General features: G+C 65.2%; 50 protein-coding genes, 6 tRNA genes and 1 other RNA gene (2 of these 57 running past the window's edge). 35 read left to right on the forward strand and 22 right to left on the reverse strand.

Features of this window, described 5'->3' with window-relative positions; translation table 11 throughout:
- Positions 1–1,018, forward strand: the 3' portion of a protein-coding gene (locus tag Q4G50_RS00265; RefSeq protein ID WP_303375636.1) for an aminotransferase class V-fold PLP-dependent enzyme. 185 nt of this gene lie to the left of the window's left edge; 1,018 of the gene's 1,203 nt are visible here — the last part of the coding sequence; the start codon falls outside the window, past its left edge; its stop codon occupies positions 1,016–1,018.
- Here Q4G50_RS00265 and Q4G50_RS00270 read toward each other — a convergent pair.
- On the reverse strand, positions 1,015–1,971 hold the full coding sequence (locus Q4G50_RS00270; protein ID WP_303375637.1) for an NAD(P)H-quinone oxidoreductase: 957 nt from the start codon (positions 1,969–1,971) through the stop codon (positions 1,015–1,017). The genes Q4G50_RS00265 and Q4G50_RS00270 overlap by 4 nt on opposite strands.
- Positions 1,972–2,032: 61 nt before the next feature.
- Between Q4G50_RS00270 and Q4G50_RS00275 the strand changes: the two genes are divergently transcribed.
- Positions 2,033–2,117: transfer RNA gene (locus Q4G50_RS00275), tRNA-Ser, on the forward strand.
- A gap of 131 nt (positions 2,118–2,248) precedes the next feature.
- Here the strand turns inward: Q4G50_RS00275 and Q4G50_RS00280 are convergent.
- The 4 genes from Q4G50_RS00280 to Q4G50_RS00295 are packed head-to-tail and all read right to left on the reverse strand — an operon-like array spanning position 2,249 to position 5,329.
- Positions 2,249–3,262: a ThiF family adenylyltransferase gene (locus tag Q4G50_RS00280; protein ID WP_303375638.1), complete on the reverse strand. Its 1,014-nt coding sequence runs from the start codon at positions 3,260–3,262 to the stop codon at positions 2,249–2,251.
- A complete protein-coding gene (locus Q4G50_RS00285; RefSeq protein WP_303375639.1) occupies positions 3,259–3,720 on the reverse strand; it encodes a molybdenum cofactor biosynthesis protein MoaE in 462 nt (153 codons plus the stop codon). The genes Q4G50_RS00280 and Q4G50_RS00285 overlap by 4 nt, the downstream gene beginning before the upstream one ends.
- The gene (locus tag Q4G50_RS00290) at positions 3,710–4,180 is read right to left on the reverse strand and encodes a MogA/MoaB family molybdenum cofactor biosynthesis protein (protein ID WP_303375640.1); all 471 of its coding nucleotides are present in this window, start codon (positions 4,178–4,180) and stop codon (positions 3,710–3,712) included. Before Q4G50_RS00290 ends, Q4G50_RS00285 begins: the two co-directional genes overlap by 11 nt.
- Positions 4,181–4,189: 9 nt before the next feature.
- Entirely contained in the window at positions 4,190–5,329 is a 1,140-nt protein-coding gene (locus Q4G50_RS00295) for a molybdopterin molybdotransferase MoeA (RefSeq protein WP_303375641.1), read from the reverse strand.
- 13 nt (positions 5,330–5,342) lie between these two features.
- Between Q4G50_RS00295 and Q4G50_RS00300 the strand changes: the two genes are divergently transcribed.
- Positions 5,343–5,615, forward strand: a complete 273-nt coding sequence (locus Q4G50_RS00300) for a MoaD/ThiS family protein (RefSeq protein WP_303375642.1) — start codon at positions 5,343–5,345, stop codon at positions 5,613–5,615.
- On the opposite strand, the gene Q4G50_RS00305 is transcribed toward Q4G50_RS00300, so the two are convergent.
- On the reverse strand, positions 5,612–5,977 hold the full coding sequence (locus tag Q4G50_RS00305; RefSeq protein ID WP_303375643.1) for a phage holin family protein: 366 nt from the start codon (positions 5,975–5,977) through the stop codon (positions 5,612–5,614). The two genes, Q4G50_RS00300 and Q4G50_RS00305, sit on opposite strands and share 4 nt — an antisense overlap.
- On the reverse strand, positions 5,977–6,999 hold the full coding sequence (locus Q4G50_RS00310; RefSeq protein ID WP_303375644.1) for a pyridoxal phosphate-dependent aminotransferase: 1,023 nt from the start codon (positions 6,997–6,999) through the stop codon (positions 5,977–5,979). The genes Q4G50_RS00305 and Q4G50_RS00310 overlap by 1 nt, the downstream gene beginning before the upstream one ends.
- An 80-nt stretch (positions 7,000–7,079) precedes the next feature.
- On the opposite strand from Q4G50_RS00310, the gene Q4G50_RS00315 reads away from it, so the two are divergent.
- The 6 genes from Q4G50_RS00315 (at position 7,080) to Q4G50_RS00340 (ending at position 11,522) form a co-directional block, all read left to right on the forward strand.
- Positions 7,080–7,168 (forward strand) — tRNA-Ser (locus Q4G50_RS00315).
- 1 nt (position 7,169) lies between these two features.
- Positions 7,170–7,245, forward strand: a tRNA-Arg gene (locus Q4G50_RS00320).
- A gap of 101 nt (positions 7,246–7,346) precedes the next feature.
- A complete protein-coding gene (locus tag Q4G50_RS00325) occupies positions 7,347–8,129 on the forward strand; it encodes a VOC family protein (RefSeq protein WP_303375645.1) in 783 nt (260 codons plus the stop codon).
- 44 nt (positions 8,130–8,173) lie between these two features.
- Positions 8,174–9,532: a magnesium transporter gene (mgtE, locus tag Q4G50_RS00330; protein ID WP_303375646.1), complete on the forward strand. Its 1,359-nt coding sequence runs from the start codon at positions 8,174–8,176 to the stop codon at positions 9,530–9,532.
- A gap of 228 nt (positions 9,533–9,760) precedes the next feature.
- Positions 9,761–11,365, forward strand: coding sequence for a DASS family sodium-coupled anion symporter (locus Q4G50_RS00335; protein WP_303375647.1), 1,605 nt, complete (start codon positions 9,761–9,763; stop codon positions 11,363–11,365).
- Positions 11,366–11,449: 84 nt separating this feature from the next.
- Positions 11,450–11,522, forward strand: a tRNA-Arg gene (locus Q4G50_RS00340).
- 112 nt (positions 11,523–11,634) lie between these two features.
- On the opposite strand, the gene Q4G50_RS00345 is transcribed toward Q4G50_RS00340, so the two are convergent.
- Positions 11,635–12,642, reverse strand: a complete 1,008-nt coding sequence (locus Q4G50_RS00345) for a prephenate dehydrogenase (RefSeq protein ID WP_303375648.1) — start codon at positions 12,640–12,642, stop codon at positions 11,635–11,637.
- A gap of 37 nt (positions 12,643–12,679) precedes the next feature.
- Here Q4G50_RS00345 and Q4G50_RS00350 point away from each other — a divergent pair, with 37 nt between their 5' ends.
- The 10 genes from Q4G50_RS00350 to Q4G50_RS00395 all read left to right on the forward strand — a co-directional run bounded on the left by Q4G50_RS00350 (position 12,680) and on the right by Q4G50_RS00395 (position 22,783).
- Positions 12,680–13,177, forward strand: coding sequence for a tRNA adenosine deaminase-associated protein (locus Q4G50_RS00350; RefSeq protein ID WP_303375649.1), 498 nt, complete (start codon positions 12,680–12,682; stop codon positions 13,175–13,177).
- A 41-nt stretch (positions 13,178–13,218) separates the two neighbouring features.
- Positions 13,219–13,650 (forward strand): nucleoside deaminase, encoded by a 432-nt coding sequence (locus Q4G50_RS00355; RefSeq protein WP_303375739.1) that lies wholly within the window; start codon positions 13,219–13,221, stop codon positions 13,648–13,650.
- 74 nt (positions 13,651–13,724) lie between these two features.
- Positions 13,725–13,928, forward strand: coding sequence for a CsbD family protein (locus Q4G50_RS00360; RefSeq protein WP_303375740.1), 204 nt, complete (start codon positions 13,725–13,727; stop codon positions 13,926–13,928).
- Between the two features lie 60 nt (positions 13,929–13,988).
- Positions 13,989–14,079 (forward strand) — tRNA-Ser (locus Q4G50_RS00365).
- Between the two features lie 105 nt (positions 14,080–14,184).
- Positions 14,185–16,674, forward strand: a complete 2,490-nt coding sequence (locus Q4G50_RS00370) for an MMPL family transporter (RefSeq protein WP_303375650.1) — start codon at positions 14,185–14,187, stop codon at positions 16,672–16,674.
- Positions 16,671–17,912, forward strand: a complete 1,242-nt coding sequence (gene tgt, locus Q4G50_RS00375; RefSeq protein WP_303375651.1) for a tRNA guanosine(34) transglycosylase Tgt — start codon at positions 16,671–16,673, stop codon at positions 17,910–17,912. The genes Q4G50_RS00370 and tgt overlap by 4 nt, the downstream gene beginning before the upstream one ends.
- Before the next feature lie 296 nt (positions 17,913–18,208).
- Positions 18,209–19,507 (forward strand): hypothetical protein, encoded by a 1,299-nt coding sequence (locus Q4G50_RS00380; RefSeq protein ID WP_303375652.1) that lies wholly within the window; start codon positions 18,209–18,211, stop codon positions 19,505–19,507.
- A gap of 2 nt (positions 19,508–19,509) precedes the next feature.
- Entirely contained in the window at positions 19,510–21,171 is a 1,662-nt protein-coding gene (pelF, locus tag Q4G50_RS00385; protein ID WP_303375653.1) for a GT4 family glycosyltransferase PelF, read from the forward strand.
- Positions 21,168–22,142: a putative glycoside hydrolase gene (locus Q4G50_RS00390; RefSeq protein ID WP_303375654.1), complete on the forward strand. Its 975-nt coding sequence runs from the start codon at positions 21,168–21,170 to the stop codon at positions 22,140–22,142. Before pelF ends, Q4G50_RS00390 begins: the two co-directional genes overlap by 4 nt.
- The gene (locus Q4G50_RS00395; RefSeq protein WP_303375655.1) at positions 22,130–22,783 is read left to right on the forward strand and encodes a hypothetical protein; all 654 of its coding nucleotides are present in this window, start codon (positions 22,130–22,132) and stop codon (positions 22,781–22,783) included. Before Q4G50_RS00390 ends, Q4G50_RS00395 begins: the two co-directional genes overlap by 13 nt.
- Here the strand turns inward: Q4G50_RS00395 and Q4G50_RS00400 are convergent.
- The 4 genes from Q4G50_RS00400 to Q4G50_RS00415 all read right to left on the reverse strand — a co-directional run bounded on the left by Q4G50_RS00400 (position 22,666) and on the right by Q4G50_RS00415 (position 27,334).
- The gene (locus Q4G50_RS00400; protein WP_303375656.1) at positions 22,666–23,754 is read right to left on the reverse strand and encodes an ABC transporter ATP-binding protein; all 1,089 of its coding nucleotides are present in this window, start codon (positions 23,752–23,754) and stop codon (positions 22,666–22,668) included. The two genes, Q4G50_RS00395 and Q4G50_RS00400, sit on opposite strands and share 118 nt — an antisense overlap.
- A complete protein-coding gene (locus Q4G50_RS00405) occupies positions 23,739–25,460 on the reverse strand; it encodes an iron ABC transporter permease (protein ID WP_303375657.1) in 1,722 nt (573 codons plus the stop codon). Before Q4G50_RS00405 ends, Q4G50_RS00400 begins: the two co-directional genes overlap by 16 nt.
- A gap of 3 nt (positions 25,461–25,463) precedes the next feature.
- A complete protein-coding gene (locus Q4G50_RS00410; RefSeq protein ID WP_303375658.1) occupies positions 25,464–26,579 on the reverse strand; it encodes an ABC transporter substrate-binding protein in 1,116 nt (371 codons plus the stop codon).
- Between the two features lie 92 nt (positions 26,580–26,671).
- Entirely contained in the window at positions 26,672–27,334 is a 663-nt protein-coding gene (locus Q4G50_RS00415; protein WP_368660617.1) for a queuosine precursor transporter, read from the reverse strand.
- A 92-nt stretch (positions 27,335–27,426) separates the two neighbouring features.
- Here Q4G50_RS00415 and Q4G50_RS00420 point away from each other — a divergent pair, with 92 nt between their 5' ends.
- The 4 genes from Q4G50_RS00420 to aqpZ all read left to right on the forward strand — a co-directional run bounded on the left by Q4G50_RS00420 (position 27,427) and on the right by aqpZ (position 31,241).
- On the forward strand, positions 27,427–29,043 hold the full coding sequence (locus tag Q4G50_RS00420; RefSeq protein ID WP_303375660.1) for a YPDG domain-containing protein: 1,617 nt from the start codon (positions 27,427–27,429) through the stop codon (positions 29,041–29,043).
- Positions 29,044–29,111: 68 nt separating this feature from the next.
- Positions 29,112–30,014, forward strand: a complete 903-nt coding sequence (gluQRS, locus tag Q4G50_RS00425) for a tRNA glutamyl-Q(34) synthetase GluQRS (RefSeq protein WP_303375661.1) — start codon at positions 29,112–29,114, stop codon at positions 30,012–30,014.
- A gap of 22 nt (positions 30,015–30,036) precedes the next feature.
- Complete coding sequence (locus tag Q4G50_RS00430; RefSeq protein ID WP_303375662.1) at positions 30,037–30,465, forward strand: PAS domain S-box protein; 429 nt, start codon at positions 30,037–30,039, stop codon at positions 30,463–30,465.
- A gap of 20 nt (positions 30,466–30,485) precedes the next feature.
- Positions 30,486–31,241 (forward strand): aquaporin Z, encoded by a 756-nt coding sequence (aqpZ, locus tag Q4G50_RS00435; RefSeq protein WP_303375663.1) that lies wholly within the window; start codon positions 30,486–30,488, stop codon positions 31,239–31,241.
- Positions 31,242–31,347: 106 nt separating this feature from the next.
- Here aqpZ and Q4G50_RS00440 read toward each other — a convergent pair.
- A tRNA-Ser gene (locus tag Q4G50_RS00440) sits at positions 31,348–31,433 on the reverse strand.
- Between the two features lie 142 nt (positions 31,434–31,575).
- Here Q4G50_RS00440 and ffs point away from each other — a divergent pair.
- From ffs to recR, 6 genes are all read left to right on the forward strand, one after another.
- Positions 31,576–31,672: signal recognition particle sRNA small type (ffs, locus tag Q4G50_RS00445), an RNA gene on the forward strand.
- A gap of 81 nt (positions 31,673–31,753) precedes the next feature.
- Positions 31,754–33,025 (forward strand): aminotransferase class I/II-fold pyridoxal phosphate-dependent enzyme, encoded by a 1,272-nt coding sequence (locus Q4G50_RS00450; protein WP_303375664.1) that lies wholly within the window; start codon positions 31,754–31,756, stop codon positions 33,023–33,025.
- Entirely contained in the window at positions 33,026–33,535 is a 510-nt protein-coding gene (locus Q4G50_RS00455; protein WP_303375665.1) for a suppressor of fused domain protein, read from the forward strand.
- A gap of 18 nt (positions 33,536–33,553) precedes the next feature.
- On the forward strand, positions 33,554–35,620 hold the full coding sequence (locus Q4G50_RS00460) for a DNA polymerase III subunit gamma and tau (protein WP_303375666.1): 2,067 nt from the start codon (positions 33,554–33,556) through the stop codon (positions 35,618–35,620).
- Between the two features lie 39 nt (positions 35,621–35,659).
- Positions 35,660–35,983: a YbaB/EbfC family nucleoid-associated protein gene (locus tag Q4G50_RS00465; RefSeq protein WP_303375667.1), complete on the forward strand. Its 324-nt coding sequence runs from the start codon at positions 35,660–35,662 to the stop codon at positions 35,981–35,983.
- An 83-nt stretch (positions 35,984–36,066) separates the two neighbouring features.
- Positions 36,067–36,708 (forward strand): recombination mediator RecR, encoded by a 642-nt coding sequence (gene recR / locus Q4G50_RS00470; RefSeq protein WP_303375668.1) that lies wholly within the window; start codon positions 36,067–36,069, stop codon positions 36,706–36,708.
- A 308-nt stretch (positions 36,709–37,016) separates the two neighbouring features.
- Here the strand turns inward: recR and Q4G50_RS00475 are convergent, their stop codons facing one another.
- The 6 genes from Q4G50_RS00475 to Q4G50_RS00500 all read right to left on the reverse strand — a co-directional run bounded on the left by Q4G50_RS00475 (position 37,017) and on the right by Q4G50_RS00500 (position 42,534).
- Positions 37,017–37,982 (reverse strand): cation diffusion facilitator family transporter, encoded by a 966-nt coding sequence (locus Q4G50_RS00475; RefSeq protein WP_303375669.1) that lies wholly within the window; start codon positions 37,980–37,982, stop codon positions 37,017–37,019.
- Positions 37,979–38,980: a cation diffusion facilitator family transporter gene (locus tag Q4G50_RS00480; protein ID WP_303375670.1), complete on the reverse strand. Its 1,002-nt coding sequence runs from the start codon at positions 38,978–38,980 to the stop codon at positions 37,979–37,981. The genes Q4G50_RS00475 and Q4G50_RS00480 overlap by 4 nt, the downstream gene beginning before the upstream one ends.
- The gene (locus Q4G50_RS00485; protein ID WP_303375741.1) at positions 38,980–39,384 is read right to left on the reverse strand and encodes a transporter substrate-binding domain-containing protein; all 405 of its coding nucleotides are present in this window, start codon (positions 39,382–39,384) and stop codon (positions 38,980–38,982) included. Before Q4G50_RS00485 ends, Q4G50_RS00480 begins: the two co-directional genes overlap by 1 nt.
- Before the next feature lie 92 nt (positions 39,385–39,476).
- Positions 39,477–40,229: a type 1 glutamine amidotransferase gene (locus Q4G50_RS00490; protein ID WP_303375671.1), complete on the reverse strand. Its 753-nt coding sequence runs from the start codon at positions 40,227–40,229 to the stop codon at positions 39,477–39,479.
- On the reverse strand, positions 40,222–41,499 hold the full coding sequence (locus Q4G50_RS00495) for a Mur ligase family protein (RefSeq protein ID WP_303375672.1): 1,278 nt from the start codon (positions 41,497–41,499) through the stop codon (positions 40,222–40,224). Before Q4G50_RS00495 ends, Q4G50_RS00490 begins: the two co-directional genes overlap by 8 nt.
- Before the next feature lie 15 nt (positions 41,500–41,514).
- Positions 41,515–42,534, reverse strand: a complete 1,020-nt coding sequence (locus Q4G50_RS00500) for an exonuclease domain-containing protein (RefSeq protein ID WP_303375673.1) — start codon at positions 42,532–42,534, stop codon at positions 41,515–41,517.
- Positions 42,535–42,748: 214 nt separating this feature from the next.
- Here Q4G50_RS00500 and Q4G50_RS00505 point away from each other — a divergent pair, with 214 nt between their 5' ends.
- Positions 42,749–43,378, forward strand: coding sequence for a MerR family transcriptional regulator (locus Q4G50_RS00505; RefSeq protein WP_303375674.1), 630 nt, complete (start codon positions 42,749–42,751; stop codon positions 43,376–43,378).
- A 69-nt stretch (positions 43,379–43,447) separates the two neighbouring features.
- Here Q4G50_RS00505 and leuA read toward each other — a convergent pair whose 3' ends face one another.
- Together leuA and Q4G50_RS00515 are read right to left on the reverse strand one after the other, a co-directional pair.
- Entirely contained in the window at positions 43,448–45,295 is a 1,848-nt protein-coding gene (gene leuA / locus Q4G50_RS00510; RefSeq protein ID WP_303375675.1) for a 2-isopropylmalate synthase, read from the reverse strand.
- A 558-nt stretch (positions 45,296–45,853) separates the two neighbouring features.
- The gene (locus Q4G50_RS00515; protein ID WP_303375676.1) at positions 45,854–46,015 is read right to left on the reverse strand and encodes a hypothetical protein; all 162 of its coding nucleotides are present in this window, start codon (positions 46,013–46,015) and stop codon (positions 45,854–45,856) included.
- Between the two features lie 107 nt (positions 46,016–46,122).
- Between Q4G50_RS00515 and Q4G50_RS00520 the strand changes: the two genes are divergently transcribed.
- Positions 46,123–47,235, forward strand: coding sequence for a hypothetical protein (locus Q4G50_RS00520; RefSeq protein ID WP_303375677.1), 1,113 nt, complete (start codon positions 46,123–46,125; stop codon positions 47,233–47,235).
- A gap of 102 nt (positions 47,236–47,337) precedes the next feature.
- On the opposite strand, the gene Q4G50_RS00525 is transcribed toward Q4G50_RS00520, so the two are convergent.
- Positions 47,338–48,192 carry a DMT family transporter gene (locus Q4G50_RS00525; protein WP_303375678.1) on the reverse strand — a complete coding sequence of 285 codons (855 nt, stop codon included), beginning with the start codon at positions 48,190–48,192 and terminating at the stop codon, positions 47,338–47,340.
- Positions 48,193–48,321: 129 nt separating this feature from the next.
- Between Q4G50_RS00525 and Q4G50_RS00530 the strand changes: the two genes are divergently transcribed.
- From Q4G50_RS00530 to Q4G50_RS00545, 4 genes are all read left to right on the forward strand, one after another.
- A complete protein-coding gene (locus Q4G50_RS00530; RefSeq protein WP_303375679.1) occupies positions 48,322–49,587 on the forward strand; it encodes an aspartate kinase in 1,266 nt (421 codons plus the stop codon).
- Between the two features lie 23 nt (positions 49,588–49,610).
- A complete protein-coding gene (locus tag Q4G50_RS00535) occupies positions 49,611–50,642 on the forward strand; it encodes an aspartate-semialdehyde dehydrogenase (protein WP_303375680.1) in 1,032 nt (343 codons plus the stop codon).
- 315 nt (positions 50,643–50,957) lie between these two features.
- Positions 50,958–53,042, forward strand: a complete 2,085-nt coding sequence (locus Q4G50_RS00540) for an SdrD B-like domain-containing protein (RefSeq protein ID WP_303375681.1) — start codon at positions 50,958–50,960, stop codon at positions 53,040–53,042.
- A gap of 601 nt (positions 53,043–53,643) precedes the next feature.
- Positions 53,644–57,671, forward strand: partial view of a Rib/alpha-like domain-containing protein gene (locus Q4G50_RS00545; RefSeq protein ID WP_303375682.1) — the 5' portion only. It continues 202 nt past the right edge of the window; only the first 4,028 of its 4,230 coding nucleotides appear in the window; its start codon is at positions 53,644–53,646; its stop codon lies off the right edge, out of view.

Below are 57,671 nucleotides of genomic sequence, written 5' to 3' on the forward strand. Positions count from 1 at the left end.
GGCGCCGGGTTCCTTGCAGGGCGCCTCGCTTATCGACGATGCCCGTCGCGCCGTCGCCGACCTGTGCGCTGTTACCCCAGATCGTGTCATCCTCGGCCCCGACCTCTCCGTGCTGTACCTGCGGTTGGCCCAGGCGATGCGGCCATTGCTGCGCCGGACCTCTTCGCTGGTGCTCTCTGGCCTTGATGATCCGGCGTTGACCGGGCCTTTCGCCGAACTCGGTGGCGCGGTCCGATACGCCCAGCCGGATCTGGGCACCGGGGCGCTCCCGGCGTCGCAGTACCGCGAGTTGGTGGATGGCTCGACTCGCCTCGTGGCGTTGTCGGCGGCGCACCCGCACCTGGGTACCGTGGCGCCGGTCGCGGATATCGTAGAGCTCACCCGCTCCCGCTCCCGGGCGTGGGTGCTTATCGACGCCACCGCCTACCTGCCCTATCGCCCCCTCAGCGTGGCTGACTGGGATGCGGACATCGTGGCCCTCGACATTGCAGCACTCGGTGGGCCACCCATCGCGGCACTGGTGTTCCGTGACCCGGCCATGTTCCGGCGCATTGATCCCCTGCCGCCCATGCCGATTGTGGCTGGCCTGGCGGGGGGTGTGCCCGCGCTGGTGGATCACCTCGCCGAGCTAGCCGAAGGCGGTGGCACCCGACGCACCCGCCTGCAGCGTTCCATGACGCAGCTGGGTGAGTACCTCGCAGACTTGGCGGCCGACCTGCACATGCTGTTGGGAACCCTGCCTGCCGTACACATCCTCGGCGCGTCCGGAGAAGCCGGCGACGGCGGACGTGGGGACCGGATCCCGCGCCTGTCCTTCGCCGTACGCGGCGTGCCCGCGTCGACCGTGCACCAGCGGCTGCTGGACAACAGCCTGGTCACCACGATCCTGCCCGAATCCCAGCTGGCCACGGACATGGGTGTCGACGAGGTCGGCGGGGCTGTGACAGTCTCACTGAGCCCGTTCACCATCCGCCACGACCTCGAACACCTCACCCGCGTGGTGGCCTCCCTGGCCTAAACCTCAAGCACGACCTTGCCGGTGACCTCACCGGAATCGAGCAGCTCATGTGCCGCCGCGGCCTCCGCGAGCGGCAAAGTAGCGTGGATGTGGTGGGTGATGCGGCCGTCGGCAAGCAGGGGCCAGACGTTTTCCAACGTGGAACGCACAACCTCCGCCTTGCCCTCCGTGGAGCGGGCGCGCAGGGTCGTGCCGCGGATCGACAGGCGCCGCGGCAGCAGCGCACCGAGGTTGATCTCCGTCTTCACGCCACCCTGCATGCCGATGATGACCAATTGGCCATCCTCCGCCAGGGCGCGGAGATTCTGCTTGAGGTACTTCGCGCCGATGATGTCGAGGATGACATCGCACCGACCCTTGAGCTCCTCGGAAAAATCCTGCTCCTTGTAGTTGATGAGGATGTCCGCGCCCAGCTCACGGCACGTTTCCAGCTTCTCGGCGCTGCCCGCGGTCACCGCGACGGTGGCGCCGAGCTGCTTGCACAGCTGGATGGCAAAAGTGCCCACGCCACCTGCCCCACCATGGATGAGTACCGTCTGGCCCTCGCGCAACCCGGCGAGCATGCCCAGATTCGACCACGCGGTGCACGCAACCTCCACTACCGCGGCCGCCTCCGTCAGGGAATAACCCTCCGGAACCGGCATGAGCTGCCCCTCCGGCACCTCCACATACTCGGCGTAGGCACCGCCGGACAGCAGACAGGCGACCTCCTCGCCCTTCTTCCGGCCCGTCGTGCCCGGGTCCTCGATGACGCCCGCGCACTCCAGGCCGATGATCTCCGACGCCCCCTTCGGCGGCGGATAGTGGCCCTTGGCCTGCAGGAGATCCGCGCGGTTGACACCGGCGGCGTGCACCTTCACCAACACCTCCCCGTCCTTGAGCTGCGGGAGATCGGTGTCGACGAGTTCCAGGGAGCGGGGATCGTCCGGATTGGTCAATTGAATAGCCTTCATGGCATCCCAGGGTAGGGAAATTCCAGGTGCGGGGGTGGCTCGGGTAAAGTACAGCGGGCATGGAGACGTGGCAGAGCGGCCGAATGCACTGGTCTTGAAAACCAGCGAGGGTTACACCTCCGCGGGTTCAAATCCCGCCGTCTCCGCAAAGTGATGCCGCGGGACGTACCTCAGGGTATGTCCCGCGGCATTGTTGTCTGCACCCTCGCGTTGTGGCGTACCCCTTCGTCTCCTCCAGGCCCTCAAATGCGGGGGTCTGGGGGCATAGAGGGGTACGTCACAACGCGCCGTGTTCCTGCTCCCACCTGTCGTAGCCGCCCCGCAGGCTCACGGCGGGCACGCCGCGGGCGAGCAACGCCTGCACCGCCTGCGCGGAACGCACCCCGGCGGCGCAGTAGACCACCAGCCCACCGGGCGGAACCTCGGCGCCGGCCAGCACCTCGCCCAGGGGGATGCACACCGCGCCGGGGATCGTGCCGCGGGCGACTTCGTGGGGTTCGCGGACGTCGAGAAGCACGGCGTCGGCGGGGATGTTGGTGACCTCGGGGATGACGTTGACGGGTGGGCCCTCCGCGCGCAGCCGCGCGACAGTATCCGGGGAGCCGGCGACGGGGATGTACTCCCAGCGGCCGTTAAGGGAGGAGTAGTAGGCGAGGGTGCCGACCAGCGGTTCGCCCAGGCCCGTGAGCAGCTTCAATGCTTCCGCAGCCAGGGCGGAACCGACGACGCCGACCACCGGCCCCAGCACTCCGGCCTGCGCGCAGTTGGGCACGGAACCGGGCGGGGGCGGGGTGGGGAAGAGGTCCTCGTAGACGGGGCCGTGGTCGGCGTGGAAGACGGAGAGCTGGGCGTCGAAACCCAGGATGGAGGCCCACACATGCGGTATTCCCAGCCGGGCGCAGGCGGCGGAGACGACGTGGCGGGTGGGGAAGTTGTCGGCACCGTCGAGGACCACGTCGGCACCGTCCAACACCTCCAGAGCAGCAGGCCAGGTCAGGCGGTCGGTCACGATGTCCACCTGCACCTCCGGGTTGAGCGCCAGCATCGACTCCCGCGCCGACGCCGCCTTCGACTGGCCCACCCGCTCGTCGGTGTGGATGACCTGGCGGTGCAGGTTGGAGGTCTCGATGATGTCGTCGTCGATGACAGTGATCCGCCCGACCCCGGCCCCAGCAAGATAAAGCAGGGCGGGGGAGCCGAGACCACCCGCGCCGACGACGGCGACGTGGGCGTCGATAAGCAGTTGTTGGCGGTCCCCGATGAGGGTCTCCTGGCGCAGGTAGCGGCTCATTCCAGCCCCACCCACTGGGAGGTGCCGTCGGAAAGCTCTTGTTCCTTCCAGATCGGAACCTCCGCCTTGACGCAGTCCGCTAGTTCAGAGGCGGCGGCGAAGGCGGCGCCCCGGTGGGCGGCGGCCGCGAGGACGACGAAGGCGGTGTCACCGATGTGGAGGGGGCCCGTGCGGTGGGCTGTCCATAAGCGCACGTCAGGATGCTTATCGATAACCCCGCGCGTCACCTCCCTGATCACCTCATCGGCACTGGGGTGGGCAGTGTAGGTCAGGGTGCGCACGCGCTGCCCGCCGTCGTGGTCGCGCACTACCCCCTCAAAGAAGACGAGCGCGCCCATGGCGTCGGTGAGGGTGGCGGCGCGGGCCTGCGGGATGAGCGGTTCGAGGGGGTCGGTGGTCATGAAAGCGGCGATGACCTGGCCGGTCTGCTCGGCAACGTAGGCGGGATCAGTGGTCATGGTGGCCTTCCAGCTGGTCGAGAAGGTGGGGGAGGAGCGGGGCGAGGACGGCGCAGCCGTCGCGGACGCCGCCGGTGGACCCGGGCAGCGTCATGATGAATGTCCGACCGGCGATGCCGGCCACCGCCCGTGAGAGCACGGCCGTCGGGGTGGACTCCAGGCCGCGGGTGAAAAACGCGTGGACAATACCGGGCAGCTCGCGGTCCAGCAGCGGGGTCACCACGTCGACCGTCTGGTCGTCGGGTGTGACGCCGGTGCCGCCCGAGGTGAGCAGCACCGCCGGCCCTTCGGCGAGGGCCTGTTCGACGGCCGCGGGAAAATCGACGTCGGCGACCACGCGGGCGTCGGGGGTGTCCAGTCCCAGCCCGCGGAGGAACTCCACGGCGATGGGGCCCGAACGGTCCTGATAGGTGCCCGCGGCCGCGCGGGTGGAGGCGACGATGACCAGACCGGTGCGCATGGGTTCTCCTTAGAGCGGGTATACGGTGACGTTCTCGCCGGCAGCCAGCCCACCGGCGGGGATACGGATGAGGCAGGTGGCGTCGGCGGCTTGGCCGAGGAAATGCGATCCGGCGCTCCCGAGGGGGACGGCTCGTGCATGGTGGGTGCCGCGGAGGAACTGGTCGCGGCCGGGCAGCCCGGGGGCATCGGCGCTCAGCGGCACCTCGACAGGTGCGGGGGCGTGTCCGAGCAGTGGGGCGACGAAAAGCCGGAAGCTGACGAGCGTGGAGATCGGGTTGCCCGGCAGGGAGATCACCGGCACGCCCCTGAAAGTCGAGATGCCCTGCGGGCCGCCCGGCTGCTGCGCGACCTTGCCGAACCAGCCGTCCCACAGCACCTGGCGGACTACCTCGAACTTCCCGGCGGAGATGCCGCCGGAGGTGATGATCGCGGTCGGCTGATGCTTCTCGACGCCCCCCTCCAGCGCCCTGACCAGCAGGTCCGGGTCATCGTCGGTACGGATGATCCCGCACATCTCGATCCCGGCGCGAGCGCATAGCGCTCGCAGCAGCGGGGTGTTCACATCCGGGATGCTCGCGGCCCCTGCCCCGCCGATCTCCGCGCCGCCCGTGCACAGCAGCACGCTCGACCGCTCGTACACCTCCACCTCCTCGATGCCCTGCCCGGCGAGGACGCCGATGTGGAGGGGGGTGAGGGGGAGGGGGGCGTCGATAAGCAGTTGACCTGCGGTGACATCGACGCCAGCCCGGCGGATGAACTGGCCTGCCGGGGCGGAGGGGGTGCGCAACTGCGCACCCGGCTCGGGGAACTCCGGTGGCTCACAGGTCTCGACGGCGACGACGGCGACCGTGCCGCGGGGGAGGCGCGCGCCCGTCATGATCGGTGCCGCCCGCCCGCCCAGGCCCCGCGGGTAGAGCTCGTCCGGGTCCTGACCGGCGGCGATAGTGGGGCCGACCTCGTAGGTGCCCCCGGTCGAAGGTAGAGCGAAACCGTCCATCTGCGAATTGTCGAAGAGTGGGGAGTCGGCCACTGCCTGGAATGGCGCGGCGAGCACCCGGCCGAGGGCCTCGCCGAGCGGCACAAACTCGGTGCCGCGCACGGGCAGCACGGCGGCGATGGCGGCGGCGTGGTCCTCAGGGGTGCGCATGAGGCCCATAATAATGCAGACTGGAACCGTGGAAATTCACTATTTCGCGGCCGCCCGGGCCGCCGCCGGATGCGCCTCTGAAACCGTGGACGTTATCCCCGCCACCCTCGGGGAGCTTCTCGACGCCCGCGCTACCGCCCACACCGGCCACACCGACGCCGGCATGAGCTTCGCTGAGGTGCTGGAACGCTGCACCTTCCTCGTCGACGGACGCCATTCGACCCGCGACACCCCGTTGGAGGGAGCATCGCGGGTCGATGTGCTGCCGCCTTTCGCCGGGGGCTAAACCTTCGGGGTGACCAGCCCGATCACCCAGGTGGCCACGCCCATGACGAGGGCGCCGATGAAAGCGGAAGTGAAGCCGTCGACCTGCAGACCCAGGCCCAGCGCCGCGGAAAGCCAACCGGTCAACAGGAACAGTAGGGCGTTGATCACTAGGGCGAACAGCCCCAGGGTGAGGACGGTCAGCGGCGTGCCTATCGCATGCGCGATGGGGCTGATCACGGCGTTGACCGCCATAAACAGCAACGCCACCCAGATAAACGCCCAGGGATCATCCGCTGGTTCGACAGAGATTCCGGGCACGATGCGGGTCACAAAGAACAGCGCAATCGCCGTGGTGATGATGCTCAGCAGTAGTCGGAACATCACAGACCTGCCTTCTGCCAGGCCGCCAGGAGCTGGTCGGCCTCGGCCTGCGTGGTCACGGTGATGCGCACGCCCTCGGGGAAGGCGCGGACCAGCACACCCTGCGCGGCGAGCCGCTCGGCGACGTCGACGGAGTCCACGCCCGGCAGCCAGATGAAGTTCGCCTGACTACGGCGGGCGCCGAGGGCGTCGGCGACGCGGTCGCGCTGCTCAACGGTCTCCTCGGTGCGTTCCAGCAGTTCATCGGCGCTATCCAGGCTGGCCAGGGCGCCAGCCTGGGCGACGGCATTGACGCCGAAGGGGATGCATACCTTGTCCAGCGCGCCGATGATCTCCGGGTTGCCGAACGCGTAGCCCACCCGCACGCCGGCCAGGCCATAAGCCTTGGAGAAGGTGCGCATCGCCACCACATTAGGGTGCTTTGCGACGGCCTCCGTACCCACCACCGTGTCTTCCGCCCGGTTGTACTCGAAATACGCCTCATCCAGGCCCACGATGACATCCTCGGGGACCTGCGCCATGAATTCATCGAACTCCGCCTGCGTGATCACCGCACCCGAGGGGTTATTCGGGTTGCACAGGAAGATGAGCTTCGTCTTCTCGGTGATCTTCGCGACCATGGTGGGTAGGTCGTGGCGGCCGTCGTCGAGAAGCGGGACCGGCACCGGAGTCGCGCCGACCACCTGGGCAAAGATCGGGTACGCCTCGAAGCTGCGCCACGCGAAGACGATCTCATCGCCCGCACCGGCGGTGATCTGCACCAACTGTTGGCACAGCGCTGAGGAACCGCAACCCACCGCCACGTGTCCGACCGGCAGATCCAGATGCTCCGCCAGAGCCTGCTTCAGCTGGGTGGAGAACATGTCCGGGTAACGGTTGGCGTTCGCGGCGGCCTGCGCCATGGCCTCCGCCGCCGCCGGGAGCGGGGCTGTGGACACCTCGTTGGAGGACAGTTTCAGCGCGTCCGGCTGGGCCTTCCCGGGAACATAAGCGGGCAGGGCGGCTAGGTCAGGACGAATCATGCGGCTGATTGTAGGCGGTTTGGCTTGCAGGTGGCCGGGCGGGTAGGATTCCTGCAGTTGCACCGTTTGCGCGTGTGACTGGAGACGTGCCAGAGCGGCCGAATGGGGCTCCCTGCTAAGGAGTTGCCTGCTTTGCGGCGGGCCGGAGGTTCGAATCCTCTCGTCTCCGCGCGCCCGTAGCTCAACGGATAGAGCATCTGACTACGGATCAGAAGGTTGGGGGTTCGAATCCCTCCGGGCGCACCACTGGGACCACCTACGGGTGGTCCTTTTCCGTCTGCTCCGGGGAGTAGGATTGTGACCGCGCGCACAGTTGTGGCGCATCCCCTCAAGGAGAGGACTCCGTAATGACCATCAATCACGGCGATCCCGTCTGGATGGATCTGTCCACCGACAACATCGAGGCCGCAGCTACCTTCTACCGTGAAGTCCTCGGTTGGGACTTTGAGCACCAGGGTGAGGAATACGGCGGCTATCACATGATCATGCGCGACGGTCAGCCCGTCGGCGGGGCGATGAGCTCGCTCATGGGCCCGGACGGCCCCACCGAGGAACCGCAGTACCCCACCGCCTGGACCATCTACCTCAAGGTCGACGACCTCGACGCTGCGCTCGAGGCGGTCGCCGAACACGGCGGCACCGTCGTCGTCCCGGCGATGGGCGTTGGTGATCTGGGCCGCATGGCGGTCATCTTTGACCCCGCCGGGGCAGGGCTGGGACTGTGGGAGCCGGGGAGCTTCGCGGGTTTTGTCCGTGACAACGGTCCTGGCTTCCCTGCCTGGTTCGAGGTGATGGCCCGCGACTATGACGCTGCCGAGCCCTTTTACCGGGAGGTCTTCGGGTGGGGCATCGGTTATATCGGGGAGGACGGCCAGCCGGCGGAGCAGCCTAGCGGGGACATTCGCTATGGTTCCACGCAGGCTGCCGGGCTCTGCGAGGCCGATCGTTTCCTAGCTCCCGGGGTGCCCAGCTTTTGGCGGGCTTATATTGCGGTCGAGGATGTGGACGCGAGCGTCGAGAAGCTCCGGGAGCTTGGCGGGACCGTGTTGGATGGGCCGATGGACACTCCTTTCGGACGGATCGCGACGGTCGCTGACCCGCAGGGCGGGAGCTTCCAGATCAGCTCCTGAGGGCCTCATGCTGTAGCGTTGACCAGCGGATAGAGGGAGGCGACATGTCTGAGGTCAACGTGATCGAGAAGCTCGAGAGGATCATCCGCGCGGACGGGGGAGTACCGCCGGAACGCGCGGCGGAGCTTTCTGAGCTTCTCGACGAACCCCCGATCAAGGATGTCGTCGCACTTGTTGAGCGTTCGACGGCGGTGCGCGCGGCGGTGGTCCTGCGGTTGCTGTCCCGTCAGCGGGCGATCGCCGTGTTTGACGCGCTCGACGCCGCGCATCAGGCCGACCTCATCGACGCCCTGGGCGATGAGTCCGTCACGGACTTCTTCGGTGAGCTCGATCCGGATGACCGGGTCTCGCTTCTCGACGAGCTGCCCGCCGAGATCGCCGAAAGGTTCATGCGCACCCTCGATGACACGGAGCGTGACATCACTGGTGTGGTGCTCGGTTACCCCAGGGGGTCGGTGGGACGTCGGATGTCGCCGGAGGTGCCGCACATTTACGACGACATGACGGCCGAGGAGATCCTGCAGAAGCTGCGCCGGGTGGCTCACGATGTGGAGACGATCTACACGCTGCCGATCATTCGCCGTGACCGGCGGCTGGTCGGGGTGGCGTCGCTGCGTGACCTGTTCACCGCGGAGGGATCGACCGGGGTGGCTGATCTAATGGCGAAGCCGGTGTTTGCTCACGCGCAGGACGAGGCGGAGGCGACCGCCCGCTGGTTCGTGCCCCTGGACATGCTGGCGATGCCGGTGGTGGATGAGTCGGAACGCCTGGTCGGCGTACTCACCTTCGATGACGCTGCCGACATCATCGAGGAGGCGGATTCGGAGGACACCGCCCGTTCCGGCGCGTCCGAACCGTTGCAGCAGCCCTACTTATCGACGCCGCTGGTGAAGATCGTGAGATCCCGCATCGTGTGGCTGCTGGTGCTGGCGATCTCCGCGTTGCTCACCGTGCAGGTACTGGACACCTTCGAGGACACTCTCGCCGCCGCGGTGGTGCTCAGCCTGTTCATCCCGCTGCTCACGGGCACGGGCGGCAACACGGGCAATCAGGCGGCGACCACGGTCACCCGTGCTCTGGCGCTGGGCGACGTCCGACCGCGCGACGTCGCTGCCGTCGCGTGGCGGGAGATCCGGGTGGGCATGCTGCTCGGCGCCGTGCTGGGCACGCTGGGTTTCGTGCTGGGCACGCTGGTCTACGGGCTCCCAATCGGCATGGTCATCGGTTCAACCCTGCTGCTGGTGTGTACTTTTTCGGCGACGGTGGGTGGGGTGATGCCGATCATCGCGAAGAAGGTCGGCGCGGACCCGGCGGTCTTTTCCAACCCGTTCATCTCGACGCTGTCGGATGCGACCGGTTTGATCATCTATTTCCTCATTGCCAAGTCTGTCCTCGGCCTGTGAGTTGGCATGAAAGTTCCCTGCCACCCCCGGATAGGGGGCGGTCGCGGCGTCAGATGGGCGGTCTGTGCAGGTGAATGCCCGAATCGGGGCGTATGTGACCTGCCGTACTGAGTTGGCAAAAAGTGGTGCCGTCCACTTATGTAACACGTAGGGAGTGCTCACTTTTTCCTGGAGGGCACTTCGACTAATCCTGTCCCGCATACATCACATAAGGATCGTGCACCCACCATGAGCACTCCTCACTCCGACGTGGAGAACCGCAAGGCAGAGCCGACGGTCGAACCCGCACCGGGCGACCTCAGCGAGACCCGCGATCCCCGCGAATGGTATCGCCAGGCCTTCGGCCTCATCCTCGGCCTGGTCCTCGCAGCCCTGGTCTACTTCCTCTTCCCCTCCAACGCCGCCGAGACGGTCCTCCAGTCCGCCGGCGCTGACCCGGAAGCCGAGTACAGCCACATGGCGATGCGTATCGTCGCCGCCACCACCATTTGGATGGCCGTGTGGTGGATGACCGAGGCCATTCCGCTGGCCGCCACCGCCCTCATTCCGATCGCGGTCTTCCCGCTGGCGGGTGTCGCTACGTTTGCGGAGGTTGGTTCCCCTTACGCCAGTTCCACCATCTTCCTCTTCCTCGGTGGCTTCCTCCTGGCCCTGGGTCTGCAGCGCTGGAACGTGCACCGTCGCATGGCGCTGGCCGTGGTCATGGCGGTGGGCACCAGCCCGAAGCGTCTCATCCTCGGCTTCATGATCGCCACCGGCTTCCTGTCCATGTGGGTGTCCAACACCGCGACCGCCGTCGTCATGCTCCCCATCGGCCTGTCCGTGCTGTCGCTGACCGCCGGCCTGGTCGGTGGCATGCGCAAGCAGAAGAAGTTCGCCACGGCCCTCATGCTGGCCATCGCCTACTCCGCATCGATCGGCTCCCTGGGTACCCTCATCGGCACCCCGCCGAACGCCCTGCTCGCCGGTTACATGAGCGAGGCCCACGACATCGTCATCGGCTTCGGCCAGTGGATGATGGTCGGCGTGCCCGTGGCCGTGGTGTTCACCGTCATCGCATGGCTGGTGCTCATCACCGTGTTCAAGCCGGAGATGGACGAGATCCCGGGTGGCCGCGAGCTCATCCGCGAGGAAATCAAGAAGATGGGTAAGTGGACCCAGCCGCAGATCCTCGTCACCATCATCTTCGTGCTGGCTGCCCTGTCCTGGGTGTTCATCCCGCTCATCATGGACTGGACCGGTTCCGCGCTGGCCTACAACGATGCCATCGTCGGTGTCATCGCTGGTCTGCTCATGTTCGCCATCCCGGCGGACGGCAAGACCGGTGTCCGTCTCCTTGACTGGAAGACCGCCAACGAACTGCCGTGGGACGTCCTGCTGCTCTTCGGTGGTGGCCTCTCCCTGTCGGCCATGTTCACCAACACCGGCCTGTCCCTGTGGATCGGTGAGGTGGCCAAGGGCCTGGAGGTCCTGCCGATCTTCCTGCTCATGGGTGCTGTCGCCCTGCTGGTCCTGGTGCTCACCGAGTTCACCTCGAACACCGCCACCGCCGCGACCTTCCTGCCCATCATGGGTGGCGTCGCTGTCGGTATCGGCCTGACCGGCGCGACCGAGATGAACGTCCTGCTGCTCACCATCCCGGTTGCCCTGTCCGCCACCTGTGCGTTCATGCTGCCGGTGGCCACCCCGCCGAACGCCATCGCCTTCGGCTCCGGCTACGTCAAGATCGGCGACATGATCAAGGGCGGCATCTGGCTCAATGCCATCGCCGTCGTGCTCATCACCCTGGCCGCTTACTTCATCGCTGTCCCGGTGTTCGGCCTCGTGATCTAAAAGCGCGCTGACCAGCTGATTTGTCTGTCCCGACCGCTGCCATGTAATGTTACATCTCGTTGCACGGCAGCAGCCGGACAGCAAGCGCCCGTAGCTCAACGGATAGAGCATCTGACTACGGATCAGAAGGTTGGGGGTTCGAATCCCTCCGGGCGCACAGTGAAGGGCCACCGAGAGGTGGCCCTTTTTGCATCACGACGGATAGTCACACTGGGTTGGTGCACTTTGGCTGTACTTAAGCATGGGGCATTTGCACCAACCCAGTGCCCCTAGAAAATGTCGATCCGTGCGCCCAGGGATTCCGCCTGCACGAGCTGGCTGACCCACGTCGGGGCGCCGGGGTGCAGGCGCAGCAGGGGGCGTGAGGAGATCTTGACGGGGGAGACGGATTCGCCGCGCGCGCCATGGCGGGCCTCGAAGCGCACGCGGGCGGCGTAGCCGGAGTCGGCGAGCTGCGAGATGTCGGGGCGGGGCTTGGCGAGGGAGGCGCGGGCGTCGTTAAGCAGGTCGAGGGCTTCATCAAGCGCCACGACGACGGCGTCGGCGTTCGTCTCACACATCGCACGCACCAGCGAGGGCTGCGTGCCGGCGACGCGGGTGGAGTCGCGGAAGCTGCCGGCTGCCAGGGACTGGGCGAGGGCGCCGCCGTTGTCACCGACGATGGCGAGAGTCTCGGCGAAGAGGTGGACGAGGTGGGAGATGCGGGCGACCGCGGCGTCGTGGTGTTCGACGCGGGCGGGGATGGCGTCGGCGCCGACCGCCAGGATCATGCGGACGACGTCGGTCCACAGCTGGATCCACTCGGGGGAGGCGTCGGGGGCGTGGTCGTAGGTGATCACCCAGGCGGCGCGGGTGAACAGGCCTTCCTGGGAGGCGGACCAGCCAGAGTCAGCGGTGCCGGCCATGGGGTGGCCGCCGACGTAGCGGTCCTGCAGGCCGCGTTCCTTGACCAGGGCGTAGACCTCGGCCTTGACGGAGACGACGTCGGTGAAACCGCAGCTGGGTGCGTGTTCTGCGATGGCGTCGAGCATCCCGGGGATGGCGGGCATGGGGGCTGCCATGACGATGAGGGCTTTGTCTTGCTCGGCGCGTCGCAAAGTGGTGGCGAGGTCGTCGGAGGCGTCGAAGCCTTCCTCGTTGGCGGCGCGGGCACCGGCGCCCGAGCGGTTGTATCCGTAGACGTCGTGGCCGCGGGCGGCCAGGTCGCGCAGGAGGGAGCCACCGATGAGTCCGAGGCCGAGGATGCAGATGGGGCGGGTAACGTTCGTCGAGGTCACCTGACAAGTGTCCCACAACAGGACTAGTCTCACCGGTATGGAACACGAGGAGTACGGCCGTAGCTTCGCCGTGACGGTCACCCGGGCCGATGGGCACTGGGTGGTGCGTTCATTCGACGATGATTTTTCTGCGCTGGCGACCTCTGTGCAGGCGGTGCGGCAGTTGCGGAGTGAGGGGCCAGCGTTCGCGTTGTTGTGCGTCGATGATGACTATTTCGTCATCGTCCGCCCCACGCCGAATGGGGTGCAGGCACTCGTGTCGGATGCGACGATGGCGGTTGATGATGATTTCGCCGCGGAGATCCTCAGTGAGCTGGATGCGGAGATCCCGGACCTGGATCCGGATGAGCTCGATGATGTGGACGGCTGGCCGGACGGCGATTTCGACCTCCTCGCCGACGTGGGCCTGAGCGAGGAGATCCTCGGGGTCATCGCCGACGATGATGATCTGTGGCCCTCCGAGCAGCTGGTCCGTATCGCGGAGGAGCTTGGTTTCGCTGATGAGCTTATCGACGTCGCGGGGGTCGACGATTGATCCTTCCCCGCGAGGAGGGCCTCGTGCGAGCTGAGCGGCTCATGCGCCGCGCCCTGGAGGTCGCGGCCATGACCCCGCCCGGCGACGTGCCCGTGGGAGCCGTTATTTTCGGCCCGGATGGGCGCGAGCTGGCGTTTGCCACCAATCGCCGCGAAGCCGACGGGGATCCCACGGCGCATGCGGAGGTGCTGGCGATTCGGCGGGGCGTCGAGAAGCATGGCGATGCGTGGCGCCTGAGCGGGTGCACGCTGGTGGTCACCCTGGAACCGTGCACAATGTGCGCGGGTGCCGTGCTCGGAGCACGGGTGGATGAGGTGATTTTCGGGGCGTGGGAGCCGAAGACCGGCGCCTGCGGCTCGCTTATCGACGTCCTCCGCGCCCCCGGCCAGCTCCACCGCCCGGATGTGCGCGGCGGGGTCCTGGAGCGAGAGTGTGCGGCCTTGCTGGCGGGGTTCTTCAAATCTTTACGTTAACGTTATGCACCATTTCTCATGTGTCGCTACCCTGGGACATACATCACATCAACAGAAAGGTTATGCACATGAGCATCGGAGACAAGATGGAGAACCTCGGCGGCAAGATCAAGGAAGGCGCCGGCAAGCTTACGGATAACGAGCGCCTCGAGGCCGAGGGCAAGGCCGACCAGACCAAGGCTGACGTCAAGGAAGGCGCCCGCGAGGCTGGCGACAAGGTTAAGGAAGCCGGCGACAACGTCCTCGGCTCCGTCCAGGATGCCAAGCGCGAGAACTAATTTGGCAGGCCGCGGCACGCTCGATTAGTCTTGACCGAGGTCCTGGCTGACAGTGACCAAGGTGGCGTGTCCGAGCGGCCGAAGGTGATCGCCTCGAAAGCGATTGTTGGGTAACCCCCAACCGAGGGTTCAAATCCCTCCGCCACCGCCAACCTGAAGGCCCCGACCGCAAAGGTCGGGGCCTTCGTCCATGTCGGGCCCCCTCGGTAGACTGGCCCTGTTCGCTTAATTCTCGTGTGAGGAAAGCCCATTTACCGTGGCTAAATTTCTGTTCAAGCTGGGACGCTGGTCCTTCCACCGCAAGTGGATCGTCATCCTCGTATGGCTGGCGGCGCTCGCCGGTGTGGCCGGCGCAGCCGTGGCCTTCCAGAAGCCGTTCTCCAACGAATTCTCTATCGGCGGCACGCCTTCTATTGAGGCGACCAAGGTGCTGGTGGAGAAGTTCCCGGAGGGCGGCAACCCCGTCAATGCGGCGAGCGTCAACGTGGTGTTCGCCGCGCCAGAGGGTGAGCAGTTGGCGGATCCGGGGAATTCCGCGGCGATTGACACGGTGGTCACCCATATTGCGGACAATCTTCCTGATCTGACCGACACGGAGAGATTCGGCAACCCCGTGGAGGTCTCGCCTGCCCTGCAGCAGGGGGTCATCGACATGATGACGGAGCAGGGGTTGCCGGAGGAGTCTGCCCGCGAGGACGCCGAGAACCTGGCGATGGTCTCCGAAGACGGCCGCATCGGCTACACCACCTTCACCATTGATGTGCCCTCATCGATGGACGTGACGGATGAGCACCGGGCCATCGTCAATGAAGCCATGGATCTGGGTCGTGAGCAGGGCATTCAGGTCGAGGCCGGCGGTGCCGGTTTCGGTGATCCCATCACGGTGAAAACCACCAGTGAGATCGTCGGTCTGGCGGTCGCGTTTGTGGTACTCATCGTCACCTTCGGTTCGCTCATCGCGGCCGGACTGCCCGTGCTCACCGCCGTTATCGGCGTGGGTATCGGCGCGCTGACGATCATCATCGCCACCGCGTTCATCGAGCTGAACAACATCACCCCGGTGCTGGCCGTCATGATCGGCCTGGCCGTGGGCATCGACTACGCCCTGTTCATCCTCTCCCGCTATCGGGCGGAGCGGTCCCGCATGCCTGCCGATGAGGCCGCCGGCATGGCCGTGGGCACCGCCGGATCCGCGGTGGTCTTCGCCGGTGCCACTGTCATCATCGCGCTGGCGGCGCTGACCATCGTCAACATTGAGTTCCTCACCGCCATGGGTCTGTCGGCGGCGTTCACGGTGCTCGTCGCCGTGCTCGTCGCCCTCACCTTCATCCCGGCGTTGCTCGGCGTGCTCGGCGACCGCACCTTCAAGGCACCGGTGCCCGGCGTAGCCGGCAACCCGTGGAAGAAGCGCGAGAAGAAGGAGGGAAGGCGGCGTCGAAAAGCAAAGCCGACGATGGGTAACCGCTGGATCCGCTTCGTGCGCCGCGTCCCCGGCCTGGTCATGGCCGTCGTCGTGCTCACCCTCGGGGCCCTGTCCTACCCGGTGCTCAACATGGAGCTCTCGCTGCCCTCAGACTCGACCTCCAACCTGGACACCACCCAGCGCAAATCCGCCGACCTCATGGCCGAGGGCTTCGGCGAGGGCGTCAACGCGCCCTTCCTGGTCATCGTCGACGCTGACGAGATCAACCCCGACGCCCCTGCCCTGGCACCCCTGGTGCAGGCGCAGGAATCGATGGCCGGGGAGGGGGAAACGGTGGATCGTCGAGAAGCAGCTGTGACCAGCTCCTTCCTCTACACCGTCGCGCAGCTGAAAAACGTCGGCGGCGTCAAGCACGCTCAGCTGGTGGGCATGAACCCGGACACCGACGCCGCGCAGATCATGGTCACCCCGTTCACCGGGCCGGATGACCAGTACACCACCCAGGTGTCGCATGCTCTGCGTGAGCAGGGCGAGCAGATCGCCGACGCCACGGGTGCTGACATCGGGCTCACCGGCCTCACGGCCGTCCAGATGGACATCACCGAGAGGCTGTCGGAGGCCATGCCGATCTACCTGGGGATTGTCGTTGGTCTGGCGATATTCCTGCTGCTCGGCGTGTTCCGTTCCGTCATGGTGCCGCTCGTCGCCGGATTGGGCTTCCTGCTCTCGGTCGGCGCGGCCTTCGGCATGACCGTGCTCGTGTGGCAGGAAGGCCTGTGGGATCTGGTGAACACCCCGGCCCCGCTGATTTCCTTCATGCCGATCTTCCTCATCGGTGTCACCTTCGGCCTGGCCATGGACTACCAGGTCTTCCTGGTCACCCGCATGCGTGAGCATTACATCAACCTGCGCGTGAAAGCCCACGAGGACCCCGACCCGGATGTCCCGCGGGCGATCTCCAAACTCGATGCCGTCGAGGAATCCACCATCATCGGCTTCACCCGCGGAGCCCGCGTGGTCACCGCCGCCGCGCTCATCATGATCGCGGTGTTCGTGGCCTTCATCGACCAGCCCCTGCCGTTCATCCAGATCTTCGGCTTCGCCCTCGGTGTGGGCGTGTTCTTCGACGCGTTCTTCGTCCGCATGGCGCTCGTGCCCGCCACGATGTTCCTCATGGGCAGCGCCACCTGGTGGATCCCCCGCTGGCTCAACCGCCTCATCCCCCGCATGGACATCGAGGGCACTGCTCTGGAGAAGGAGTGGGAGGAACGGCACGCCGCGCAACAACAGCACCGCAAGGAAATGGAGAAGGTCACCTCATGACCGACCTGTCATTCGCACTCGGCACCGAACTCGAATCCGGCCCCGGCCGGCACGGGCGGACCGGCACCATCCACACCCCGCACGGTGATATCCAGACCCCGGCGTTTATCCCGGTGGCCACTAAAGCGACGGTGAAAACGCTCACGCCGGAGCAGATCACCCAGACCGGTGCGCAGGCAATCCTGTCCAACGCCTACCACCTCTACCTGCAGCCCGGCGCCGACATCGTCGACGAGGCGGGCGGCGTGGGCCGCTTCGAGAACTGGTCGGGGCCCACCTACACCGACTCCGGCGGCTTCCAGGTGATGAGCCAGGGTGTCGGCTTCCAGAAAACCCTGACCATGGAGCAGAAGGATGGCCAGGACTGGGGCCGGGAGAAGAAGAACTTGGCACGGGTCGACGAGGAGGGCGTCGACTTCGTCAGCTTCATCGACGGCTCCCGCCACCGCTTCACCCCGGAGATCTCCATGCAGATCCAGCACCAGCTCGGCGCGGACATCATCTTCGCCTTCGATGAGCTGACCACCCTCATGGACACCCGCTCCTACCAGGAAGCTTCCGTCGAGCGCACGCATCGCTGGGCGGCGCGTTGCATCGAGGAGCACAACCGGCAGACTCAGCTGCGGGAGGACAAGCCGCTGCAGTCGCTATGGGGAGTCATCCAGGGTGCCCAATACGAGGACCTGCGGCGCAAGGCCACCCGCGACCTGGTGTCGCTTTCCGACGCCAGCGTTGCCGCCGGGCAACGCGGCTTCGGTGGTTACGGTATCGGCGGGGCCCTGGAGAAGGAGAATCTGGGCACGATCGTCGGCTGGGTGTGTGATGAACTACCCGCGGACAAGCCGCGCCACCTGTTGGGTATCTCCGAACCGGATGACATCTTCACCGCCGTCGAGGCCGGCGCCGACACCTTCGACTGCGTGGCCCCCACCCGCCTGGCGCGCCGGGGTGGTGTCTACACACTCGACGGGCGCCTCAACCTAATCAACGCCGGCTTCAAGCGTGACTTCCGCGGTATTGATGAGGAGTTTGGCGGTTACGTCTCCGAGACTTACTCCCGCGCGTACCTGCGGCACCTGTTCAAGGCGAATGAGTTCCTCGGGATGACGCTGTGCACGATCCACAACCTGTCATTCATGATCCGGCTGGTGGATAACATCCGGGCGTCGATAGAAGGCGGCTACTTCGAGGACTACCGCACGGAGTTCATGGGGCGCTACTACGCGAAGAAGCGCTGACCTGCCTGTAGCTAGGTGGGCCGTGTGTAGCGGGTGCTGCGGCTAGCCGCAGGGGCGACTTTTGGGTAGTCCAACTCTCTTAATCTTTTGACAGGTTGAGCGGAAATCTCCACTATCTCTGGCATTTTCCTGTCACGCTCCTAATAACATGGCAAATTCTCAGGTCTCAGTTTGATAACGGGCGTTCCTAAAGGAAGTGTTGGATATAGCTGCATTTCCTGATGAGAGGCCCTCAGACGGTGAAAACGTCACGAGACATCCCCCTTGAACCGAAATTGTTCGGTATCATCGCCGCCTTGGCCGCCACGCTCGTGGCGTGGCTCTGGCTCTTCCTCGGGGAACCTGACCCGTTCCGTTCCATGGCTTTCGGCGGGGTGGTGTGTCTCCTCGTCGTGGGATACGCACTCAGCCGCGGACAAGTGTGGCCGGTGCTGGTGCAGATGTCGCCTACGGCTTTGTTGATGACAGTCTTCCCGCTCATCGTCGGCACCCTGGGGGAGACCATCACCCTGGTCCTCATGGTATCCATTACGGTCCCGTGGATCTCCCACGCTGTCACCCTGCCCTTCTATCGCCCGTTGCAGCAGGCAGACCGCAACGACGCCGCAGCGTTCTACCGTGCCTTCGCCCGCGTGTGGCCACCGATGATCGCCGCCTCCCTGCTCTCCGTGGCGCTGTTCGCGGTGGTGATGGCGACCATCACGGGCTGGGCTGGCGTCGAGATCGGGTTCTATGTTTTCGGCCTCGTCACCAACCTGATTTTCGCCCAGTCACTTATTCCCGCCCAGGAGACGAAGCGTTATTTCCGTATCTTTGCTGGCTGGGCTCTCTACGCCGGCGCACTTTTTCTCGCCCCGCACCTGTGGTTCCTGGCTCCCCTGGTCGGCCTCCTGCCGCAGCTGGCCCTATTGGGCCGCGGACTCACCGGGCTGGCCGTCCCGCGGGCTCTGCCGCTCCGCCCGCTCCTGCGCGAGACTGTCATCGGTCTGTCCCTGGGTTCTGTGCTGTGGGCGGACAAGTTCTTCCTCATCGCACTGAACATGAACCGCGTGGACATCATCACCGTCTACGTCGGCCTCATCCCCGTGGTGGTGGCCATCGCCTTCTATTTCTCCTCCCAGTACCCGATCCTGCGAGCCAGCCTGGACACGCTTATGTCCGGGATCAATTCCGCCCCCATCCCCACCCTGCGGTCCACCGGTAAGCAGACCCGTCGACAGCTGTGGAACACCATGGCCACCACCGTTTTCGTTGCCGCCGGCACCGGGCTGGGTGTCATTCTCATCTCCGGTGGGCTGCCCATTGAGCACAGTCCCTTCAGCCTCATGCTCTTCCTGGTGCCTACGGTGCTGTTGGGGCTGCACCTGTCGCTCTACCAGCTCACCCAGTTCGAACTCGATGAGACGGCGGCCTGGTTGGGCGGGATTTTTCTGGCGACCACGTTGTTGGCCTTTGTCTTCCTGGAGCCTGAGTTCGCCTATATCGTCGTGTTGCTTGCTTCGCTGGGAGTGATGCTCGCGGCGCTGAAGTGGACCTCCGACAGTGTCACCGATGTCCCTTACGAGCAGTTCTGGCAGAAGGCGGTCGCGTGGTGAGCGTGGCGCACACTCCTATCCTGCGGCTTCCGGGCGATGAGCGGGAGTTGCCGCTTGTCGACGTCGCCATCGTCATGGAGTCCACCTACCCCTTCCTCAAGGGCGGGGTGTCCGCGGTGGTCCACGACATCATCACTCACAACCCGGATCTGAGCTTCGGCATCATCCACATCGCCTGGGACACCAAAGCCCCGTCGGAGGACCTGTACGGCATGCCCGCCAACGTGCAGTGGGTTGACGTGCTCTACCTCTCCCTGGAGGAAAATGGTGCGGATTTCCGCGCGGCTGTGGAAAACCCGCGGGAGGAGCAACAGGTCACACAATTCATTGACGCCGTGCAGGCGGCGCTGAACGGCCATTACGCCCCCATGCGTCAGTTGTACCTCGATGCGGTCAACCCACAGACCCGCACGTGGCGGCTGTGGTCGGTGCTGGTTGACCGCCAGTTCATGGAGGCCGCCGTCCACGCCACCCGCGGGGCCACCGACATCAGCCTGGGCGAGTTGTTCTGGCTCATGCGGGATTTCTTCTCGTTGGCCTATTCATTGCTGGATCGGGTGCATCCGCCGGCGCGGGTCTACCACGCCCACACCACCGGCTACGCCAGCCTGGTTTCGGCGGCGGCGAAGATCCAGAACGACGGGGCCTTCCTGCTCACCGAGCACAATCTCTACGTCCGCGACACCGTCAACACACTGCTGGAGCGGCCGATGAACCTGCCGGTCACCATGCAGTCGCACGAGCTGCACGCCAGCAGCACCGTGGAGAAGTTCTGGACCCGCTGGTGGACCGTCCTGGGCGCCATGCTCTACCCGGAGACCGACCACATCACCTACCTCTATCCCAACGCGATCACCGAGGCCGCTGACCTGGGCGGTGACCGCTCCAAATCGGAGATCCTGCCCAACGGCATCGTGTGGGAGGAGTTCGACTATGCGCGGGCGCGGCGTCGAGAAGCTCGCGACAACCTGGACACCAAGAAGACATGGCGGTTGGCGTGCATCGCCCGGGTGGTGCCGATTAAAGGAATCATCGAGCTTATCGACGCCGCCGCCCTCCTCGTCGAACGCGGCGTCGATAATGTTGTCATCGACGTCCTCGGCCCCACCGAGCACGTCCCGGAATACTACGAGCAGTGCCTCGCGCGGATCCGCGAGCACGAACTCGAAGGCCGGGTGACCCTGCGCGGCACGGTCGCCGTGCGCGACGTCCTCCACGATTACGATGCGCTCATCCTCGCCAGCTTCAACGAAGGCCAGCCCGTGGTGGTGCTGGAATCGATGGTCATCGGACTGCCGGTCCTGGGCACCAACGTCGGTGGCATGGACCAGCTGGTCATCGACCCCCTCGAAGACCCTTCCGACCCCGATGCCCGCACCATCGGGCCCTGCGGCGACCTTGTTGAACCGGGTGATGTGGCCGGCCTGGCCGACATGGTCCAGCGGATGGTGGCCAGCCCCGAGCTCTACCGCACGTGGAGCGACAATGCGCTCGACCGGCTGCGCACCGTCTTCCTCATGGAAAGCGTCATGGTCCGCTACAACGCCATCTACCGTCGCCTCGGCGCGCAGCCGGAGCGCGCCACCCGCACCGCGGATCTCGGGCGCGGGCCCGAGGACATCACTGACGGACCCTTCGAGCGTTACCCGGAGCCGAGCGCATGACCCCGCGTCTGGCCTGGCTCCGTTACGCCGGCCCGCTCACCGAGGAAGAGATCGACGAGGCCGCCGGGCGCTACCGCGCCGTGGTGCTCCAACCCTGGGAGATGCACGCCGCGCGCCGACTCAAGGAGGCGGACCCCACCTGCACCGTCCTGGCCTACAAATGTCTGTCCTCCATCCGTGATTACGAGCCCGGCCCCGTCTACAGCTCCGGGATCAGCCCGGCCTTGTCGGAGCAGCTGCACACCGCCGCCGCCGTGCCCGAGTGGCGTCAGTACCGCGGCCACCGTCAGCAACGGGTGTGGGACGAGTCTTACCAAAAGGCGTGGGTGGAGTGTGTCGTCGCTGAACTCACAGGCAGCCCCTTCGACGGGATCATGGCTGACAATGACGTGTGGGATGACTACTACGGGCACGGGCTCGACATGGAGCTCGTCCGCGCCGGGCTGGAACAGCTTGTCCAGCGGGCCGGAACCGCGCTGAGCGATATCGGCAAGGTGCTGGTGCCCAACATCGCCGAATCCCGCCGTGAGCCCGGGCGCTGGGCCCGCCACTCCGCCTTCGGCGGGGGTTTCGAGGAATGCCTCATCGGCTGGGGCACACGCGACGACGGCTGGCTCGACATCCCCGACATCCTCGCCCAGTTCGCCGAGCTGGACGTCCCGGGTCTCATCATCGCCCGCGTGCCCGGCGATGGCTCACCTGCGGATACCTCCCTGCCGCTCGCGGTCGCCGCGGCGTACGTGTTCTGGCCCCACCGGGATGTCGCCGTCACCGCCACGGCCCACGACGGCTACCACGCCATGCCCTTCATCGATGTCCCTGACCTGGGTGAACCCACCAGTCCCATCATCGACTGCCCCGGCGGCCCCGGTGTTTTCCGCCGACTGTTCACCCGCGGTGAGGCCTGGGTCAACCTCGGCCCCGCTACCGCCCACCTGCCCGGACATGCAGGCCATTGGTGGACGGACTGATGGTGGACTGGGAGCATTTCGCCTACCATCGCGCCCGCCGCGCCGGGCACGATGGGCGCTTGCGGCGACTGGCCTCCCTGTCCCCGCTTATCGACGCCCCCGTCCTCACCGAGATCATCGGCAATCACCGCCCCGAGGCGGTGGGGGAGCAGATCATCTACCGCGGCGCGGTGACGCTGCGGGACATTCTCTACGACTATGATGCCCTGCTGCTTCCCGACCCGCGCCCGGAGCACGCGGACCAGGTGCTGGAGGCGATGGCGGTCGGACTGCCGATTCTGGGGGCACCCGCCGGGTGGCTGGCGGATCTGGTACTCGGACCGGAACCCTGTGGGGCGCTGGGAGCGGACATTCCCGCGCTGGTGAAGCGGCTCGCGGCTGACCCTGAGCTGTATCAACGCTGGTCAGCGGCCGCCCTGGGCCGGGCGCGACAGCGCCTGGCACGGCCCGCGCCCACGCCACCGCCCCAAGTGGCCGCCGCGGAACGCTACCCGGGGCAGGAGCGGATGTTGCAGGCAGGCGGCTACTCCCCGGCGGGCAGCACCCAACCACGCGCGGCGTCCGTCGACAGCCGGACGCGGGTGCCCTCGGGGTGGACATCGGAGGCCTCGGGGTTGGCCAAGCTGGCCAACAGGCGCTGACCCTGCCAGTCGAGCTCATAGTCGACGCGCTCGCCCATGAACGCGGAGACGGTGACGGTGGCGATGTCGGCGCCCTCTGCTCCCTCGTCGAGCGGGGTGACCACCAGCGACTCGGGTCGGATGAGCAGCACCGCCGGATTATCCCGTTCCTGCAAGTCAGGGTGCGCGGGGACGGTGATGCCGTGGCCGAAGACGGTGACCCGCGCCCCCTCCTCCTCCACGCAGGCGACGTCGACATTGAGCAGGTTGGCGCGGCCCACGAAGCCGGCGACAAAAGCGGTGGCGGGACGGCGGTAGAGCTCGGTGGGGGTGGCGACCTGCTCGATGCGCCCGGCGTTCATCACGACGACGAGGTCACTCATGGCCATCGCCTCGGACTGGTCGTGGGTGACGTAGACGGCGGTAGCCCCCAGTTCACGCTGCAGCTGGCGGATGCGCAGGCGCATGCGCTCGCGCAAGGTGGCGTCGAGGTTGGACAGCGGTTCGTCGAAAAGCATCACCTGCGGGCGGGTGACCATGGCGCGCGCCAGGGCGACGCGCTGCTGCTGTCCACCGGACAGCTGCCCGGGGGAGCGGTCACCCAGGCCCGTCAGGCCCATCTGGTCGAGGGCTTCGTCGACGCGGGTGGCCAACTCGACGCGCTTGACGCCGGCAGCGTGCAGGCCGTAGCCGACGTTCTCGCGCACGTTCAAGTGCGGGAACAGGGCGTAGCTCTGGAAAACGAGGCTGATGGGGCGCTTATCGGGGGAGACGCGAGTGAGGTCGGCGCCGTCGAGAAGCAACTCGCCGGACGTCGGGGACTCGAAACCGGCGATGGTGCGCAGCACGGTCGTCTTGCCGCAGCCGGAGGGCCCGAGGAGGGTGACGAAGGTGCCCGGGGCGATGTCGAGGTTGAAACCATCGACGGCGCGGTGACCGGAACGCGGGTTATAGACCTTGACCAGGTCTTTGAGGGTCAGACGGCCTGCCACTGGCGGGCTCCTTCCATGCGGCGGGTGATCAGGTGGATGACCAGCATGGCGAGCAGCACGATGATGATCAGGATGGTGCAGAATGCGAAGGCATTACCGAAACGCCCGCGGTCGACCTCGGCGTAAATCTGCGAGGTGAGGATGCGTTGCGAGGGCGTGGTGAGGAAGATGACCGCCGACACGCTCGTCATCGACCGCGCGAAAGCATAGGTCAGGCCCGCCAGCAGCGCGGGGCGCAGCAGCGGCATGGTGATTCGCCGGAAGGTGCCCGCCTCGGACTGGCCGAGTGAGATCGACGCCTCCTCCAACGCGGGGTCAATCTGCCGCAGCGCGGAGATGCCGTTGCGCTGACCGACGGGGGAAGAACCGGCGACAAACACCATGATGATGGCGATTGCACCACCGAACACCGCGCCGCCGCCGGCCAACGCGGGGGCCAGGGGGATGCCGAAAACGGTTGTCGAGGAGTTATAGACAATGAGGTAACCGATGCCGACGACCGTGCCCGGCAGCGCCATGCCCAGCATGCCGAGGAAGTCGACGACCCCGGCGGTGCGCTGCAGCCGCGTGACCACCAGCCAGGCGATGAACACGCCCAGCAGTCCGGCAATCGGCGTGGCGATGAGCGCGAGGAGGGTGGTGTCGATGATCGCGTCATTGCCCACACCGGTGAAGATGTAGCGGTAGTTGTTCAGCGTGAAGGTGTTGTTCACGCCGAGGATCCGCACGAAACCTCCGAGCAGGATCGCGCCGTAGATGATGAGCACCAGCGCGGCGACAATATAGGCGACGATGAGCGCCGGGATCTTCAGCCAGGGCGTCTCAATCGCCACGTGCCGGCCTGTCGGCTTACCCGAGACCGACACCGTTGACGCGCGTTCCGCCCAGTAGCGCTGCAGCAGGAAAAGCGTGACGGCCGGCAGGAGCAGCACCATGGAGTAGGCGGCGCCGCCCGGCAGGTTGTACTCGCCGATGATCGCCAGGTAGGCGCGCGAGGCCAGCACCTGGAAATCTCCGCCGAGGACCAACGGATTCGACAGATCCGAGATCGTCTCGACGAACACCAGCAGGAACGCCCCCGCAAACCCCGGCACCAGCATGGGTAGGGTAACGGTCCGCAGGATCCGCAGGCGGTTCGCGCCCAGCGAGAATGCGGCCTCCTCATGCGCCGGGTCGAGGGCCCGCAGCATGCCGAGCAGGTTCATGTACGCCAGCGGCAGGTACGACAGGGTGAGCACGAACAGCAGGCCCCAGAACCCGTAGATGTCCAGGCGATAGCCGAAGATGCCCTGCGTGATCATGCCGGAACGCCCGAACAGGGTGATCGTCGCCGCGGCGACCGCAAACGGCGGGGACACGATCGGCAAAAGAGTGAGGAAGTGGATGGCGCGGCGCCCCAGGAAATGCATGCGGGCCTGCGCGAAAGCGAGAATGAACGCCAGCACGGTAGTCAGCGTGGCCACCGACAGGCCCAGCTGCAACGTGTTGAGCAGCAGCTGCCGGTTGATGCGCGAGGTGGCGAAACTGCTCACCACCGTCCATCCCTCCACCGACAGCGCATAACGGAACACACCCCACAGCGGCCACCCGATGAGGGCGGTGATGATGAGCAGTACGGCGGCGAGCAGAACGCGGCTGTTGCGCATCGGTGTCGCCTTCTTCTGCTTATCGACGCCCGCGCCCGGCGCCGCTGTCAGCGTGGTCATCGTTTAGTTGGACTCTTCCTCGGCGGGCTCCTCGGCGACCTCGGCGTCGAAACGCGCGGTCAGGGCGGAGCGGGCCTCGCCGGCGGCGGCGAAGTCATAGTCGACGAGGGTGATGTCATCGAAGGAGACCATGCGCGGATCCTCGACGGCGTCCGGGTGGGTGAGGATCTGGAAGGCGTTGTTCTCCGGGCCCAGGTCCTGCGCGGCCGGGGTCAGTGCCCAGTCGATGTAGGCCTTGGCGGCGTCCGGGTTCTTCGCACCCTTCATCAGTGCGACACCGCCGATCTCGTAACCGGTGCCCTCCTCCGGGAAGGAGACGACCAGGTCATCGAAGCCCTCCTCCTGGTGGGAGACGCAGTCGTGGGAGAAGACCATGGCGACGGCCACCTCACCGCGGCCGGCAGACTGGGCCGGGGCGGAACCGGAGCGGGTGTACTGCAGGATGTTGGAGTTGAAGTCGCGCATGTAGTCGAGTGCCTCATCCTCGCCGCCGAGACGCTCCACCTGGGTCCACAGGGTGGTGAACGCGGTGCCGGAGGTGGACGGGTGGGCCATCATGAGTTCACCCTGCAGCTCCGGGACGGTGAGATCATCCCAGGAATCCGGGACGTCGACGCCGAGCTCCTCCAGGCGAGACTCATTGGAGCAGAAGCCCAGCGCACCGAGGTAAACGCCAGCCCAGTAGCCCTCAGGATCGACGACGTCGTCGTCGAGGTCGGCGGCGTTCGGGGACTCGTACTGCTCCAGCAGACCCTCCTGGGTGGCGGCGATGAAGCCGTCGACCGGGCCGGCGTGCCAGACATCGAACTCCGGGTTGTCGCCGGCGGCCTGGAAACGGGCCACCGCCTCGCCGGAAGACATGCGGACGTAGTTGGTGGTGATGCCGGACTCAGCCTCGAAGGCATCGGCCCAAGCGGCGCAGAGCACCTCGTCAGCGGTGCAGGCGACGGTGATCTCACCCTCGGCGGCAGCGGCCTCGGTGGCGGTGGCAGCGCCGGTGGTGGCGGTGGTGGTGCCGTCGGTGGTCTCCTCCTCGACGCTGCCGCACGCGGCGATGGTCAGCGTGGAGACGGCGAGCAGGGAAAGGAATGCGGTACGGCGGGACTTCAGAGCAGACATGGGGGCTCCTGGTGGGAAGCGGACGTGTACCGGGGACACCTTTCCCCATCGAAATTAAAGTGCCGTCAACTGAACATTAATAGGTGGTGAACTTAGTAGTCCTCCCGCTTTTTCACCCAGGCGATGACCGCGTAGGTCACGGGTAGCAAGGCCACCTCGATCAGTGTCTTCCACAGGAAGCCGACGATGACGTAGTTGATCAAGTCGCTGGCTGTGGCAATCCCGATCACTGGCGCCGCGATGAGGCAGAACAGCAGCGTGTCCCCGAACTCACCGACCACCGTCGAGCCAATGAGCCGCGCCCACAGTGACTTCTCACCTGTGCGTTGCTTGATCTTCACCAGCACCCAGGAGTTGAGCAGCTGGCCGACGAGGTAACCGGCCAGCGAGGCCACCACGATCTGTGGCACCAGGCCCAGGATGTAGGCGAATTCCTCCTGCGAATCATAGAAATCAGCCGGGGGCAGCCAGATGGCGACATAGAAGGACATCACCGCCAGCAGGGTCACCGCGAACCCGGTGATAATCGCGCGCCGCGCCGCCTTGAACCCGTAGCACTCGGCCAGCACATCGCCGAGGACATAGGCCAGCGGGAAGAGGAAAAAGGCGCCGTCGGTGATCAGCGGGCCGACGGCCACGCCCTTGGTGGCCAGAATGTTGGAGATGAGGAAGACCGCGACGAAAAACGCCACGATAGCGGGGTAGTAGCTGCGCTGGAGGGGGATGAAACGGGTGTCGCTCACGCTTAGGATGATCCCACACTGATGTCTGCGTGCGGGGGGTAAGTCTGGGGGTGGTGTCAATATATCTTGCTGCGGCAATAGCTCACATCGGCCACAATAACCTCATGATCTTCTCCCGAATCTCTGCGACTGCCGCTGCACTGGCTCTCGCCGCCACCGCTCTCACTGTCCCTCAGGCCGCTGCCTTACCTACCAATCCCGTCTCCCCGCCGAACGGGACCAGCGGTTCCTGTGCGGCCTCCGCGTCCGCGACGGCCAACGTGCCGGGCGATAGTCCGCGGCAGCAGACGGGTGCCATCCCCGGCACCGTGACTGTGGGTGTGCAGAACTGGTCCAACGCCAACGGGACCTTTGGTATGCGCCCGTTTGTCCGTGCCTACGGCGTTGCCGAGCGGTGGATGACCGATTCGACGCTCACCTTCGAAACCGATGGCCCGGAAGGGGAGTACTCCGTCCGCGCGCACACTGAACCCATTCCAATCACGGCGCACACGGTGCCGATCACCCACAGTTTTGCCCCCGTTGTGGGCGAGAAGGGTGGTTTCATCGCTGAGCTGGGCAACTTCAATGCCAATGAGCCAGGGTGGGGAGCCGCCGCCACCAATGCCGCGCTGTGGTACATTGGCGGCCCGATCGAGGAAGAGGTCAACGGTACCGTCTCCATCGACACCACTGTTCTGCCTTGGCCATCGGAAAACGTCAACTGCCAGCCGCTGGGTGTCGTCCCCGGCTCTGGTCCGGTAGCGGCCGTCGGTTCCCCGCAGGGCACCGGCGCTGTGGTCACCGCCGGTGACGCCGCCGATCATGCGCGTATGTACGGCAATGTCTACCTGCCGGGGACTGACACCCTGGTGGAGGGGGCGGAGGTCACCGTCAACCCGGATGGCACGGTGTCCCTGTCCCTGCCGGTGGGCGTTGATGCGGATGCGGTGGAGATCCAGCTGCGTGCAAAGCCGCGCGAGGATGAGGCCACGTTCGAGGCCTACAACGTCGACTGGAATGTCGGAGAACGCTTCACGGTGAACATCGTTGACCAGGTGGACGGCAACACCCCCGGCTACTACCATGCGGTCACCCACCCGGGCGTGCCGATCACGTTGCAGCAGAACCGTGACCTCGACATGCCGGAGGGCACCACCTACGAGATCGTCGGGGACCCGCTGACGGATCCGCTCAGTGATGGCTGGGAGTACGTCGTCGACGCCTCCTCCGGTGCTCTCACCGTGACTCCGCCGGAGGACGCACAGACCGGTGACTACATCGTCGTATCCGTTGAGGTGACCTACCCGGACGGTTCGACCGAGACGATCGAGGGGCATGTCACCGTGGTTGATCGAGGCCAGCCGATCAGCCAGGAGGAGGGTTCCTCTGTGGATGGTCGTTGCATCGCCACTGCCGGTGCCGTGATCACCCCGCTGGCTCTGCTGGCGCCGCTCGCGTTGGCCAGCCAGGTCGACATTCCGGGTGTCTCCCCGATGATCCGCGATCTGCAGGTGCAGCTGCAGCGGGCCAACAATGACCTGCAGCAGGGTCTGGGCATCAACAACCCGGAGATCGCCCGCCTGGCCGCGCAGATCAATGAGGCTCTGGGGCCGGATGCGATCCGCGTCCTCGGTGCCGCCGGTGTCGCCGCGCTGAGCCTGCTGGCTGTCGGTGTCATCGCTGACGCCTGCCTGCCGGGCGCGGGTGGATCCTCCGGATCCTCCCTCTCCAGCGAGTAATACTGACCTACCTGCACCCGCCCACGATGATCGTGGGCGGGTGTCGTCATTCCCGCTACCCTGGAATCATGACTCACGCAGGCCGCTACGCCCCGTCCCCCTCCGGAGACCTGCACTTCGGCAATCTCCGCACCGGTCTCATTGCCTGGCTTTTCGCCCGGCACACCGGCCGAGATTTCTTGTTGCGGGTGGAGGATATTGACACCCAGCGTTCGACGATCGATTCGGCCCATCGTCAGATCGATGATCTGCTCACCCTCGGCCTGACCTTCGACGGGGACATTCTCTACCAGTCGGAGCGTTTCCCGGCGTACCAGCGGGCCCTGGACATGCTTGACGCCCGTGGCTTGGTCTACGAGTGCTATTGCTCCCGCAAGGACATCCAGGATTCGGCCCGCGCCCCGCACACCCCCGCCGGCTCCTACCCGGGCACCTGCCGGGACTTGTCTGAGGGTGAGCGGGCTAAGCGTCGAGAAGCTCTTGCTGAGCAGGGGCGCACGCCTGCGTTGCGCCTGCGCACGGACGTCGATGAGTTCACCATCCAGGACCACTACCACGGTGCGTACACCACTGAGGTCGATGATTTTGTATTGCGCCGCGGCGGGCAGGCGCCGGACTGGGCGTACAATCTGGCGGTTGTCGTCGATGATGGTTTTCAGGGTATCGACCAGGTCGTCCGCGGTGAGGATCTACTTTCCTCCAGCCCGCGCCAGGCCTACCTGGCGACGTTGCTCGGCATTGAGCTGCCCGAATACGTCCATGTCCCGCTGGTGATCAACGAATCCGGGCAGCGTCTGGCGAAGCGCGACGGCGCCGTGACCCTGCGCGAGATGCTTCTCGACGACCCGGTGTTCAAGGTCGTCGAAAAGCTCGCCGCCTCACTCGGCTATCCAGGAGTGAACACCCTCCAGAAGCTCCGCGAGGTTTTCGATCCGGCGGATCTGCCCCGCGATGCCCTGGTGTGGCGCTGATCACGCGCGTATATTTGTCCGCATGAACCCGGACAAAATTGCCGAGCGCATCGTCGCCGACTCTCCCGACGCCATCATCTACTGCGACCGCACCGGCACCATCCAGCTCTGGAACGCCGGGGCCGAGCGCATCTTCGGCTGGACCTCCGCGGAAGCAATCGGCGAGAACCTCGACATCATCATCCCGGAAAAGTACCGCGACGTGCACTGGAAGGGGTGGGAGCGCGTGATGGTCTCCGGTGAGACCAGGTACGGCGCCGAACCACTCGCCGTCCCCGGCTTGCACAAGGACGGCTCGGCCATGTCGCTGGAGTTCTCCATCATGATGCTTCACGACGTCACCGGTGATATCCAGGGCATCGCCGCCATCATGCGCGATGTGTCAGTTCGTTGGGCCCGCGAGAAGGAGCTCCGCGCCCGAGTACGCGAGCTGGAGTCGCAAAATACTTAACAAGAGCTAAGATCCGAGACATGCATACAAGTATGGTCTCGCGCCTCGCGGCGGAATTCCTCGGCACCTTCGTCCTCGTCTTCGGCGGCGCCGGTAGCGCTATTTTCGCTGCTTCCGTCCTCGCCGGCGACAACGCCAATATCAACATGGGCATCGGCTTCGTCGGTGTCTCCCTCGCCTTTGGCCTCACTGTCCTCACCATGGCCTACGCCGTCGGTCACATCTCCGGCGGACACTTCAACCCTGCGGTCACCCTCGGCGCTGTCCTTGCCGGGCGCGTCGAACCCGCCGCCGTCCTCCCGTACTGGCTCGCTCAGCTCATCGGCGGTATCGCCGCTGGTGGTGTCCTGTGGGTCATCGCCTCCGGGAAGGAAGGCTTCTCCGCCGTCGAATCTGGCTTCGCGACGAACGGCTACGGCGACCTTTCCCCCGACGGCTACTCCCTGGCCGCCGTCCTCATCGCCGAGATCGTCCTCACCGCGATCTTCCTCTACATCATCCTCGGCGCCACCGATAAGCGCGCCCCGCAGGGCTTCGCCCCCATCGCGATCGGCCTGGCGCTGACGCTCATCCACCTGGTGTCGATCCCGATCTCCAACACCTCCGTCAACCCGGCCCGCTCCCTCGGCGTGGCCGTCTTTGCCGGATCCGAGCCGCTCATGCAGGTCTGGGCCTTCTTCCTGGCCCCGCTGCTCGGTGCCGCCATCGCCGGCTTCACCTACAAGTTCCTCTTCCCGGATCAGTCGGATCACGTCTTGGAGGAGATCGGTAGGTAGATCGCCGTGCAGCAGTGACTTTTTCCGGGCCCATTTTGGGGCCTCCTGCATGGCGTTCTACCTGAATCGCGAAAAGCCTCGGCGTAATGCCGAGGCTTTCCATCTGCGGAGGATGTGGGATTTGAACCCACGAGGGTATTGCTACCCGCACGCGTTCCAGGCGTGTGACATAGGCCGCTAGTCGAATCCTCCTGATCACTGCGGCCGCGGTGACCGTGGTCGCTGTGTTCTCGTGAAACAGTACACAACATCGCGCTGAAAATACAAATCGCTGGTCAGGGGCGTCGATAAGCGGGGATTTGGCCTCTGTACCCCGCGATGGGTTAGAGTTGGCGGCAGGATCCCGTGCGGCGTTCATCTTGTGAACTCCCCCAGGGCAGGAATGCAGCAAGGGTCAGCGAGCTCTGACGGGTGCGCGGGATCCCCTTTTTTGATTCGGGGGAATCTCACTTCACGCGAGAAACGTCTACCATTGTGGCCGAACACTCCACGATGGAAAGCAGGCCCTTAACGTGACGCTCCTCGACTTCGATTCTGACCGCCTCGCCGAGTTCGCGGCGCAGGTCCGCAAGGACTATGACGATCTCAAGGCCAGAAACCTCAAGCTCGACCTCACCCGCGGCAAGCCGTCGTCTGAGCAGCTCGATTTCGCTGAGCCGCTGCTGGCGCTGCCCGGTGAAGGTGACCACGCCGACGCGGACGGCACCGACGTCCGTAACTACGGCAACCTCAAGGGCATCCGCGACATCCGTGCGATCTGGGCTGAGGTCCTCGGTGTGGACCCGGAGCTGCTCATCGCCGGCGACTCCTCCTCGCTGAACATCATGTTCGACTTGATCTCCTGGTCCTACGCCTTCGGCAACAACGACTCGCAGCAGCCCTGGCGCGAGGAGGAGAAGGTCCGCTGGATCTGCCCCGTGCCGGGCTATGACCGTCACTTCACCATCTCCGAGCAGTTCGGCTTCGAGATGGTCACTGTGCCGATGCTGGAGGACGGCCCCGACGTCGAGGCTATCCGGGAACTGGTGAAGGATCCGCAGGTCAAGGGCATGTGGGCGGTGCCGATGTTCGGTAACCCGACCGGCATCACCTTTTCCGAGGAGGTCTGCCGCGAGCTCGCCGCCCTGGAGACTGCCGCCCCGGACTTCCGCGTCGTGTGGGACAACGCCTACGCCGTGCACACCCTCACTGATGAGTTCCCGCCGATCCACGACGTCGTTGGCATGGCCACCGAGGCCGGTCACCCGAACCGTTTCTGGGTGATGTCCTCGACCTCCAAGATCACCCTGGCCGGTGCCGGTGTGAGCTTCTTCCATTCCTCGGCGGAGAACCTCGCCTGGTACCAGTCGATCGCCGGGGTGCGTGGTATCGGTCCGAACAAGGTCAACCAGCTGGCCCATGCCCGCTACTTCGGTGATGCGGAGGGCGTGCGCGCCGTCATGCGTAAGCACGCCGGCTCCCTGGCCCCGAAGTTCACCCGCGTCCTGGAGATCATGGAGCGCCGCCTCGGTGAGTACGAGGTGGCCCGCTGGACGAAGCCGGAGGGTGGTTACTTCATCTCCCTCGACGTCATCGACGGCACCGCCTCCCGCGTGGTGGAGCTGGCCAAGGAGGCCGGTATCGCGCTGACCGGCGCGGGCTCCTCCTTCCCGCTGAAGAATGACCCGAACAACCGCAACATCCGCCTCGCTCCCTCGCTGCCGCCGGTGGAGGAGCTGGAGGTCGCCATGGATGGTGTGGCCACTTGCGTGCTGCTGGCGGCCGTCGAGAAGCTCGGGGCGTAAATGAACCGCGACGACACCATCTACTGGATTTCCCAGCTCATCCCGGGTGAGCTGGTGATTGGTGAGGATGTCGTCACCGCGGATCTCGGCGACGGGCAGACCGTGGCGGTGACGCTCGGTTTCGCCGATGTGGATACCGGGCTCCACGCCGTGGAGGAGGAACTTCCGGTGCGCTCGGAACTCATCATCGTGGCGCGCGCCTCGGTGGAGGAACTGACGGCGGTGCTGCGGGCGGCCGTCGCAAAGTTCACGGGATTTCTGCCTGCCCAGCCGGGCACGATGCTGCCGCAGTTGCACAAGGTCAAGGCGGTGGAACACGGACTGTTCGTGCCCCCGTATCTATGGGGCGGAGAGACCCCGCGCGTCACGGAGGAGGAGCGGTTGACGGTGCTGCTGCAGCTGGTCATGCTTACCGACGCCGAGTACGCCTACGCCGTCGAGGAAGGCCCGGGTGCCCTCCAGCAGGCCTTGGGTGAGGCCGGGATCGATCTTCTCGACTGGGCCCGCTAGCCGGGTAAGGTTGGCGCCGTGGCTCTCTACCGGAAATACCGTCCCGCGTCCTTCGCCGAGGTCGTCGGCCAGGAGCAGGTGACCCGGCCCCTGTCGGTGGCCCTCGACTCCGGCCGCATCAACCACGCCTACCTGTTCTCGGGTCCCCGCGGTTGCGGCAAGACGTCGTCGGCGCGCATCCTGGCGCGTTCCCTCAACTGCATCGAGGGGCCGACGTCGAACCCGTGTGGCGAATGCCCGTCGTGCGTGTCGCTGGCCCCGGGCGGGCCGGGCAACCTGGACGTCACGGAGCTGGACGCGGCCTCGCACCGCGGTGTCGACGACATGCGTGAGCTGCGCGATTCCGCCATCTTTGCGCCCGCCGAGTCCCGCTACCGCGTCTTCATCATCGATGAGGCGCACATGATCACCCGCGAAGGCTCCAACGCGCTGCTCAAGATCGTGGAGGAGCCGCCGGAGCACCTCATCTTCATCTTCGCCACGACGGAGCCGGAGAAGGTCATCGGCACCATCCGCTCGCGCACCCACCATTACCCGTTCCGCCTGCTCACCCCACAGTCGATGCGCGGGCTGCTGGAACGCACCGTGGATGCCGAAGGCGTGCGTGTCGAGGATTCGGTGTATCCGCTGGTTATCCGCGCTGGCGGCGGCTCGCCGCGCGACTCGCTGTCCATCCTGGACCAGCTCATCGCCGGCTCCCCGCCGGAGGGCTTGTCGTACGAGGTCGCGTTGCCGTTGTTGGGAGTCACCGATCTTTCGCTTATCGACGCCACCGTCAACGCCCTCGCCACCGGCGACCGCGCCGCCCTCTTCCAGACAGTCGATGACGTCATCGAGGCCGGCCACGATCCGCGTCGTTTCGTCGAGGATCTGCTGGAGAGGTTGCGCGACCTCATGGTCCTGCAGGCCGTGCCCGATGCCTTCGACCTCGGGCTCGTCGACGCGCCCACCGACCGCGCCACCGTCTTGTCCGAGCAGGCCGCCGGTTTCACCGCCGGTCAGCTCGCCCATCTGGCCGCCACGGTGAACGAGCGCATCGCCGACATGCGCGGCGCCACCTCCCCGCGCCTGCTGCTGGAGATCCTCTGCGCCCACCTGCTGTTGCCCGCCGCACCCGTGCAGGGTGCCGGGGTGGCTCCGGCGGCTCCGGCTCCGGTTGCCGCTGCTCCGGCGCCGACTTCGGGCAAGGTCTACGAGCGACCGTCCGTGCGCCGGGCCCGCGAGGAGGCAGAGAAGAAGGCGGCCCCTGAACCACCGACGCCGGAACCTGAGCCGAAGGCAGAGCCCGCGACTGCGCAGGATCCTGTCGAAGCACTGCGTTCCCGCTGGTCTGCCATCCGCGATGAGGTCGCCCGCCAGAACAAGGTGGCCGCCATCATGCTGGCGGAGGCCCGCGTCCTCGGCCTCAAGGACGACACCCTGGTCCTCGGCCACAACACCGGTGCCCTGGCGGAGCGGCTCAACGCGGAATCGAACAACGCGGTCATCGCGAAGGTGGTCTCCGCGGAGGCGGGGCGCGAGTTGCAGGTCCACTGCGTCATCGGCACCGACCCGGCCGCTGCCGGGTTCAGCCCGACTCCGAAGAAGGAGACGTGGAAACCGCAGACCGCGGAAGCCGACCGAGAAACCCCCGAGGAGCCCGAGAGTCCGGCCCCCACTGAGCCCGCCTCATCGTGGGGTAAGCCACGCGCCCTCGGTGGGGACAACGCCACCCCGGTGCCCGCCCCTGCGATGCCCCCGACGACGCCTCCGCCCGCTGAGGAGAACAGGCCCTCCTGGCAGCGCATCGCCGAGCGGGGCCGGGCCAACGCCGCCCGCCAGGCCGCCGAACGCGCCGCCCGACCCGCCTTCGACGATGACGTGCCCCTGCCGCCGGAGCCAATGGACGACCATGAGCCCCCGCCGGAGGAACCGCCCGCCCCGGCGGTGACTGGGGTGACGTCGGTGGCGTCGGTGGCGTCGCAAAGCGATGAAGAAGAGGAAATGCTCAAGGCGGCGCAAGAGCCGGGCACCTACGACCGGCGCGATGCGACGACCATCGCGATGGAGCTGCTGGAGCAGGAGCTCGGCGCGCGGCGCCTGTAGACTGGCCGTCGACAAAATCAACCGACGAAAGGCACACCTATGACTCAGCCGGATATGTCCCAGATCCTTGCCCAGGCCCAGGAAATGCAGGCCAAGCTGCAGCAGGCGCAGCAGGAGATCCTCGCCACCGAGGTCACCGGCGAGGCCGGTAATGGCCTGGTGAAGGTCACCATGACCGGTGGCGGCGAAGTTACCAACGTGGTCATCGACCCGCAGGTCGTCGACCCGGAGGACGTAGAAACCCTGCAGGACCTGCTCACCGGCGCCTTCCGTAACGCTCACGAGCAGGCCGGCAACCTCGCCGCTGAGAAGATGGGCCCGCTGTCCCAGGGCGGCGACCCGTTCGGCGGGATGCTCGGCTAAACACCGGCGCATGCAACCCCCGATTCGGTTGGATCGGGGGTTGTCGCTATTCTCCAACTGGACCACCGAAGAAAGGCGAGCACGTGTTTGAAGGACCGCTGCAGGATCTCATCGACGAGCTCTCCCGCCTCCCCGGCGTCGGCCCGAAGAGCGCGCAGCGAATCGCCTTCCACCTGCTGGCTGTCGAGCCGGATGACATCGATCGACTCACCGCAGCGCTGGAGGCTGTGCGCGACGGTGTCAGCTTCTGCCGCATCTGCTGTAACGTGTCTCGGCAGGAAGTGTGCCGCATCTGCGCCGACTCAGGCCGCGACCGCGGCATGATCTGTGTCGTCGAGGAGCCGAAGGACATCCAGGTCATCGAGCGCACCGGCGAGTACACCGGCCGCTACCACGTCCTCGGCGGGGCCTTGGATCCCTTGGCCAACGTCGGCCCGAAAGACCTCCACATCACGGAGTTGCTGCAGCGCATCGGTGGGGTGCTGCCCGACCGTGAGCTAGCCGATTCCACCCACGACACAGCGCCCGATGTCCACGAGGTCATCATCGCCACCGACCCCAACACCGAGGGCGAGGCCACGGCCTCCTACCTGGCGCGCCTGCTCAAGGATTTCCCGGACCTGGTGATTTCCCGCCTGGCGTCCGGCATGCCCCTGGGCGGGGATCTGGAGTTCGTCGACGAGCTGACGCTCTCGCGCGCGCTGAGTGGACGGTTGCAGATCTGAGGGCCGCCTGATTCTCTTACAAGGCGCTTGTGCTGACCTGGGGGAATGCGGGCGCGTGGCTCCGCTGGGGTGAGATTTTCAGGCGGGCCCGGGTTTGGTGGGCCCGCACGTAAGGCGGCCGCCTGATTCTCTTACATGGCGCTTGTGCTGACCTGGGGGAATGCCGGTGCGGGGCTCCGCTGGGGTGAGATTTTCAGGCGGGCCCGGGTTCGGCAGGCCCGCACGTAAGGCGGCCGCCTGATTCTCTTACAAGGCGCTTGTGCTGACCTGGGGGAATGCGGGCGCGTGGCTCCGCTGGGGTGAGATTTTCAGGCGAGGAGGTGGCGCGGCAGCTCGGTCACCAGCACCACGGAAACATCGTAGGCCTTCCAGTCCAGCTCGCGGACCCGCTCACGCAACTCCTCCAGGTCTGCGGCGGTGGGGTTGTGATCGTCGGCGACGACGAAAAGTTCGATGTGCAGCACCTGCCCGAGATCGCGGGCTCTGACCGCGGCCTGCGCCACCCAGCTGGTGTCGGTGGCGCAGGTCTCGATGCGATCGATGAGCGGGTTGACTTCCTTGCTGTCGTGGGTGCGGGCCTGGATGTCGGTGAGTCCGGTGATGGCGGACTTCATGTTGCGGTAGCCGTCGCCGACGATGGAAATGCCGACGAAGATGGCAGCGAGCGGGTCAGCCCACCACAGTCCGATACCGACCCCGAGCACGCCGACGCTGGTGGACACGGCGGTCATCCAGTCGGCTTTGCTCATGTCTGCGTCGGCGTAAAGAGCCTTGTTGTTGAGCGCCTCCGCGTAGCGCAGTTTGTAGCGGGCCAGAATCACGGGCGGGATGCCGAAGATGCTGACAATGGCGATCATCACCCAGCCAGCCCAGATGTCGTGGCCGAACAGCACCATGATGCCGATGGCGGTGCGTTCCCCGGCGAGCACGCCCCGCACGGAGTCGAAGATCAGCAACCCGCCCATCGCCAGCAGTGCCGCGGCGGAGACGAGCTGGCCGATGCCTACACCCCGGTGGTAGCCGTAGGGGTAGCGTCGGCTGCGCTTGTGGCGGATGAGCCGCATCGCGATGAGGAAGGCGATCGGGGGGAGGAAAGTGAGGGCGTCCTCGACCCACGCCGCGCGCATCGCGTCGGATTGACCGGCGACCAAAGCGGTGAGCGCGACGGAGGGGATGAGGTAGCCGATGGATAACCATTCGACGATGATCGCCTTTCGGGAGGTCTGCTCGACGTCCTCGGGCATGTTCTCGGGGGTGTCGCGTAGGTCGCTCACGGGGATTCTCCTTCCGCAATGGCGTGCGCTCGTGTGTCGCGGAGGTGGGCGGGGATGTCGAAGACGGGGACCACCTGAACGTCATGCAGTTTCCAGTCGAGCTGGTGCAGCTGGCGGCGCAGGCTGTCGAGCTCGATCATCGTGGGATCGTGTCCTGGTTCAGGGACGACGAGCATCTCGACGTGGAAGAGGTGCCCCTGGTCGCGGACGCGGGCCTCGGCGTCGGCCACCCACACGGTGCTGCGGACGAGGTGTTCAGCCTCATCGATGAGCGGATGCTCCTCCTCGTTGAAGGTGAGGGCGCGGGTGTCCAGCAGATCCTGCACGGCGGCGGTGAGGTTGTTCCAGCCGTCCCAGACGATGGAAGCGCCGACGACAATTGCGGCGACCGCATCAGTCCACCACAGGCCGACCCCGATGCCGAGGACACCGATGATGGTGGCCAGCGCTGTCTGCCAGTCGGCCTTGGCCATGTCGGCGTCGGCGTAGAGGACCTTGTCGTGCAGGGTCTTCGCCAGCCGTAGCTTCCTCCGACCCAGCAGAACCGGGGGAACAGCGGTGGCCGCCATGACGACGACCATGAGCCACCCGGCCCAGATCTCCTGCCCGAACAGCACCGTGAGGCCGATGGGCGGGCGTTCCCCGGCGGTCAGACCCATGACCGAGTCGGCCACGAGGAATCCGCCCATGAGCAGCAGCGCCGTCGCGGAGACCAGATGTGCGGCCCCGATCGAGCGGTGGTACCCGAAGGGGAATCGCCGGTTGGCGCCGATGCGGATGACACGGGTGGCGACGAGGAAGGCGATGGGAGGGAGGAAAGAGAGGAGGTCGTCTACAAGCGCGGCCTGCATGGCCTGGGATTGGCCCATGACCAGGTAGACAAGAGTGGCGCTGACGACAAGAAGTCCGATGGTCGCCCACTCGAGGCGGATCGCTTGGCGCAGTGCCTGTTGCTGTTTTTCCGGCAGGGCGTCATGGCCGGATCTGGCGGGCGCCATCAGATCTCCCCGTGCTCCCGGGCAAGGTGGCGTTCGAGGGCGACCATGAGTTCGTTTTCACCCATCCGCAGCCCCATGACCTGGTCGCCGGTGTAGGGGCGGGTCAGGGCCATCGCGTCGGACCAGGGGGCATCGGTCGTGAGACCCCCGATGACGATGTCGAGTTCCCCCTCCTCGATCAGCTCCGCCAGGACGCTTTCCGGACCGGTGTGCCATTCGATGTCGGCGTCGATGGTCTCGGCGAAGGAGGAGATGAGGTCCGCTTCGGTGCCGGTGATGTCCCCGTCGTCCCCGATGGTGGTCCACGGGCGATGCTCGGAGACCCCGACGACCAGGGTGCCGCCGGTGGCGCGGTCAAGGGTGCCTTCTGTGTCGGCGGGGATCGACCCGCAGGCCCCGAGCATCAGCCCGGAGGTCGCGAGCAGGATCAGACTCCAACGGCGCACAGCGCACCTCCCACATAAACTGCTTTTGATATGTGGGTGTGATTCTACCGCTACTTCAGGCGTTCGAGACGCAGCTTATTGACGACCGCGATCTCCAGCGGTTCCAGTTCCGTCAGCTTCACGCCCATGGCGTGAGCCAGCAGCAGGTCCGCCAGCTGGGGGTTGCGGGCCAGGACGGGGCCGTGCATGTAGGTGGCCACGACGCTGCCCTGCACGGCACCCTCGGCAAACCGCTGGCGGGTGCCGTCGGCGACGTCGGCAGAGGCGGCCACATCGCAGTTGCCGGTGCCGCGGGTGACCCGGCCCAGCGGCTCGGCGCCGGGGCCTAGGAGGGTGGCGCCGAGGTGGTTTTCGAAACCGGTGAGCGGCTCGGTGAGCTCGGCGGTGATGCCCGCGCGGGTGGGCGTCGATGAGACTTCACCGATGGCGCGGGTCTGGAGGGCGATGGTGGTGGCGTCGATAAGCCCGAGACCGTCAACGACCCGACCGCCGGCGCGGAAGGATTCACCGAGGACCTGCAGGCCGGCGCACACGGCCAGGACGGGGCGGCCGGACCAGGCGGCACGGGTCAGGCCGCCGTCGGCGATGAGGTGCTCCGCCGCGAGGATCTGCGCGGTGTCCTCGCCGCCGCCGACGCAGTAGATGTCCAGCGACTCGGGCACTGCCTCGCCGAGTTTGATCGGCAGGATGTCAGCGGAAAAGCCCCGCATGCGGGCGCGCTGGCGCAGGACCAGGGCGTTTCCGTCATCGCCGTAAGTGCCCAGGACGTCGGGAAGCACGAGTCCGATGCTCAGGTCAGCCACGGGAGGTCTCCTTCTGCAGGGCGGCCTTCAGATCGCGGAAGGCGGTGTAATTGGCCAGGACCTCGATGCGCCCGGGCGGGCAGTCGAGGATCGCCTGGAGGGGGTCGGGGATGAGTTCATGGGAAATATCGGCGTAGGTCAGGCGCACCGCGAGGTCGGTGCCGCGCTCGCCGGCGGCCTTGACCGCCAGTCCCTCGAAATCCTCGAAGCGGACATCCCACAGCCAGGACAGGTCCTCGCCGTCGGCGACCTGGCCGTTGACGGCGATAACCAGCCCGTCAGCCGAACGATCCACCATGGACAACGCCTCCTGCCAGCCAGCCGGATTCTTGGCCAGCAACAGATGGATGTCACGCTCACCCAGGCGGATCGTGGAGTAGCGGCCGGCGACATTATCGACGGACTCGGCGGCTGCGACGGCGTCGATAAGCGGGACGTCGAAACCCTCGACGGCCGCAGCAATCGCCTGCGTCGCGTTACCGCGGTTGGCGCGGCCCGGGAGCTTGAGGCTGAGCGCGGAATCCCCGTGCGGGGAGGACAGACCGTCATCGGTGATGGTCCAGGTGGGGGTGGGACGGCGGAAGCTGCGGCCGTCGGGTAGCGGCTTCACGGCCCACCAATCATCGACCTCGCGGACGACATGCCCGCCAGTGCGCGGGCAGGAGACCGAATCGCCGATCCACCCGGCGCCGGCGGAGACCCAGATGACGTTGGGGGCATCAAAGGCGACCGACGTCATGAGGACGTCGTCGCAGTTGGCGATGACCAGCATCTCCGGATTCGCCATTACCGCCCCGCGCAGCGCGCGCTCGATCTTGTTGATCTCCCCGACGCGGTCCAGCTGATCGCGGGTGAGATTGAGCAGGACCAGGGCCTGCGGGCGCAGGCGCTCGGCGACTGAAGGCACGTGCAGCTCATCGACCTCAAGCACAATATGCGAGGCATCCTTGCCGGCCAGCAGCGCCGAGATGATGCCGGCGTCCATATTGTCGCCACCGTCATTGGTGGCCACGGTGTGCCGGGAGCGGATCGCGGCGGCCAGCATCCGCGTTGTCGTCGACTTACCATTCGTGCCGGTCACCAGCACCGCAGGGCGTCCCCCGCCAAGATTCTCCATGATGGACGGGTCGATCGCGTTGGCCACCAGGCCGCCGATCATGCCGCCGGCACCCCGGCCGGATAGGCGGGAGGCGGTGGTGGCAAGCGTGGCGGCCGTGGTCGCCGCCGTGGAGCGCAGGCGGCGCAGAGCACCGGAACGTGGGAACTTCATGCCACCACAGTAGCCCTAGCGGCCGTGGGGGTTTTGTACCTTCTTCACCGCGTCGAGGAACTCCGTGTCGGTGAGCAGGGGAATGCCCTTGCGCACCGCATGCATCGCCTTGCCCCGCAGATCCTCGGTGTCATTGCACACCATGACGCTGGTGGTGCGGGTGAGTTTCTCCGAGTAGACCAACTCAGACTTCATACACGCCTCAATGAGGCGATCCGGATCGATCTCCACCTCCGGGGCGACGACGACCTCCATGCCGCGCACCAGCCGCTTGCCGGGGACATAAACGCCCGGATTGGGATGGGGGCGGGGGGCTTCCTGGGCGTCGACACGCACATGGGAACGCTGCAGGCCGAAGCGGTCGGCCCGCAGATCCCCTGGGGCGGCTGCTGCCAGGTCGCCGCGCTCGCGGATCTCGAAGAAAACGTCGATGAGGAGGTCAGTGAGCTCGCGGGACGTGTCGTGCTCGGGGCGTAGCGCACGCTCGACGGTGGCGACGGGGGAGGGGGCGTCGACATTGAGGGCGGCGGCCAGGTTGCCCAGGCGGATGTCGGGGAGGGCGATGCGGTGGCGACGCGCCGTCGCAAGCGTATCGACGATCGACGCCGGCTTCGGCACATGCCCCACCCGCTGGCGACGCCGCCGTCCGCGCCCCCGGCCGCGACCGCGCGAGCGGTTGGAACGGGCGGCGGCGTTCATGGCGCGGCGGGCCTCAGATACGATGAAACCCCACGTGCGGGGGGCGTTGTGGACGACGAGGGTGCGGTCGTCGAGAAGCCTGTCCAGCGTTTTCAGCACCTGCGAGAAACGCTGGCCCTCCGCCACCTCCTCGTGTGTGAGGCCATGGAAATGGTGCGGGCCCGGATCGCTGCCGGGATTGAGGACGGCATGAAACTCTTCACCGATCTCACCGTCTTCATTGAAGGTGAGGACGTCGACGGACACCAGGCGTGCGGTCGAGGGGTGGATGCCGGTGGCCTGTGTCGTCAGCGCGACGTAAGGAAACGCCGCGGGGTCACCGTTGTGCGTGGTCATTACACCGAGTGTAGTGGGTCGATAGGGTGGCGGGGCCACTGGCTAGCGGCGCTTGGAAACTAATCACAACGTGTGGCTGACGTATGGGAAAAATGAGAGTACGTTTAGGGCTGTCGGACTTGTTTCCAAAGCAATGGTTGACATATCATAGGCAGCAAGTTTGATATAACGGCGCACACACGGTTAAGGAAAGGCGGAGCCATAGACAATGCGAATGGCTGAGTTGAGTAGGCGGAGCGGGGTCAGCGTACCCACCATCAAGTTCTATCTACGCGAGGGGTTGCTTCCGGCGGGGCGACGCACGAAGACCAATCAGGCCTTCTACTCGGATGAGCACGTTACCCGCCTGAAGCTGATCGCCGTCCTCAGCGGAACGGCGCGTCTGTCGCTGGCAGAGGTGAAAAACGTCCTCGCTGAGCTGGATGGGCCCAATAACGTACTCGAAGCCATGGCCACCATGCAGGACTCGCTCGTGACAGAGGGTACTCCCGAGGCTGAAACCCACGTCGATGAAGCCGTGCAGCTCATGGACGACATCGTGGGCCGCCGTGGTTGGATAGTGCGACCGGATTCGGCGGCCTACCGCTCAGCCGTGCGGGCCCTCGCGGAACTGCATACAACGGACCTTGCGTGGACCCCGGAGATGATGCACGAATACGCCGACCATGCCGAGCAAATGGGTGCTCTCGATGTTGCGACGCTCGACGTCGAAGGGCCGGAGGAGGACCTGCTCGTGCAGATCGTCATGGGCACCCTGCTGCGGCGCCAGCTCGTCGATTCCTTCATTCTGCTCGCCCAGCAGCACAACGCACGTGTGCGGTATGGGGCGAATGTGACCTGCTAGGACCCCGCTCCAAAACTAAGAAAAGAGGTGGCGCAAACCTGTGCGCCACCTCTTTTGCTTAAGATATCCTTAAACGCCGCCGGCCAGGACAGGTGCCTCCACCTTGAGTGCCCGGTTGATTGCGGAAGTCAGCGCCTTGATAGAAGCGCGGGTAATGGAGCCCGCGATTCCCACGCCCCACGCGGCAGAACCGTTGACGGTGGCGTAGATGTAGCAGGCGGCCTCGGCATCGTCACCGGAGGAGCGGGCGTGCTGGGAGTAGAACTGGACCTCAGCGTCGATGCCCAGCTGCTCCAGCGCGTTGGCGTAGGCGGCGACAGGGCCGTTGCCGGTGCCGGTGATCTCCTTCTCTTCTCCCTTATGCAGGATAGTGGCGGTCACCGTGGCCTCGTCTGCGTCGGTCTCAGCATTGACGATGCGGATGGAGATCTCCTCCACCGGGTCGGTGACATCCAGGTATTCGGTGGCGAAGACATCCCACATGGCCTTGGAGTTGACCTCGCCACCCTCAGAGTCGGTGATCGCCTGGACGACGCCGGAGAACTCGGCCTGCATCTGACGCGGCAGGTTGATGCCGTGGTCCGTCTTCATGATGTAGGCAACCCCGCCCTTGCCGGACTGGGAGTTGACGCGGATAACGGCCTCGTAGTCGCGGCCCACATCCTTCGGGTCGATCGGCAGGTAGGGCACCTCCCACACGGCCTTGCCCAGCTCCTCCCAGGTGACCTCGGTGTTGTTGGCACCCGGCTTGACCTTGTCGGCCATGGCGTCCAAGCCCTTATTCACGGCATCCTGGTGGGAGCCGGAGAAGGCGGTGAAGACCAGGTCGCCACCATAGGGGTGGCGTTCCGGGACGCGCAGCTGGTTGCAATACTCGACGGTGCTGCGGATCTGGCGGATGTCGGAGAAGTCGATCTGCGGGTCCACACCCTGGGTGAGCATGTTCAGGCCCAGGGTGACCAGGCAGACGTTGCCGGTGCGCTCACCATTGCCGAACAGGCAGCCCTCGATGCGGTCGGCGCCGGCCAGGTAGCCCAATTCGGCGGCGGCCACGCCCTCACCACGGTCGTTGTGGGGGTGCAGTGACAGGATGACCGAGTCGCGGCGGTCCAGGTTGCGGTGCATCCACTCGATGGAGTCAGCGTAGACGTTCGGGGTGATCATCTCGACGGTGGATGGCAGGTTGATGTTGATCGGGTTGTCCGGGGTGGGTGCCATGACCTCGATGACGGCGTTGCAGACCTCCAGGGCGAACTCCAGCTCGGTGCCGGTGAAGGACTCGGGGGAGTACTGCCAACGCCAGTTGGTGCCCGGGTAGTCCTTGGCGATGTCCTGGATGAGGTGTGCGGCGTCGACAGCCAGCTGTTTGATGGCCGGCTTGTCCTTGCGGAACACCACGCGACGCTGCAGCTCGGAGGTGGAGTTGTAGAAGTGCACGATAACGTTCTTTGCGCCCTCGCACGCCTCGAAGGTGCGGCGGATGAGGTGCTCACGAGCCTGGACCAGCACCTGGATGGTGACGTCCTCCGGGATCATGTCCTTCTCGATGATCTCGCGCACGAAGTCGAAGTCCGTCTGAGACGCAGAGGGGAAACCCACCTCGATCTCCTTGAAGCCCATCTGCACCAGCAGGTTGAACATGCGGCGCTTGCGCTCCGGGCTCATCGGGTCGATGAGAGCCTGGTTGCCGTCACGCAGGTCTACCGCGCACCACTGCGGGGCAACGGTGATCTTCTTGTCCGGCCAGGTACGGTCCGGCAGTACGATGTCCTCGACCTCTTCGGCGAAGGGGCGGTAACGGTGTACCGGCATGGAGGAGCCACGCTGCTTGTTCCACGCGGGCTGGCCCTCGGCGCGCGGGCCGTCGGGGGTGCGGATCTCGGAGGGGGCGGAGATGAAGGAGTCGTTCGGGGACATCGGGTTTCCTTTTCGGGTCTTCTGAGCGGCTGACAGGGGCCGACAATGGCCTTCACTGTAGTAGCCAGCTGGGTCTTACCGCTCCATATTGTCGATGAAAGCGGAAGCAGCGACCGGCGACACCAAACTCCGCGACGGGGTGCCGGTCGCTTCTTTACTGGACCTGGGACCCGCCGCGGCGAAGAAGAAGGAGGTTCGCGCGGGAGAACATGCTGTGAAGTCTACACAGCGCCAGCCCCGGCGCAACACAACATTGCGAAGATGGGGGTGGGTATGGGAAAACCCCCTGGCCAGGTCTCCCGCGGCCAGGGGGTTAGCTCACTCGCTTAGAAGTGGGAGCTGATGACCTGGAACGGCCACTGAACCCACTCGACGAAGAACTCGATCGGATCGATGAGCCAGTTAACGATTTCGGTGGAGCCGTGGAACATGATGGTGCCCCTTTCAGTAGATGATTTCTTACTCTGTCCAGATTACGGAACATATCAGTACAGAGCAATGAAAATGCAGGCCCCGCCCGGACGTGATCGGCTGGGCGGGGCCTGCGGAGAGGATGACTTACTTGTCAGCCTGGGCGCCGTTCTCGGCGTCGGTCTTGTCGGCATCGGAGGACAGCAGCTCGAAGGAGTCGAACAGGCCCTTGAAGAAGTCGATGATGCCGTCGAAAAGGCCCTCGAAGTTGGAGGAGAGGGCGTCGCCGAATGCGTTGAGGTTGTCCATGAGAATTCCTTTTCAAAAACACGGGATGTGAACATCGGCAACTCTAAGCACAGCTGCCACACAGCGCAACGGCAGTTGGCAAGTGCATCACGTACTACACTGGCGACGTGTCCGCCCGATACCGCCACCTAGCTGTGCTTATCGACGCCGCCCTCATCCTCCTCATCGGCTCTACCGTGAGGGTTCTCACACTCGGTGTCATGGCCCGGGCCAATGGGGAAGACCTTACGGGCCTTTTGCACAAGTGGGACGCGCAGTATTATCTGGCGATCGCTGAGTACGGCTACTTCGATGCTCCACTGGCCACCGACGTGCCGGTGCATCACCGCACTCTCGCCTTCTTTCCCGGCTTTCCTCTATTGGTTCGCGGCGTGGGGGCTGTCACGGGTCTGGAAACGGCTGCCGCCGCGGCTTTGGTCAACATCATTGCCGGCGTCGCCATGACCGCTGCGGCCATGGTTATCGCCAGGCGGATGGGGGCTGATCGGTTCGGGATGGCGGCGGTTGGAGTTCTCGTCTCTGCAGCCCCGATGTCCATTACTTTCACCATGCCGTATACCGAAGCGCTCTTCGGGGCCCTGGCGTTCTGGGCGCTTCTCGCCCTCATGGACCGTCGTTGGGGATGGGCGGCCGGGCTCATCCTTGTGCTCGGTGTCGTGCGGATTACCGCGGTGGTGCTGATCGTGGTGTTTGTCGTGGCTGTACTCATCCGGGCACCCCGCGACCCGCGGGCTTGGGCCTGTCTGGCGCTGACGCCGTGGTCGCTGGCCGCCTATCTGGGATGGGCGAGCTGGCACACGCGAGACGTGGGCGGTTACTTCGGTATCCAGGCGCAGGGTTGGCATACGGGATTCGACTTCGGGGCCGCCACTTTCGCCTGGAGTGTGGAGATTCTCACGACCGGGACGGAGGTGGGTTACCTACTCAGTCTCGCTGTCATGCTCGCCGCAGTCATCGCGTTGGCGTTGGCGTGGGGGCGGGTTCCCGCAGAAGTGTGGACCTTCTGCGCCGCGGTCATGGCAATGGTCCTCCTGTCCGACGGGATCATGCACTCTCGCCCGCGCCTTCTGCTGCCCGCTGTGCTTGTGCTCATTCCGTGGGCGTTGCGCTGCGCTGATAGGCTGCCGCGCTGGGGAACGGGCCTCTTGGCAGGAGCCTGGATCGCGTTGGGTGCCTGGTTCTCGGGCTACATGCTGGCTGTTTTTGAGTGGGCAATCTAGCCCCGCTGTCACAACGGTTCTTGAAGATTTCGGCACCGACGCAGCCACCTGGGGTTTTAACAGCCCTCAGAAAACTTCAAGAACGGTTGTGACAGGCGCCCTTTAAGACACGCCCTTGCGCGATAGCACCACCGTCGACGCCACCATCGCGACGAACGCCAGCGCCATCAGTAGCCAACCGGACACAGTCGACACCTGGAATTTCTCCCCGAGGACCAGGTAGCCGAGGGAGAACGCGACGATGGGTTCAGAGATGGTCATCGCGGGCAGGGAGCTCTTCAGTGCGCCGGCGTTGAAGGAGTACTGCTGGACAATGGTGCCCAAGGTGGCGCCCAAGATGAGGCCGTAGGTTTCCCAGTTGGTGATGATCGCCCACACCCCGCCGTGGATGAAGATATCTACGAAGGCCTTGCTCAGCACGGCGACATAGCCGAAGAGTGCGCCGGTGACGATGCCCAGCAGCAGCGCTTTCTCCCGGCGGATCTGCAGTTGCGCGACTCTCTCAATAGTAATGAGCACCACCGCCCCGACCAGCAGCGCGGGCAGCCAGCGTTCCAGCGGTGGTTGCGGATCGCCGGGCAAGGGGCGGCCAAGGATGACCAACACGCCCACGCCCACGGTGAGGGTGCCCGCCCAGAACAGTTCGTGCGCGGAGATGCGGCGGCCATCGTATTTCGCGGCCAGTGGCAGGGTGAACATCAGCGACAGCACGAGGATCGGCTGCACCACGAGCAGGGTGCCAAAACCCAGTGCGACCACCTGTAACCCGTACCCGAGCAGGGCGGTGCCGGTGCCTGCCCACCACAGGGGGCGGGAGATGGCGTTCCAGAAGGGCGAGCCCTTCAACGAGCCGTCGGCGGGGGCTTCCTCGGCGATGCGGTGGCGCACCACGGTTCCCCACGCGATGGTGAGGGCGGAGGCCAGTGCGAACAGCACGGCCAGCAGATTGCTGTGCACCTGATCAACCTTAGTGAATGCACTCGGGATCGCAGGACGGGGCGCGCGCACCAAAGTACTCGTGACCGCCTGTGGGCAGGTACGATGAAGCCCGAACTTTGGCACCCGAGACGAAAGGCGGCCTACACGGTGGCTCTGATCGTTCAGAAATATGGAGGCTCCTCCCTGGAGACCGCGGAGCGGATCCGCGCTGTCGCCGAACGGATCGTCGCCACTAAGAAGGCCGGCAATGATGTCGTCGTGGTCTGCTCCGCGATGGGCGACACCACCGATGAACTCCTTGACCTGGCGGCCCAGGTCAACCCTGTTCCCCCGGCGCGTGAGATGGACATGCTGCTCACCGCTGGTGAGCGTATCTCCAATGCGCTGGTGGCTATGGCGATTGCTTCGCTGGGCGCGGAGGCGCAGTCCTTCACTGGTTCGCAGGCCGGTGTCCTCACCACGGAGCGGCACGGTAACGCCCGCATAGTGGATGTCACCCCGGGTCGTGTCCGCGAGGCGCTGGACAACGGCAAGATCTGCATCGTCGCCGGTTTCCAGGGTGTGAACAAGGACACCCGCGATGTGACCACACTCGGCCGCGGCGGTTCCGACACCACGGCCGTCGCCCTGGCCGCGGCTCTCGACGCGGATGTGTGCGAGATCTACTCGGATGTTGATGGCGTCTACACCGCTGATCCGCGTATCGTCCCGAATGCGCAGAAGCTGGAGAAGCTCTCCTTCGAGGAGATGCTGGAGCTGGCGGCTGTCGGTTCGAAGATTCTGGTCCTGCGTGCCGTGGAGTACGCGCGTGCGTTTAATGTTCCCCTGCGAGTTCGCTCGTCTTACAGCAATGACCCCGGCACCCTGATTGCCGGTTCGATGGAGGATATCCCCGTGGAAGAAGCAGTTCTCACTGGCGTAGCTACCGATAAGTCCGAGGCCAAGGTCACCATCCTGGGCATCCCTGACAAGCCGGGCGAGGCCGCCACGGTCTTCCGCGCTGTCGCGGACGCCGAGATCAACATCGATATGGTGCTGCAGAACGTCTCCTCCCTGGAGGATGGCACCACCGACATCACCTTCACTTGCCCGCGTTCTGATGGCCCGCGTGCCATGGAGTTGCTGAAGAAGATGCAGGAGAACAGTGGTTGGTCGAATGTGCTTTACGACGACCAAGTGGGCAAGGTTTCCCTCGTCGGTGCCGGCATGAAGTCCCACCCGGGTGTCACCGCTGATTTCGCTGAGGCGCTGCGCGACGCGAATGTCAACATCGAGCTGATCTCCACCTCGGAGATCCGTATCTCGGTGCTGACCCGTGAGGCTGATCTGGATGCCGCGGCCCGCGCCCTGCATGAGAAGTTCGAGCTCGGTGGCGACGCCGAGGCCACTGTCTACGCCGGTACCGGCCGCTAGCCCCTAGTTTTTCAGGAGTTTTTATGACCACCATTGCTGTTGTCGGAGCTACCGGCCAGGTCGGTCGCGTGATGCGCTCGATCCTGGAGGAGCGTAATTTCCCGGCTGATAAGGTCCGCTTCTTCGCCTCCCCGCGTTCGGCGGGCACGACCCTGGAGTTCCGCGGTGAGGAGATCACCGTCGAGGATCTCACCCAGGTCACCCCGGAGTCTGTCGCCGATGTCGATATCGCTCTGTTCTCTGCGGGCGGTTCCACCTCCCGTGAGTGGGCCCCGGTGTTCGCCGAGGCCGGCGCCACCGTCATCGACAACTCCTCCGCCTGGCGCAAAGACGATGAGGTCCCCCTGGTTGTTTCCGAGGTCAACGGTGCGGAGGCGAAGACCCCGTCCAAGGGCATCGTCGCCAACCCGAACTGCACCACCATGGCCGCTATGCCGGTGCTCAAGCCGCTGCATGACGCCGCTGGCCTTGTTCGCCTGCATGTCTCCTCCTACCAGGCGGTTTCCGGTTCCGGCCTGGCTGGTGTGGAGACTCTGGCGAAGCAGACCGCCGAGATCGGCGACCAGAATGTTGAGCTCGTTCACGACGGCTCCGTCGAGGCTCCGGCCGACCTCGGCCCGTACGTCGCCCCCATCGCCTACAATGCTCTGCCGCTGGCCGGCGCGCTGGTCGACGACGGTTCCCTGGAGACCGACGAGGAGCAGAAGCTGCGCAACGAGTCCCGCAAGATCCTCGGCATCCCCGAGCTGCGCGTCGCCGGCACCTGTGTCCGCGTGCCGGTCTTCACCGGCCACACCCTGACCATTCACGCGGAGTTTGATCGCCCCATCACCGTTGATGAGGCGAAGAACCTGCTTGCCGACGCCCCCGGCGTCTCGCTTGTCGACGTCCCCACCCCCCTCGACGCCGCCGGCAAGGACGATTCCCTCGTCGGTCGCATCCGCCAGGATCAGTCCGTCGACGACAACAAGGGCCTGGTTCTCGTCGTGTCCGGCGACAACCTGCGTAAGGGTGCCGCGCTCAACACCATCCAGATTGCGGAGTTGCTGGTGTAGCTGATCAACCTCCTGGAACCCTCCTCCTGGTAGTACCTGGCGGAGGGGTCCCGCCTGTCGGAGGTAAATTATTCAACAGCCGAAGATCGTTCTTCCAGCCTTTCAAGCGGTTTGCATTGGGGCGTGAAACCATGTCCGTGCCAAACAATCGAATTTGATAGGAATTTCTCATGTCGATGATGAGGAGACTGGTAGCTGCAGTATCGGCTATCGCGCTGGGAGTTGGTGGCGTTGTTGCCGCCCCGCTCGCCACGCCCGCAAAACAAACATGGTACCACCACCGACCTGTGTTCCATCAACTGCGCGGCGCAGGGTGTGCTCGACTCTGACCTGGAGACCGGAATTGGATCCCTGACCGGCTTCACTGTCACCGCGACACCGAACGAATACGGCAGTGCTGCTGCGCAGGTGCAGCACTGGGACCCGAAGACGGGTATCTCCTACTGGCGCATCCCCTTCGGCACTGCCGAAGTCCTCCAGAACGTCCGGATGGAGATTGACTTGCCGGAGGGATACGAGGTCTCGGCGATGCGGCAGAACAACGTCGTCGTCTACCTTGATGCAGGCAAGTTTGGGGAGTACGGAATCGCCGACGCCCGCCCCAACGCCGGGTACGTCAGGGGAACCTCAAGCCCGCGCTCTAATTCTCCGGAATCTAAGGAATTCCGCCAGCAGTGGACGTTGGAGTCCCAGTCCGATGAGCTTCTGGTGCTCACGATCGACGAAATGCCCGCGCGCTCCCACGCGGTTCTCCGGGCGGAACTGATGGTGGAGCCGGGTTTTGAGGTGGATCCGGTCAGCCAGGTCGATCTTCGCATCACCGCGGATCGCGCCTGCGGCATCTCCGGCAACGTCTTCAATGATGTCAACGGCAACGGCGTGTGGGACGCCGGCGAGCTCCCCCGCCCTGGTGTCCCGGTGTACCTGTTCAACTCTGCAGGCGAGATCGTGGACGACGCGGTGACCAACAACCGGGGCCAGTACCGCTTCGGTGAGCTCGGTCAGGACGACTACGTTGTCCAGTTCGCCCGCCCGGAAGGCGTCCCCGGTTACATCTTCACCCAGGGCGTCGATTCTCAGGTGAACACCGATGGTGCCACTGAGCCCCTCGTCTTCGACCTTGATACCCCGCAGTACGGACCTGATCGAGAATTCCGCAGCGTCATTGCCGGTGTGGCTGCGGCCAACCTGGTGCGCAGTGCTTCCTACGATGATTCCTACACCAGCCCGGGTGTGTCCGTCGAGGTCAACCAGACCGGCGCCCCGTTCATCCCGGCTGGCTCCCAGTATGCCGTGGACGAAGCAATCATCCCGGAAGGGTGGGACGTGGAAATCGACCCCGACTCCGGGCGCCTGACTGTCACGCCGCCGCTGGCCGCACAACCGGGTGAAAACCACGTCATCGGCGTGATCATCTCTCTCGCTGACGACGCCGGCACCGTGGAGACCACGGCACGTGTCGAGGTCGACGCCCAGATTGTCGGTTTCGAGATCGATACAGAGACCGGTGAGCTCATCGTGTTCTGGAACTACTACGACGTAGACGGCAACCCCGTGGAAGAAGTAATCGGCGTCGTCGTCGGTGAAGACTGTGTGGACGACACTGATGGTCAGGACGGCACTGACGGCGTCGGTATCGAATCCGTCGACATCCTCAACGGTGAGCTGATGATCAGCCTCACCAACGGCGAAGTTCACAACGCTGGCCCGGTGATCGGTGAGGATGGCCAGGACGGAGCCGACGGTGTCGGTATCGAATCGATCGAGATCATCAACGGTGAGCTGGTGATCACCATCACCAACGGCGAGACCCAGAACGCCGGCCCGGTGGCCGGTCAGGACGGAGCTCCGGGTCGTGTCGGCGAAGATGGCGAGGATGGCCAGGACGGCGTCGACATCGAATCCGTCGAGGTCATCAACGGTGAGCTGATCGTCACCTTCACTAACGGTGATACCGAGAATGTTGGCCGGGTCGTTGGCGAAGACGGCCAGGACGGAGCTTCGGGCCGCGACGGTGTCGACAGCCGGGATGGCCGCGACGGATCCGTCGGCGGCGGTTCGGTCGTGGGTCTGCCGGGCTCGTCGAATGGTCGATGCGTCCAGGCTGTAGCCACGGTCGGGATTCCGCTGCTGGCGCTGCTGCCCTTCGGCCTGGCGAGGCAGGTGAACATCCCCGGACTGTCGCCGCTGGTGGCTGATGCGCAGGCGCAACTGATGACGGCCAACACCGAGCTGCAGCAGCAGTCGGGAATCTATGACGGGAACACCGCCAACTTCATGGCCCAGGTCAATGCTGAGCTGCAGAAGCACGGCGCGACCGTGGGCCAGCTGGCCGGCGGTGCCGCTCTGCTGGCTGTCGGCGGGCTCGTGGCCACGTACATATATGACAATTGCGTCTAGTTCCTCAGGACGCTCTTAAAAGGCGCCCGTTCCAACCCTGGTTGGAATGGGCGCCTGTGCATCGTCGAAACCGCGAAGATTACCCGGTCATCAAGACTGCGAGCTCAGGGCCGGAAAATGGCGACAAGTTGAGTGCGGTGACCATGAAAAAGCCTGGCAACGACCCGGTTAATTCAGGTCAAACGACGATGACGCCGCTACCGAGAACGGCACCGAGGGTGTGGGTGGGTCGTCCGGTTCCTCCGAGGACGTGGACAACTCCTTAGAGTGGTACTGGGTTCCTCAAAGCACCATGGCTCGAAACTCGACTCACCTTCGCCAATGCGCGGGGGAGGGGCAAGTTTTTTTATCCCAGCCCCGAAGGGGGTGGCCGCTCTTCGTTGAAGAAAGTGGTCCAGCCCTCGGCAAAGGGATGATCTTCCTGTTCGAATGCTGGCAAGGGGAGAGGGTGATGCACCTAAGCGTAACGTTTCCTAAAGAACGGTTGAAGGGGGGGCGCAAGAATCATCACAGTTCCATTGCAAATCGGCCGTAGTTCAGTTCTAATGGTCCGAGTACTGCTCTCGTCCAGTGCTACTATCCACGCTATCCAAGGGGAACAATGCACAGCAGGAGAATTGTCTCCGTCTCAGCGGCGGTGATGCTCGGTTTGTCCACGGCGGTGGTTCCGGTCATTACTCCGAACATCACGACGCTTTCAGTCGCGGCGGCCCAAACTCAGGCCGATCCGCTACCGCAGCCCACCGTCCGGACCGACGGTGTCGACTGGAACTTGGCACGCTATACCGATGGTCGCATCGTGGCGCTCGCGACTTCGCAGTTTATCGTCGGCTCTCAGACCGAGGGAACACCGACGTATGATTTCGAGGACACGACCTATGACATGCGTCTCGTGGCGGCCACCGATAACACCGGTGCTCCGATTCTGGCGGGGACCGAACAGGTCTACTACTGGGAGACCGTGCCCTATGAAGGCAATCACTCTACGGAGTGGGTCTATGAATGGGGGATCTCGAGTGTCCGCGACACCGAGCTCGTTCGTTCCCCCCGTAACGGTCGCTTGGTCAGGCCTACCGCCGATGATCAAACCGCTTACTTGGCGTCAAACGTAGAGCCTTTCGGAGTCACGATCAACCGGAACCCTGCGATCCGTTGGCGCATTCCCCACCTCGTGGGCGAACCCCTGTTTAACGTGCAGTTGACAATGGTGTTCCCTCGTGAGCTCCCTGAACCGACACTCATCACTCCTGGCGACACCTACTTCTACGGTGGTTCCATTCCACTGGAGGCCAGTACAGCTGACCCGAAGGAACGGGCGCAGTTTCCTGCCTTCAATACCAATGGCGCACGGGGACCGATCCCGGCTGAGTACATCGAGTGGGAGGTGCTGCCAACAGAAGACCCTTACGTCCAAACTATGTTCATCCCGTACATGCCTGCAGGCACGATGAGCATCATCAACTGGCAGCAGATGAACCCAGAGCGCCTCACCTACACCGCACTGGATGCCACCGTCACCGCCGACAAGTTCCACTACGAGCCCATTGAGGTTTACCAGGCCGAGGAGGAAACCGGGGCTGCGCCACTGAACCCCGAGGCGGACCGAACGCAGCTGGCAGGTGTGAACTTCACGGCAACGGACGAGACACCTGAATGGGTGGAGGTGAACCTGGAAACAGGTGCTCTCACCGCTCGCCCCGGTTACGGTGTTCCCGCTGGCACCTACGAGTTCCCCGTCGATGTCACCTGGCCGGAAGCCTCCAATACCGGCACGAGGATTTTGGGAACAGTCATTGTCAAGGATCGTCCGGTGGTGGCGAATTACACGCCGGTGACTGTCGTCCAGGGCGACACTCTGGAGGTGACGGGACCTGACAACTCTGGTTTCTTCCCGCCGGACACCGTTTTCACGCCGATCGAAGGCGTGACTCCCGACTGGGTCACCGTCAACCCCGACGGGTCCGTCACCGTCAACCCGGGCAGCGATGTTGCGCCCGGACCGCAACCGGTCCGCATCGCCATCGAACTGCCGGACGGAACCACTGGTGAAGGCACCTTGGTGGTCTACGTCGTCAACCCGAATCAGCCTGTCTATGAGCCGATCCAGGTGGTCCAGGGAGGCGACTCGGTATCCACTCAGATCCCGGCGAACCAGGATGGCACCGAGCTACCGGAGGGCACGAGGTTCGGGTCCACCCCGGACACCCCTGAATGGGCGACGGTCAACCCCGATGGCACGGTGTCCGTCGAGGTCGGATACGACGTCCCAGTTGGCGCTGTTAATGTCCCCGTCCTGGTGACTTACCCGGATGGCACCACTTCTGTGGTCAACGCTCCGGTATCAATCATCAACGACGATGACCCGCGTTACGCGCCGACCACCGTGCAACAGGGGTCCGATGCCGTGACCCCTGCTCCGGTGGATACCACCGACGGTACTCTGCCGGAGGAAACCACCTTCACCCTCGGTGAGGGTGCACCTGACTGGGTGACCGGCATCGATTCAGACACCGGCGTCCTGACTCTAGAGCCGGGTCTGGAAATTCCGGCCCAGGAGTATGAGATCCCGGTCATTGTGATGATCCCAAATGGCGACGCTCCGGGATCGACCACCATCAACATCATTGCTCCGGTATTTGTCACCGAAGCGGTGAAGTCTCCGGTTTATGAACCGATCACGGTAGCGCAGGGTGACACCGGTACCGTACCGGTGCCCACCGCCTACGATGGTGTCACTCAGCTTCCCGTTGGCACCACCTTTGCTGCGGTCCCCTCTGACCCGGCTAACCCGGAGGCGCCCGCCACTCAGGATTGGGTTACCATCCAGCCTGATGGCTCCATCTCAGTGGTTCCAGGCAACGGAACGCCGGCGGGAACCTACCAGGTTCCCGTGGAAGTGTCGTACCCGGATGGCACCTCCGAGATCGTGAACGCCACGGTCACCGTCACCAACCCGAATGAGCCCGCCTACACGGCAGAGACCGTGTTGCCGGGTGAGATCGCGACTTCTGATGTGCCGAGCGGACTGGTTACCGACGGTGCAACCTTTGAGGTCATCCAGGAGAACGTCCCGGCAGGTTGGACCAACGTCAGTGTTGATGCCGATGGTGTGGTGACTGCAACCTCGCCCGCAGAGGCGGAGCCGGGCAGCACGATCAACATCCCGGTCACAATCAATTACGCTGACGGTACCTCCGTCGTCGTGGATTTCCCGGTGATCATCGCCCCGCACACCGATGCTGTGGATCCCTTCTATAACCCGGTGACTACCCCCGCGGGCGTCGAGGTTGATTCTCCCCTCAGCCTCCCGGAAGAGCAGAGCATTCCGGAGGACACCGGTTTCGCCCTGGAGGAGGGTTGGACTGCTCCCGAAGGTTGGACGGTCTCGGTTGATCTAAACATGGGTGTCGTCACCACAACCCCGCCGACAGATGCTCGCCCTGGCGATTCTATCTCCGTCCCGGTGGTCGCCACCTACCCGGACGGTTCGACCGATACGATCCCCGCGATAATCACCGTCGGCGTTGACCAGGCCGCTGACAATAACCCGTCCTATGATTCTGAGACCACTGCTCCGGGTACGGCGGTGGATCTGCCGCAGATTGGTGATACCGATCTGCCGGAGGGTACCGAGTTCGGTTTGCCGGAGGACTACACCCCGCCGACCGGGTGGGATGTGGTGGTTGATCCGGGCACCGGTGTGGTGACTGTGACGCCGCCGGCTGATGCCGTCCCGGGTCAGTTCATCACAGTTCCGGTGCTGGTGACCTACCCGGACGGTTCGACCGACAACGCACCAGCCACCGTGATCATTGGTGGCGGCGAGGCTGGCGAGCACCAGCCGGAGTACCAGCCGGAGAACACGCAGGCTGGTGTCCCGGTTGATGTGACCCAGGATGCGAGCCTCCCTGCAGGGTCCGAGTTCGCAACTCCTGAGGGTTATGTCCCGCCGGCTGGCTGGGACGTAGTCGTGGACCCCGCCACCGGCACGGTTACGGTGACTCCGCCGGCCACGGCGAGCCCGGGTGACGTTATCCAGGTTCCGGTCGTTGTGACGTACCCGGACGGCACTGTTGATCGTGTGACGGCAACTGTGGTTGTCGATGCGGATGAACTGTTCTGGTTCGGTACCCAGGTTGAACAGGGTGGGGTGGCTACCATCACCGTCCCGCGCAACCTGGATCCGGACGGTCTGCCAGAGGATGTCACATACACACTGGGTGATGGCGCTCCGGAGTGGGCGACCCTGAACCCGGATGGCACAATCACGGTGACTCCGGGCGAGGATGTCCTGCCGGGTTACTACACCATCCCGGTCGAGATCACTGACGCGGACGGTAATGTCCGGATCCTCCCGGCGATCGTCGAGGTCGTCGAGAAGGAGCAGGAAGTGCCCCCGGTTCCAGGTGGTTCTGACGGTGGTTCCTCCGATGGCTCTGACGGTGGTTCCTCGGGCCCGGGCTCGTCCCTGCCGGGCTCCTCTAGCGGGTCCAGCGGTTCCTCTGTGACAGATCGTTGTGTCCAGGCGGCTGCCACAGTGGGTATCCCGCTGTTGGCCTTACTGCCGATCGGGCTGGCGACCCAGGTGAACATCCCGGGTCTGTCCCCGTTGGTTGCCGATGCGCAGTC

This window comes from Corynebacterium sp. (genome assembly GCF_030538285.1).
GTDB lineage: Bacteria > Actinomycetota > Actinomycetes > Mycobacteriales > Mycobacteriaceae > Corynebacterium.

Excerpts from the sequence above, each read along its gene's own strand:
- leuA (WP_303375675.1), bottom strand. The coding sequence starts at position 45,295 with ATGTCCCCGAACGACTCCTTCATCTCCGCCCCCTCCGAGATCCGCACC.
- Q4G50_RS00295 (WP_303375641.1), bottom strand. The coding sequence starts at position 5,329 with ATGCGCACCCCTGAGGACCACGCCGCCGCCATCGCCGCCGTGCTGCCC.
- Q4G50_RS00270 (WP_303375637.1), bottom strand. The coding sequence starts at position 1,971 with ATGAAGGCTATTCAATTGACCAATCCGGACGATCCCCGCTCCCTGGAA.
- Q4G50_RS00500 (WP_303375673.1), bottom strand. The coding sequence starts at position 42,534 with ATGACCACGCACAACGGTGACCCCGCGGCGTTTCCTTACGTCGCGCTG.
- Q4G50_RS00455 (WP_303375665.1), top strand. The coding sequence starts at position 33,026 with ATGAACCGCGACGACACCATCTACTGGATTTCCCAGCTCATCCCGGGT.
- Q4G50_RS00305 (WP_303375643.1), bottom strand. The coding sequence starts at position 5,977 with ATGTTCCGACTACTGCTGAGCATCATCACCACGGCGATTGCGCTGTTC.
- Q4G50_RS00430 (WP_303375662.1), top strand. The coding sequence starts at position 30,037 with ATGAACCCGGACAAAATTGCCGAGCGCATCGTCGCCGACTCTCCCGAC.
- Q4G50_RS00485 (WP_303375741.1), bottom strand. The coding sequence starts at position 39,384 with ATGCTCGGGGCCTGCGGGTCGATCCCCGCCGACACAGAAGGCACCCTT.
- Q4G50_RS00480 (WP_303375670.1), bottom strand. The coding sequence starts at position 38,980 with ATGGCGCCCGCCAGATCCGGCCATGACGCCCTGCCGGAAAAACAGCAA.
- Q4G50_RS00390 (WP_303375654.1), top strand. The coding sequence starts at position 21,168 with ATGACCCCGCGTCTGGCCTGGCTCCGTTACGCCGGCCCGCTCACCGAG.
- Q4G50_RS00350 (WP_303375649.1), top strand. The coding sequence starts at position 12,680 with ATGGAACACGAGGAGTACGGCCGTAGCTTCGCCGTGACGGTCACCCGG.
- Q4G50_RS00405 (WP_303375657.1), bottom strand. The coding sequence starts at position 25,460 with ATGACCACGCTGACAGCGGCGCCGGGCGCGGGCGTCGATAAGCAGAAG.
- Q4G50_RS00465 (WP_303375667.1), top strand. The coding sequence starts at position 35,660 with ATGACTCAGCCGGATATGTCCCAGATCCTTGCCCAGGCCCAGGAAATG.
- Q4G50_RS00355 (WP_303375739.1), top strand. The coding sequence starts at position 13,219 with ATGCGCCGCGCCCTGGAGGTCGCGGCCATGACCCCGCCCGGCGACGTG.
- Q4G50_RS00300 (WP_303375642.1), top strand. The coding sequence starts at position 5,343 with ATGCAGACTGGAACCGTGGAAATTCACTATTTCGCGGCCGCCCGGGCC.
- Q4G50_RS00410 (WP_303375658.1), bottom strand. The coding sequence starts at position 26,579 with ATGTCTGCTCTGAAGTCCCGCCGTACCGCATTCCTTTCCCTGCTCGCC.
- Q4G50_RS00325 (WP_303375645.1), top strand. The coding sequence starts at position 7,347 with ATGACCATCAATCACGGCGATCCCGTCTGGATGGATCTGTCCACCGAC.
- Q4G50_RS00290 (WP_303375640.1), bottom strand. The coding sequence starts at position 4,180 with ATGCGCACCGGTCTGGTCATCGTCGCCTCCACCCGCGCGGCCGCGGGC.
- mgtE (WP_303375646.1), top strand. The coding sequence starts at position 8,174 with ATGTCTGAGGTCAACGTGATCGAGAAGCTCGAGAGGATCATCCGCGCG.
- Q4G50_RS00310 (WP_303375644.1), bottom strand. The coding sequence starts at position 6,999 with ATGATTCGTCCTGACCTAGCCGCCCTGCCCGCTTATGTTCCCGGGAAG.
- tgt (WP_303375651.1), top strand. The coding sequence starts at position 16,671 with ATGACCGACCTGTCATTCGCACTCGGCACCGAACTCGAATCCGGCCCC.
- gluQRS (WP_303375661.1), top strand. The coding sequence starts at position 29,112 with ATGACTCACGCAGGCCGCTACGCCCCGTCCCCCTCCGGAGACCTGCAC.
- Q4G50_RS00505 (WP_303375674.1), top strand. The coding sequence starts at position 42,749 with ATGGCTGAGTTGAGTAGGCGGAGCGGGGTCAGCGTACCCACCATCAAG.
- Q4G50_RS00420 (WP_303375660.1), top strand. The coding sequence starts at position 27,427 with ATGATCTTCTCCCGAATCTCTGCGACTGCCGCTGCACTGGCTCTCGCC.
- Q4G50_RS00535 (WP_303375680.1), top strand. The coding sequence starts at position 49,611 with ATGACCACCATTGCTGTTGTCGGAGCTACCGGCCAGGTCGGTCGCGTG.
- Q4G50_RS00335 (WP_303375647.1), top strand. The coding sequence starts at position 9,761 with ATGAGCACTCCTCACTCCGACGTGGAGAACCGCAAGGCAGAGCCGACG.
- Q4G50_RS00495 (WP_303375672.1), bottom strand. The coding sequence starts at position 41,499 with ATGAAGTTCCCACGTTCCGGTGCTCTGCGCCGCCTGCGCTCCACGGCG.
- aqpZ (WP_303375663.1), top strand. The coding sequence starts at position 30,486 with ATGCATACAAGTATGGTCTCGCGCCTCGCGGCGGAATTCCTCGGCACC.
- Q4G50_RS00285 (WP_303375639.1), bottom strand. The coding sequence starts at position 3,720 with ATGACCACTGATCCCGCCTACGTTGCCGAGCAGACCGGCCAGGTCATC.
- Q4G50_RS00515 (WP_303375676.1), bottom strand. The coding sequence starts at position 46,015 with ATGGACAACCTCAACGCATTCGGCGACGCCCTCTCCTCCAACTTCGAG.
- Q4G50_RS00280 (WP_303375638.1), bottom strand. The coding sequence starts at position 3,262 with ATGAGCCGCTACCTGCGCCAGGAGACCCTCATCGGGGACCGCCAACAA.